General features: G+C 68.3%; 53 protein-coding genes (1 of these 53 cut by a window edge). 23 read left to right on the top strand and 30 right to left on the bottom strand.

Going from position 1 to position 55,984, the window contains the following annotated elements; genetic code table 11:
- Positions 1-891, bottom strand: partial view of a coenzyme F420-0:L-glutamate ligase gene (gene cofE / locus Q0937_RS13605; protein WP_299304563.1) — the 5' portion only. The gene continues 213 nt to the left of window position 1, outside the view; the window shows 891 of its 1,104 coding nt (coding positions 1-891); the start codon lies at positions 889-891; its stop codon lies beyond the left edge, outside the window.
- A gap of 141 nt (positions 892-1,032) precedes the next feature.
- Here cofE and Q0937_RS13600 point away from each other — a divergent pair, with 141 nt between their 5' ends.
- From Q0937_RS13600 to Q0937_RS13585, 4 genes are read left to right on the top strand one after another with little or no spacing between them, the layout of a single operon-like run.
- Complete coding sequence (locus Q0937_RS13600; RefSeq protein WP_299304560.1) at positions 1,033-1,332, top strand: WhiB family transcriptional regulator; 300 nt, start codon at positions 1,033-1,035, stop codon at positions 1,330-1,332.
- Positions 1,333-1,344: 12 nt separating this feature from the next.
- A complete protein-coding gene (locus Q0937_RS13595; protein ID WP_299304557.1) occupies positions 1,345-4,776 on the top strand; it encodes a hypothetical protein in 3,432 nt (1,143 codons plus the stop codon).
- Positions 4,769-5,326: a hypothetical protein gene (locus Q0937_RS13590; RefSeq protein WP_299304555.1), complete on the top strand. Its 558-nt coding sequence runs from the start codon at positions 4,769-4,771 to the stop codon at positions 5,324-5,326. The genes Q0937_RS13595 and Q0937_RS13590 overlap by 8 nt, the downstream gene beginning before the upstream one ends.
- Positions 5,323-6,417 carry a DUF5719 family protein gene (locus tag Q0937_RS13585; protein WP_299304553.1) on the top strand — a complete coding sequence of 365 codons (1,095 nt, stop codon included), beginning with the start codon at positions 5,323-5,325 and terminating at the stop codon, positions 6,415-6,417. Before Q0937_RS13590 ends, Q0937_RS13585 begins: the two co-directional genes overlap by 4 nt.
- Positions 6,418-6,453: 36 nt before the next feature.
- On the opposite strand, the gene Q0937_RS13580 is transcribed toward Q0937_RS13585, so the two are convergent.
- Positions 6,454-6,909, bottom strand: a complete 456-nt coding sequence (locus tag Q0937_RS13580) for a metallopeptidase family protein (RefSeq protein ID WP_299304551.1) — start codon at positions 6,907-6,909, stop codon at positions 6,454-6,456.
- A 123-nt stretch (positions 6,910-7,032) separates the two neighbouring features.
- Here Q0937_RS13580 and Q0937_RS13575 point away from each other — a divergent pair, with 123 nt between their 5' ends.
- Both Q0937_RS13575 and Q0937_RS13570 read left to right on the top strand, forming a co-directional pair.
- The gene (locus Q0937_RS13575) at positions 7,033-7,404 is read left to right on the top strand and encodes a DUF3499 domain-containing protein (protein WP_299304548.1); all 372 of its coding nucleotides are present in this window, start codon (positions 7,033-7,035) and stop codon (positions 7,402-7,404) included.
- Positions 7,397-9,049, top strand: coding sequence for a phosphomannomutase/phosphoglucomutase (locus Q0937_RS13570; RefSeq protein ID WP_299304545.1), 1,653 nt, complete (start codon positions 7,397-7,399; stop codon positions 9,047-9,049). The genes Q0937_RS13575 and Q0937_RS13570 overlap by 8 nt, the downstream gene beginning before the upstream one ends.
- A 128-nt stretch (positions 9,050-9,177) precedes the next feature.
- Here Q0937_RS13570 and Q0937_RS13565 read toward each other — a convergent pair whose 3' ends face one another.
- Positions 9,178-10,026, bottom strand: a complete 849-nt coding sequence (locus Q0937_RS13565) for an RDD family protein (protein ID WP_299304542.1) — start codon at positions 10,024-10,026, stop codon at positions 9,178-9,180.
- 116 nt (positions 10,027-10,142) lie between these two features.
- On the opposite strand from Q0937_RS13565, the gene Q0937_RS13560 reads away from it, so the two are divergent.
- Together Q0937_RS13560 and Q0937_RS13555 are read left to right on the top strand one after the other, a co-directional pair.
- Positions 10,143-11,138, top strand: a complete 996-nt coding sequence (locus Q0937_RS13560; RefSeq protein ID WP_299304539.1) for a stage II sporulation protein M — start codon at positions 10,143-10,145, stop codon at positions 11,136-11,138.
- Between the two features lie 79 nt (positions 11,139-11,217).
- Positions 11,218-11,853 (top strand): trans-aconitate 2-methyltransferase, encoded by a 636-nt coding sequence (locus tag Q0937_RS13555; RefSeq protein ID WP_299304536.1) that lies wholly within the window; start codon positions 11,218-11,220, stop codon positions 11,851-11,853.
- A 46-nt stretch (positions 11,854-11,899) separates the two neighbouring features.
- Here Q0937_RS13555 and Q0937_RS13550 read toward each other — a convergent pair whose 3' ends face one another.
- The 5 genes from Q0937_RS13550 to Q0937_RS13530 form a co-directional block, all read right to left on the bottom strand.
- Positions 11,900-13,198: a DUF58 domain-containing protein gene (locus Q0937_RS13550; RefSeq protein WP_299304534.1), complete on the bottom strand. Its 1,299-nt coding sequence runs from the start codon at positions 13,196-13,198 to the stop codon at positions 11,900-11,902.
- Positions 13,199-13,208: 10 nt separating this feature from the next.
- Entirely contained in the window at positions 13,209-14,237 is a 1,029-nt protein-coding gene (locus tag Q0937_RS13545) for a MoxR family ATPase (RefSeq protein WP_299304531.1), read from the bottom strand.
- Complete coding sequence (locus Q0937_RS13540) at positions 14,234-15,322, bottom strand: DUF4350 domain-containing protein (RefSeq protein WP_299304763.1); 1,089 nt, start codon at positions 15,320-15,322, stop codon at positions 14,234-14,236. The genes Q0937_RS13545 and Q0937_RS13540 overlap by 4 nt, the downstream gene beginning before the upstream one ends.
- 128 nt (positions 15,323-15,450) lie before the next feature.
- Positions 15,451-16,125, bottom strand: coding sequence for a DUF4129 domain-containing protein (locus tag Q0937_RS13535; protein ID WP_299304529.1), 675 nt, complete (start codon positions 16,123-16,125; stop codon positions 15,451-15,453).
- Entirely contained in the window at positions 16,122-17,279 is a 1,158-nt protein-coding gene (locus Q0937_RS13530; RefSeq protein ID WP_299304526.1) for a glycerophosphodiester phosphodiesterase, read from the bottom strand. The genes Q0937_RS13535 and Q0937_RS13530 overlap by 4 nt, the downstream gene beginning before the upstream one ends.
- Positions 17,280-17,466: 187 nt before the next feature.
- On the opposite strand from Q0937_RS13530, the gene mtrA reads away from it, so the two are divergent.
- The 7 genes from mtrA to secA all read left to right on the top strand — a co-directional run bounded on the left by mtrA (position 17,467) and on the right by secA (position 27,848).
- Positions 17,467-18,162 carry an MtrAB system response regulator MtrA gene (mtrA, locus tag Q0937_RS13525; RefSeq protein WP_299304761.1) on the top strand — a complete coding sequence of 232 codons (696 nt, stop codon included), beginning with the start codon at positions 17,467-17,469 and terminating at the stop codon, positions 18,160-18,162.
- A 16-nt stretch (positions 18,163-18,178) separates the two neighbouring features.
- Positions 18,179-19,906, top strand: a complete 1,728-nt coding sequence (gene mtrB, locus Q0937_RS13520; RefSeq protein ID WP_299304524.1) for an MtrAB system histidine kinase MtrB — start codon at positions 18,179-18,181, stop codon at positions 19,904-19,906.
- A gap of 140 nt (positions 19,907-20,046) precedes the next feature.
- Positions 20,047-21,606: an LpqB family beta-propeller domain-containing protein gene (locus tag Q0937_RS13515; RefSeq protein ID WP_299304522.1), complete on the top strand. Its 1,560-nt coding sequence runs from the start codon at positions 20,047-20,049 to the stop codon at positions 21,604-21,606.
- Between the two features lie 135 nt (positions 21,607-21,741).
- Complete coding sequence (locus Q0937_RS13510) at positions 21,742-22,536, top strand: ComF family protein (protein ID WP_299304520.1); 795 nt, start codon at positions 21,742-21,744, stop codon at positions 22,534-22,536.
- A gap of 165 nt (positions 22,537-22,701) precedes the next feature.
- Entirely contained in the window at positions 22,702-23,361 is a 660-nt protein-coding gene (gene raiA, locus Q0937_RS13505) for a ribosome hibernation-promoting factor, HPF/YfiA family (protein WP_299304518.1), read from the top strand.
- Between the two features lie 84 nt (positions 23,362-23,445).
- On the top strand, positions 23,446-24,723 hold the full coding sequence (locus Q0937_RS13500) for a winged helix-turn-helix domain-containing protein (RefSeq protein ID WP_299304516.1): 1,278 nt from the start codon (positions 23,446-23,448) through the stop codon (positions 24,721-24,723).
- Positions 24,724-24,821: 98 nt separating this feature from the next.
- Complete coding sequence (secA, locus tag Q0937_RS13495; protein WP_299304514.1) at positions 24,822-27,848, top strand: preprotein translocase subunit SecA; 3,027 nt, start codon at positions 24,822-24,824, stop codon at positions 27,846-27,848.
- Between the two features lies 1 nt (position 27,849).
- Here the strand turns inward: secA and Q0937_RS13490 are convergent, their stop codons facing one another.
- Both Q0937_RS13490 and Q0937_RS13485 read right to left on the bottom strand, forming a co-directional pair.
- A complete protein-coding gene (locus Q0937_RS13490) occupies positions 27,850-28,260 on the bottom strand; it encodes an Rv3235 family protein (protein ID WP_299304512.1) in 411 nt (136 codons plus the stop codon).
- Positions 28,257-29,147 (bottom strand): LysM peptidoglycan-binding domain-containing protein, encoded by an 891-nt coding sequence (locus tag Q0937_RS13485; protein WP_299304511.1) that lies wholly within the window; start codon positions 29,145-29,147, stop codon positions 28,257-28,259. Before Q0937_RS13485 ends, Q0937_RS13490 begins: the two co-directional genes overlap by 4 nt.
- Before the next feature lie 219 nt (positions 29,148-29,366).
- On the opposite strand from Q0937_RS13485, the gene Q0937_RS13480 reads away from it, so the two are divergent.
- Positions 29,367-29,912, top strand: a complete 546-nt coding sequence (locus Q0937_RS13480; RefSeq protein ID WP_299304509.1) for a hypothetical protein — start codon at positions 29,367-29,369, stop codon at positions 29,910-29,912.
- A 63-nt stretch (positions 29,913-29,975) separates the two neighbouring features.
- Here the strand turns inward: Q0937_RS13480 and Q0937_RS13475 are convergent, their stop codons facing one another.
- Complete coding sequence (locus Q0937_RS13475) at positions 29,976-30,215, bottom strand: helix-turn-helix domain-containing protein (RefSeq protein WP_299304507.1); 240 nt, start codon at positions 30,213-30,215, stop codon at positions 29,976-29,978.
- A gap of 240 nt (positions 30,216-30,455) precedes the next feature.
- On the opposite strand from Q0937_RS13475, the gene Q0937_RS13470 reads away from it, so the two are divergent.
- Genes Q0937_RS13470 through Q0937_RS13460 form a run of 3 tightly spaced genes read left to right on the top strand, consistent with a single transcriptional unit; the run spans position 30,456 to position 32,762 of the window.
- Positions 30,456-31,076 (top strand): SAF domain-containing protein, encoded by a 621-nt coding sequence (locus Q0937_RS13470; RefSeq protein ID WP_299304505.1) that lies wholly within the window; start codon positions 30,456-30,458, stop codon positions 31,074-31,076.
- Positions 31,077-31,135: 59 nt separating this feature from the next.
- Positions 31,136-32,287 (top strand): P-loop NTPase, encoded by a 1,152-nt coding sequence (locus Q0937_RS13465; protein WP_299304503.1) that lies wholly within the window; start codon positions 31,136-31,138, stop codon positions 32,285-32,287.
- Positions 32,288-32,300: 13 nt separating this feature from the next.
- Positions 32,301-32,762, top strand: coding sequence for a DUF6912 family protein (locus tag Q0937_RS13460; protein ID WP_299304501.1), 462 nt, complete (start codon positions 32,301-32,303; stop codon positions 32,760-32,762).
- Positions 32,763-32,780: 18 nt separating this feature from the next.
- On the opposite strand, the gene Q0937_RS13455 is transcribed toward Q0937_RS13460, so the two are convergent.
- Positions 32,781-33,287: a DUF2505 domain-containing protein gene (locus Q0937_RS13455; protein ID WP_299304499.1), complete on the bottom strand. Its 507-nt coding sequence runs from the start codon at positions 33,285-33,287 to the stop codon at positions 32,781-32,783.
- 108 nt (positions 33,288-33,395) lie between these two features.
- Between Q0937_RS13455 and Q0937_RS13450 the strand changes: the two genes are divergently transcribed.
- Complete coding sequence (locus Q0937_RS13450; RefSeq protein ID WP_299304498.1) at positions 33,396-34,889, top strand: sensor histidine kinase; 1,494 nt, start codon at positions 33,396-33,398, stop codon at positions 34,887-34,889.
- A gap of 127 nt (positions 34,890-35,016) precedes the next feature.
- On the opposite strand, the gene Q0937_RS13445 is transcribed toward Q0937_RS13450, so the two are convergent.
- Positions 35,017-35,265 carry a WhiB family transcriptional regulator gene (locus tag Q0937_RS13445; RefSeq protein ID WP_299304496.1) on the bottom strand — a complete coding sequence of 83 codons (249 nt, stop codon included), beginning with the start codon at positions 35,263-35,265 and terminating at the stop codon, positions 35,017-35,019.
- 386 nt (positions 35,266-35,651) lie between these two features.
- Here Q0937_RS13445 and Q0937_RS13440 point away from each other — a divergent pair, with 386 nt between their 5' ends.
- Positions 35,652-36,113 carry a hypothetical protein gene (locus tag Q0937_RS13440; RefSeq protein WP_299304494.1) on the top strand — a complete coding sequence of 154 codons (462 nt, stop codon included), beginning with the start codon at positions 35,652-35,654 and terminating at the stop codon, positions 36,111-36,113.
- A 60-nt stretch (positions 36,114-36,173) separates the two neighbouring features.
- Here Q0937_RS13440 and Q0937_RS13435 read toward each other — a convergent pair whose 3' ends face one another.
- The 6 genes from Q0937_RS13435 to Q0937_RS13410 all read right to left on the bottom strand — a co-directional run bounded on the left by Q0937_RS13435 (position 36,174) and on the right by Q0937_RS13410 (position 43,779).
- Positions 36,174-38,687 carry an ABC transporter permease gene (locus Q0937_RS13435; protein ID WP_299304492.1) on the bottom strand — a complete coding sequence of 838 codons (2,514 nt, stop codon included), beginning with the start codon at positions 38,685-38,687 and terminating at the stop codon, positions 36,174-36,176.
- Positions 38,687-39,439, bottom strand: coding sequence for an ABC transporter ATP-binding protein (locus tag Q0937_RS13430; RefSeq protein WP_299304490.1), 753 nt, complete (start codon positions 39,437-39,439; stop codon positions 38,687-38,689). The genes Q0937_RS13435 and Q0937_RS13430 overlap by 1 nt, the downstream gene beginning before the upstream one ends.
- Before the next feature lie 225 nt (positions 39,440-39,664).
- Entirely contained in the window at positions 39,665-40,354 is a 690-nt protein-coding gene (locus tag Q0937_RS13425) for a response regulator transcription factor (protein ID WP_299304489.1), read from the bottom strand.
- Positions 40,355-40,445: 91 nt separating this feature from the next.
- Positions 40,446-41,708, bottom strand: coding sequence for a sensor histidine kinase (locus tag Q0937_RS13420; RefSeq protein WP_299304487.1), 1,263 nt, complete (start codon positions 41,706-41,708; stop codon positions 40,446-40,448).
- A gap of 156 nt (positions 41,709-41,864) precedes the next feature.
- A complete protein-coding gene (locus tag Q0937_RS13415; RefSeq protein ID WP_299304485.1) occupies positions 41,865-42,611 on the bottom strand; it encodes an SOS response-associated peptidase in 747 nt (248 codons plus the stop codon).
- Position 42,612: 1 nt separating this feature from the next.
- Positions 42,613-43,779, bottom strand: a complete 1,167-nt coding sequence (locus tag Q0937_RS13410) for a YihY/virulence factor BrkB family protein (protein ID WP_299304484.1) — start codon at positions 43,777-43,779, stop codon at positions 42,613-42,615.
- A 194-nt stretch (positions 43,780-43,973) separates the two neighbouring features.
- On the opposite strand from Q0937_RS13410, the gene Q0937_RS13405 reads away from it, so the two are divergent.
- Positions 43,974-44,252, top strand: coding sequence for a hypothetical protein (locus tag Q0937_RS13405; protein ID WP_299304483.1), 279 nt, complete (start codon positions 43,974-43,976; stop codon positions 44,250-44,252).
- Positions 44,253-44,357: 105 nt separating this feature from the next.
- On the opposite strand, the gene Q0937_RS13400 is transcribed toward Q0937_RS13405, so the two are convergent.
- From Q0937_RS13400 to Q0937_RS13370, 7 genes are all read right to left on the bottom strand, one after another.
- Complete coding sequence (locus Q0937_RS13400) at positions 44,358-47,327, bottom strand: type III restriction-modification system endonuclease (RefSeq protein WP_299304481.1); 2,970 nt, start codon at positions 47,325-47,327, stop codon at positions 44,358-44,360.
- A gap of 1 nt (position 47,328) precedes the next feature.
- Positions 47,329-49,329: a site-specific DNA-methyltransferase gene (locus Q0937_RS13395; protein ID WP_299304479.1), complete on the bottom strand. Its 2,001-nt coding sequence runs from the start codon at positions 49,327-49,329 to the stop codon at positions 47,329-47,331.
- 96 nt (positions 49,330-49,425) lie between these two features.
- Positions 49,426-49,671, bottom strand: coding sequence for a hypothetical protein (locus Q0937_RS13390; RefSeq protein ID WP_299304478.1), 246 nt, complete (start codon positions 49,669-49,671; stop codon positions 49,426-49,428).
- Between the two features lie 45 nt (positions 49,672-49,716).
- On the bottom strand, positions 49,717-50,379 hold the full coding sequence (locus tag Q0937_RS13385) for a hypothetical protein (protein WP_299304477.1): 663 nt from the start codon (positions 50,377-50,379) through the stop codon (positions 49,717-49,719).
- Positions 50,376-50,576 carry a hypothetical protein gene (locus Q0937_RS13380; RefSeq protein WP_299304476.1) on the bottom strand — a complete coding sequence of 67 codons (201 nt, stop codon included), beginning with the start codon at positions 50,574-50,576 and terminating at the stop codon, positions 50,376-50,378. The genes Q0937_RS13385 and Q0937_RS13380 overlap by 4 nt, the downstream gene beginning before the upstream one ends.
- Positions 50,577-50,671: 95 nt before the next feature.
- Positions 50,672-51,460 (bottom strand): hypothetical protein, encoded by a 789-nt coding sequence (locus Q0937_RS13375; protein WP_299304475.1) that lies wholly within the window; start codon positions 51,458-51,460, stop codon positions 50,672-50,674.
- Between the two features lie 134 nt (positions 51,461-51,594).
- A complete protein-coding gene (locus tag Q0937_RS13370; protein ID WP_299304474.1) occupies positions 51,595-52,581 on the bottom strand; it encodes a site-specific integrase in 987 nt (328 codons plus the stop codon).
- Between the two features lie 172 nt (positions 52,582-52,753).
- Here Q0937_RS13370 and Q0937_RS13365 point away from each other — a divergent pair, with 172 nt between their 5' ends.
- Positions 52,754-53,098, top strand: coding sequence for a hypothetical protein (locus Q0937_RS13365; RefSeq protein WP_299304472.1), 345 nt, complete (start codon positions 52,754-52,756; stop codon positions 53,096-53,098).
- A gap of 83 nt (positions 53,099-53,181) precedes the next feature.
- On the opposite strand, the gene Q0937_RS13360 is transcribed toward Q0937_RS13365, so the two are convergent.
- The 4 genes from Q0937_RS13360 to Q0937_RS13345 all read right to left on the bottom strand — a co-directional run bounded on the left by Q0937_RS13360 (position 53,182) and on the right by Q0937_RS13345 (position 55,920).
- Entirely contained in the window at positions 53,182-54,201 is a 1,020-nt protein-coding gene (locus Q0937_RS13360) for a hypothetical protein (protein ID WP_299304471.1), read from the bottom strand.
- 45 nt (positions 54,202-54,246) lie between these two features.
- Positions 54,247-55,281 (bottom strand): DUF4062 domain-containing protein, encoded by a 1,035-nt coding sequence (locus tag Q0937_RS13355; protein ID WP_299304469.1) that lies wholly within the window; start codon positions 55,279-55,281, stop codon positions 54,247-54,249.
- A gap of 112 nt (positions 55,282-55,393) precedes the next feature.
- On the bottom strand, positions 55,394-55,555 hold the full coding sequence (locus Q0937_RS13350) for a hypothetical protein (RefSeq protein WP_299304468.1): 162 nt from the start codon (positions 55,553-55,555) through the stop codon (positions 55,394-55,396).
- Positions 55,556-55,617: 62 nt separating this feature from the next.
- Positions 55,618-55,920 carry a hypothetical protein gene (locus tag Q0937_RS13345; protein WP_299304466.1) on the bottom strand — a complete coding sequence of 101 codons (303 nt, stop codon included), beginning with the start codon at positions 55,918-55,920 and terminating at the stop codon, positions 55,618-55,620.
- Positions 55,921-55,984: the final 64 nt, after the last annotated feature.

Here is a 55,984-nt window from a genome sequence, read left to right as displayed (position 1 = left end):
CGGCTGCCCGGCCCGGGGCAGGGACGCGACCGCGAGTGCCCGGGCGATCCGTTCTCCCTCGGGCTCGGGGGACATCCGTGCGATCGGCTCCTGCTCCGGCGTCAGGCCCAGGGCGACCCAGACCGACTCCAGACTGGGTCGGCGGAACCAGTCCTCGCTCCCGGTGCGGGAGAGCTCACGAGCCGGGACGTCGGCCGCGGTCGCGGAGGCGACTCCCCGGACCAGCGCGGCCGGCACCCCGCTGGCTTTGCCCTTGACCAGGTCGGCCGCGGCGGCGAGCTCATCGGCGAGGTTCCGCACCGTGATGTGCAGCGCCCGGCCGTCGGCGTCGGTCCCGCCGCGCAGGTCCTGCAGCGCGCTGACCCCCGCCGCCCCGAGGGCGATGTCCCCGACACCCACTCGCCAGACCCGGGATGAGGTGTCGGTCAGCAGGACGCCCACGTCGACGCCCAGTGCCTCGACCAGATGATCACGGAGCTCCCGCGCGCAGGCGTCGGGATCCTCAGGCAGCAGCAGCGGCCCCTCGGGTGCATTGGAGGAATCGACCCCGGCGGCCGCCATCACCGGACCGGACGGGATCTGCACCACGGAGGTGACCACCCGCGTGTGCAGGCGGCGGGCGACGGTGCGCACCGCAGCGGCACGGATCGCCTCGTCACGGTCCTCGGGAGCCACCCGCAGCCCCAGAGCCTTGGAGACGATCTTCGTGGAGACGCACAGCACGTCACCATCGGCCGGGGACAGAGGGGCCAGCGCCGCGGCCAGCAGACCGCCGAGGTCATCGCCCTCGCGGATCTCGCCGAGCCCGATGACAGGCAGGACGGTGACTGCAGCGAGCACAGCGGTAGGTGTGCTCGGTGGTGCCTGCGCAGGCGGTGACGTGATCGACATGGGGCCTCCCGGGAATGTGATTCGGATGCGATATGCAAGGCGACGCGCCGACGCCGCTTGACGGACCATAACTACACCGGTGTACTTTAGGGCTCCAACGGGCCTTCGGTGGTCGACACAGCAGTGGAAGGAGTGGTGGCTATGGATGCGGAACGAGTCGAGGACGACGCGCGTGCCGAGCTGTCCCTGCTCGATTTCGCCGGACAGGACTCCGACGACGTTGAGCTGACCTGGCAGGAGCGTGCCCTGTGCGCGCAGACCGATCCGGAGGCGTTCTTCCCCGAGAAGGGCGGCTCCACACGGGAGGCCAAGAAGGTCTGCGTCTCCTGCGAGGTGCGTGCCGAGTGCCTCGAGTATGCCCTCGAGAACGATGAGCGCTTCGGGATCTGGGGCGGGCTGTCCGAGCGTGAGCGCCGCAAGCTCAAGCGCCGGGTGGTCTGACATCCTTCCCTGGTGAGCGATCGTCACATCACCGCAGTCGTCCTGCTGAGCGGGACGACGACCTCGCGCACCCATGACGCGCTGCGTGTCGCAATGTCAGCGCAGACCCGTCAGCCCGAGCGGATCATGGTGGTCGCCCCGACGGGGCTCCCCGAGGATGTCAGCGATGCCATCGCGAGGGGCCTCGGCGACGGGACCATCGATGAGATCCTCCCGATCTCTGCCTCGCTCAGCCGCGCCGGAGCGATCCGAGAGCTTCTCGCCCGCAGCACAGGCGGCCGCGACGACACCGACGAGCTCCCGGACCGCGGCGCAGATTCTGGGCAGGACCCCGAGCCCGCAGGAGTCGCTGAGCGCGACGAGCCCACCGAGAGGGCAACGCGACCCAGCACATCGCGCCCCAGCAGGCGCCGTGCCCGCGTGGTCGACAGCGTCGCGGTCGAACGTGAACGCACCCAGCGGGCGGAGGACCTCGCCCAGGTTCCCCTGCGCCTGCGCGAGGAGCCCTCTCGATCGGGCCGTCGCGCCGCAGCTGCCGACGGTGCGGCGGGCGAGTCCTGGCTCTGGTTCGTGGTCGACGGTGCGACGCCCGGCCTCGATGCCCTCGAACGCCAGCTGGAGGTCGTCGAGCGCTCGCCGAACACCGCGGCGATCGGCGCGAAGCGGGTGCGCCAGGTGGAGGACGGGGACGACCTGCCGCTGACCGCTGAGAGCGCGGATGCCCTGGTGGACGTCGGCCTGACCCTCACCCATGGAGGCCGGATCATCACCGGGGTCGATCCCGGTGAGATCGACCAGGGGCAGGCCGACTGGCGCCAGGACGTCCTGGCCGTGCCGCTGCCGGGCCTGCTGGTCCGTGAGCTGACGCTGCGGGAGGTGGGCGGCCTCGACCCCGACCTTCCCGCACCCTGGGCCGAGATCGACCTGTGCCGACGCATCTGGCGCTCCGGCGAACGGGTCGCGGTCCAGGCCTCCTCCCGGGTGCTGCACCCCTCTCCCACCCGCCCCCTGCTCGAGCGGCTCCAGGAGCAGCGCACCGGGCAGGTGCTGACCCTGCTCAAGCAGCGACGGCTGCTCCACGCCCTGCTCACCCTGGTGCTGCTGCCCCTGGAGACCCTGCTGCGGATGCTCGGCGCGGTCGCCGCCTCCGCGCCCCGCCTGGCTCTGATGGAGCTGCGTGCGGCGCTGGCGGTCCTGCCCCGGGCACGCCGCGTCCTCGCCCGTGGCCGGGGCGACCGGCACCGGGCACGGGTGCCGCGCGGACGTCTGGCCCCGCTCTACCTGCCGCGCGGCGAGGGGATGCGGCGGTGGGTCGACGACACCTGGAGCCGACTGTTCGCCGATGACGACCGGCGCCGCCGGATCCGCTACACCACCTGGGGGATCGCCGGGACCCGGCACGGCCTCGAGGACGCCGACTACGGCCGTCACATCGTCTGGACGGGCGTGGTGGCCCTTGCGGCGACGATCCTGGGGCTGTTCGCGCTGCGAGGCCTGTTCGGCCGCGGGGAGCTGACCGGCCCGGGGCTGCGCCCGCTACCCGAGAGCTGGGATGCTCTCTGGGCCGCGGCCTGGTCGAGCTGGATCCCCGGCGGGCTCGGCGAGCGTGGGCCGGGCGACGCCCTCCTCAGGCTGCTGGGGCATCTGCCGCCCGGCGGAGGACTGCTGATCGAGATCCTGCTCTTCGCCGCGGTGCCGCTCAGCGCCCTGCTGGCGTGGTGGGCCTCCGGCGCGATCACCCGTGCCGTCGGCGCCCGCCTGGTGATCACCACGGTGTGGGCCCTGGCCCCCTCCCTCCTGACCGCACTCGCGGTCGGGGCCTGGCCGCTGCTGCTCGTGCACATCCTGCTCCCGCTGCTCGCCCTGGCGCTCGGCCGCGCCATCGGGCTGCCGCACAAGGTCTCGCAGGCCAGCGTGTCCGCTGCGGCGGCGGGCGGGCTGCTGCTGCTGGTGATCGGGGCGGTCCAGCCCGTGATGGTGCTGCTCGCCGCCGCAGCTCTGGTGCTGATCGCGATCGCCGCGCCCGGCCGCCGACGCCGGCTGCTCTGGGTGCTGCTGCCCTCGCTCGCCCTGCACGCCCCCTACCTCCCGAGCTATCTCGGCCATCCGGGAACGCTGTTGGCGGTGGCCGGGGTCCCGCCCACGGGAGCCACTGCCTCGTCCCTTGAGCTGGCCGGGCTCTGGCCGGTCGCTCCGCAGGTCCAGGAGCTGCTGGTCCCGCTGGTGGGGGAGACGGCGGCGCTGCTGCTGCCGCTGCTCCCGATCGCTCCGGTCGCGCTCGCCGCGCTCTGCTCCCCGCTGCTGACCGGCGCTGCCGGGCGGGCCGGACGGTTCAGCGCGCTGCTCGCCGCGCTCGGCCTGCTCACGGTGCTCCTGGCCCGCGGCACCTGGACCGGAACCGCAGCAGGGCACCTGTCCACGCCCCCGCTGCATGGACTGCTCAGCGTCATCCTGCTGGCCCTGGCGATCGGCGCGGCTGCGACCTTCGACGGCCTCGCCCGCCGGCAGGAGCATGATTCCCGGTCCCGCCGCGCGGCCACCGGGCTCGTCGGCGCGGTCGTGGCCCTCGCCTGCCTGGCCACCGTCGCCGGCTGGACACTGGTGCTGCCGGGCCAGCTGCGACTGGAGCGGACCGAGTGGGGGCAGGTTCCCGCCGCGGCCGCGGACCAGGGACGCACCGAGGCCCGCAGCCGGGTGCTGGTCCTCACCGGGGAGGACGATGGCACTGTCCGTGCCGAGCTGGTCGTCCACGGCGGGGACACAGTCATCCAGCATGCCGCGATCGCCGACGCCCGGGACGTCGCCACCGTCGTCGACGGCCGGGTCGTCGATGACGATCCCGCCTCCGCAGCGCTGCGCGACACCGTCGCCGGAATGCTCTCCGGCGGCGAGAGCCAGGCCGACACAGGTGCGCAAGGCGCCGAAGACGCCGCAGCCCGGACGGCCGCCCCTCTCGCGATCGCCTATGTCGTGGTGCCGGGCGACCCGTCCCAGGAGCAGGAGCTGATGCGCACCCTGGACAGCTCCACACAGCTCGAGAAGGTCACCGAGAGCCCCCGGGGCGGTCTGTGGCGAGTGGTCGATGCCGAGCCGCGGGCGCTGATCACCGGTGGCGCGGCACCCCTGCCCCTGGCCAGCGACGTGATCGAGGCCTCGGGGGCGATCCCTGCGGACGATGCCGAGCGCACGGTGATCCTCTCCGAGCGCTTCGATGGCGAATGGCGCGCGACCCTCGACGGCCACGAGCTCGTCCCCGTCGAGATCGATGGCTGGGCTCAGGGCTTCCTGGTGCCTGCGGGTGCCGAGGGCGTGCTCGATGTGCACCGGGAGCAGCCGCTGCTTCTGCTCTGGCAGCTCCTGCTCTACGGCGCTGTCGCGCTCACCGCCCTGCTGGCGATCCCGTGGCGGGTGCGCACCCGCACGGTGGAGGAGATGTATGGCTGAGAACTCGACCCCGGAGAACGACTCCCTGCTGGACGGTCGCGAGGAGCCCTCCGCTCCGGAGCGTCCGCGCAGGAGCGTGACCAGGATCCTGCTGTCCCTGGCCGCGGTGGTGCCTCTCGCCGTGGCCGCCGGTGCCGTGGCCACCACTGCTCCCAAGGAGCCGCCGGTCGTGCAGCGGGCGGCGGCTGAGTCGGTGCCCGGTGCGAGCACCCACTGGTGCCAAGGGCCTTTGCAGCTGCCTGAGCAGCTCCTGGACAGCGGGCCGGACGCCGAGCTCGCCGTGACCCCTCCCAGCACCGCGATCTCCCTGCGCACGGCCTCCGTCGAACCCGGTTCGTCGGTCCTGTTCGGCACCGTCAGCGGTTCGGCCACCCAGCAGGAGGACGACGGATCCGTCCGCGCTCCGTCGATCACCGCCCGCAGCTCCGACGGCTCGGATCTCGCGGACCAGCCCGTCTCCCAGGACATCGGGGTCTCCGTGCTGGATCTGCCGGCGACCGAGGGACCCCTCCATGTCGCCTCGGCGACCTCCGAGGGCGGGCGTCGGTGACCGACTCTCTCCAGTCCACGATCACCCCCAGCGGGGATTACCGCTCGCTCGCGGTCACCCGCTGTGCCGAGCCTGTGACCGAGGCGAGCTTCCTCGGCATGTCGACGGACACCGGGGATAGCTCCGTGCTGGTTCTCCACAACCCGACCGAACGCGCTGCGACCGCCTCGGTGCAGCTGTGGACCGAGGACGGACCCGCCGCGATGGAGGGACGCAGCCAGGTGGTGGTGGCTCCGGGGGCGGAGGAACGGGTGCTGCTCGAGTCCGTGGCCGCCGGCCAGGCCGCGGTCGGCGTGGACGTCTCCGTGCTCGGCTCACCGCTGGTGATGCACGTCCAGACCACCGAGCGCGAAGGGCTCACCCCCGGCGGCGCCGAGATCCTCTCGCCCCTGCCCTCCGCTGAGACCGAGCTGCAGATGCCGGGGGTGGATGTCGCCGGGACCTCGCCCACGCTGGTGCTCGCCAACCCTCAGGGTGCGGACACCACGGCCACGGTCGAAGTGCTCGGTGCGGAGGGCGCCATCGAGACCGCCGCTCTCGAGGAGATCGAGATTCCCGCCGGCACGGTGCTGCGCACCCCGCTGGACGGACTGCCCGACGGCACCTATTCCGTGAGCGTCCGCGCCGCGGACCCCATCACCGCTGTCACTCGCAGCGCCCGCACCGGGGCGGACCTGCCGGGCGACACCATCGGTGCCCCCGTCGACTTCACCCTGGTGGCCCCGGCCCCGGCACTCAGCTCGCATGGCATGAGCGCCCTCCCGATCCAGGCCGGCGCCGGCGAGCTCACCCTGGTCGCCACTGCAGACTCTGCGGTCACCGTGGTGCCGATCGCGGCCGACGGATCCGCCGGAGCACCGTCGGACGTCACCGTGAACACCGGCGCGACCACCACTCTCACCGCGGCGCAGCTGCAGGTCGACGGCGGCGCGGCCGCCGCGCTCAGCGTGGTCCCGGACGTGCCCGGAGCAGTGCATGCGAGTTGGATGCAGCGAGCTGATGATGGTGCCGGTGGCGTGCTGCTGTCCTCCCTCCCGGTGCTCTCCGACCAGGGTGGCGGCACGCCGGTCGTGGTGCGCCTGGGGGAGTGAGCGGAGCCGTTCAGCGTGCGGTGACGGACACCTGGGTCACCCGCTCCAGGCCTCGGGATCCACGTCCTCGGGCGGGATGTTCAGCAACGAGCCGATCTGCTCGGACAGCACCTGCCGCACCAGCATCTCCAGCTCCGCCTCGTCGGCGCAGCGGGTCTGCAGCGGCCGCCGGTAGAGGATGACCCGGGCGGGATGGGTGCGCGAGGGCGGGATCACCCGTCCGAGCAGCACCGACGCCTCCTCCCAGGGGGCAGGATCGGCCGGCGGCACCTCCTCGACCAGCACCTGCATATGTGCCAGCCGGCGCGGAAACCGTTCGGCGAGCATCGCCCCGGCGTCGGTGACGAGGTCGTCGAAGCGATCCCGGCGCGAGCGATGGCCGGGCAGATGGGGCGGGATCAGGTCCCAGCGCCTCCCGCGGCCGCGGCGATCGCGGCGGCGCGGACCCTGACGAGGGGCCGAGGGCCCGGGGAGCAGCGGCTCGACATCCATGGAGCGCACTCTAGCGGCCGACCGCGGCGGTTCCTGCCTGCATCCGCCGCGGGGAATCCCTTCACCGCTTCCGCAGGGCGCGCCCTCGGCAGGTCGTCGGCGTTCGTGCGTAGACTGCTGGACGTGCCTGCTCGTGAATGCTCTCGGACCGCCTGCTCCAGGCCAGCCGTCAGCTCGCTGACCTTCGTGTACGAGGACTCGACGGCGGTGCTCGGCCCCCTGTCCAGGATCAGCGAGCCCCATGCCTACGACCTCTGCCGTGAGCACGCGAGCCGGATGACCGCCCCGCGCGGCTGGGAGCTGCTGCGGGTGCCCGGTGCCGAGGGGGTCAGCGACGACCTGGTCGCGCTGGCCGATGCTGTGCGTCCCCGGCACGAGAGCATCGAGTCGGCCCCGGCGACGGTGCGCGCCACAGTCCGTGGATCCCACGACACCCCGGCCCGAGGCGCTGCTCCCGCCCGCCATCTCCATGTGGTCAGGAGCGCCAATGACTGAGCCGAGCAGCCGTCCAGCCACCACGGCCGACGTCCATGACCTCTCCGGCATCGTCAAGACCAATGACGTGCGGGGCGTGGCGGGCGAGGAGCTCACGGCAGAGATCGCCCGTGCACTCGGCGCCGCCTTCGCGGATTTCCTGGATGCGCCGGAGCTGATCGTCGCCCATGACATGCGCCTGAGCTCCCCGGAGCTGTCGAGCGCTGTGATCGAGGGCGCAGTGCTCCGGGGCGCGATCGTCGCCGATGCGGGCCTGTCCTCGACCGACCAGCTCTATTGCGCCTCGGGACTGCACCGCGCGGCCGGCGTGATGGTCACCGCCTCCCACAACCCGGCGGCGGACAACGGGATGAAGCTGTGCCTCCCCGGCGCCCGCCCGGTGGGGCGAGACACCGGTCTCGAGGAGATCCGCCGCGGCGCCGAGGCCTACCTGCGGGCAGGCGAGATCCCGCCGCATGGAGAAGGCCGTTCCGAGGGGATCGACACCCTTGCCGACTACGCCGCAACCCTCCACCGTCTGGTGCCCCTGCCCGGGACCCGCCCGCTGCGGGTGGTGGTCGATGCGGCCTCCGCGATGGCCGGACACACTGCTCCTGCAGTGCTCGGAGTGCTTCCCCAGATCGAGCTGATCGAGCTCCATTTCGCGCTCGACGGCAGTTTCCCCCACCACCCCGCCGATCCGCTGCGCCCGGAGAATCTGATCGATCTTCAGGAAGCGGTGCTCCGGGAGGGCGCGGACCTCGGCCTCGCCTTCGACGGCGATGCCGACCGCTGCGTGGTCCTGGACGAGAACGGGGTGCCGGTGCCGCCCTCGGCGATCACCGCCCTGATCGCCCGGCGCGAGATCGCCCGTGCCCGCGCCGCCGGGGAGGAGCGCCCGGCTGTGGTCGCGAACCTGGTCTCCTCCCGCCATGTGGCCGAGGCCGTCCGTGAGGCCGGGGGAGAGCCCGTGCGCACGTCCGTCGGCCACGCGCTGATCAAGACGATCATGGCCGAACGCGATGCGGTGTTCGGCGGCGAGCACTCCGCGCACTACTACTTCCGGGACTTCTTCTTCGCCGATTCGGGGATGCTCGCCGCGCTGCACGTGCTGGCCGCCCTCTCGGCCTCCGAGGGGGCCTTCTCCTCCCTGGTCGCGGCGCATGATCCCTACGCCACCAGCGGCGAGATCAACCTCCGGGTCGCCGACGCCGCTGCTGCCCGCGACCGGGTGCGTGAGCACATGAGCGTGCTGCCCGGCGCGCGCACCGACGAACTCGACGGGCTCACCGTCGAGCACTGGGACCAGGACCTGGCAGCCGAGGACCGCTGGTGGTTCTCCCTGCGCTCCTCCCAGACCGAGGCACTGCTGCGGCTGAACGTCGAGGCGGAGCAGGAGACGACCATGACCCGGATCCGGGATGAGATCCTCGCACTTGCGCACGAGGGCGACATCGAGGTTCCGGGCACCTGGGCCCTCCCCGCGGGGGCGAGCGGCGCGGATGTGCCCGCCTGGGTGCGCACGATCCTGCGCTGCCCGGACTGCGGTGGAGAGCTGCGTGATGTGGAACGGGCGATGCAGTGCAGCAGCTGTGCGCGAGTCCACCCGGTCGAGGGCGGGATCCCGGTGCTCATCGCCGGCCGCCATCAGTCGCCGACGGCGTAGCAGCCGCCGATCGGCGGGGAGGTTCTCCAGCGGCGCCGCTGGTGTTCCGCCGCACCGTCGGTGGCCCGCGGCTCTGCTGCTGGATCGGCTCTGCTGCTGGATCGGCTCGGCAGCAGGACCGCCCTCGGTCAGGCGCTGAACGGCACCGCTCGCACCTCGGCGGAGAGCTCTCGCTGCCGCTCCTGGTTGCGTCGCAGCCGATGCTCATCACGACGGGACCGTTCGGCGAGCACCGCGGTGAGGAACTCCTCCGGGTCGGTGCCCGGCGGCGGCGCCGGGGCGACGTGGGGCAGGGTCCGCCGCAGCAGATCCCGGGAGAGCTGACGGCGGGACTCCGGATTGATCGTGGTCGCCCTGGGCAGGAAAGAGCGGACGTCCTGCATCAGCGTGACCGGCAGGCGCCCGACGTCCGCGCCCTGCACCCAGTCCTGCAGCGAGGCGGGCACCTCGACGCGCAGGGGAGTGCGGTCGCGCATCCGCTCCTGGATCACCATCGTGCCGGCCAGCAGATCTCCCACCCGTCGTGCCCTGCGGTCGATGACCGAGCAGGTCAGTGCGATGGCTCCGGAGGTCGACCAGATCTCGAGCATCGCCATCACCGCGCGGATCAGGGACTGGCGCACATGGACGGGCCCGCCGTCATCACGCACCACACGGGTGCCCATGACCAGGCGGCCCACCGAGCGGCCGCGCAGCAGCAGTTCGCACAGCACCGGATAGCCGACGTACGCGAGCACCGACATCACCAGCACGCCCGCAATGACCAGGCCGTCATCGAGCTCGGCACGAGCGGTGAGCCAGACCATCGCGATGGTGCCCCCGACCAGGACCGCCAGCTGGAGAACCCCGTCGATCACCGCGGAGAGCATGCGGGTGGCGAAGGACGCCGTGCGCAGGTCCAGCAGCACCGCGTCCCCGGTGATCAGGGCATCGCGATCGACGGAGGAGACCGCCGCTGTGGTTCCCATGGTTGCCATGACCCCATCCTGACATCGCAGCGACGCGGAGGTCAGCGCCGACCGTCGGCTTCCGATGCCCCGGCCTCCGACTTTCGTCGGCGGTCCCGAGCCGTGCGGGACCATACCCTGAGAGCGTGGACACCGACGCCTTCATCGCCGTGCACCGGCCCCAGTGGGACCGGCTCCAGGAGCTGACCCGGAGCCGCCAACTCGACGCGGCCGGAATCGACGAGCTGCTCTCCCTCTACCAGGAGACCTCCACCCACCTGTCCACCGTCCGCTCCACCAATCCCGACCCGGCCTTGATCTCGCGGCTCTCCCTGCTGGTGCATCGAGCACGGCTCCGGATCACCGGGGCCCGCATCCCGCTGTGGAAGCACGCCCGCACCTTCTTCTGGGAGGATCTGCCCGCAGCGCTCTACCAGGCACGGTGGACGGTGGCTCTGGCGGCCGGCCTCTTCCTCGTCTCGGCCCTGGTGGCGGGCTTCTACTTCGGCTTCGATGCCACGGCGAGGGAGCTGGTGGTGCCCGAGGCGCAGCAGCGCTCCCTCGCCCAGCGCGATTTCGTCAGCTACTACTTCCAGGGCGAGGCTACGGGCTTCGCCGCCCAGGTGTGGACGAACAACGCCTGGATCACGGTGCAGGCGGTGGTCTTCGGCGTCACCGGGATCTGGCCGGTGATCATGCTCCTGCAGAACGGGTTGAACGTCGGCCTGTCCGCGGGGGTGATGGGGGCCTACGGCGGCCTGGGCACCTTCTTCGTCTACATCCTTCCGCACGGGCTGCTCGAGATCACCTCGGTGCTGGTCGGCGCCGGGGCCGGTCTGCGCACCTTCTGGGCCTGGGTGCGACCCGGCCCGGTGCCGCGGCTCTGGGCGCTCTCGCGCTCCGCCCGCGCCCTGGTGACCGTGGCGATCGGGCTGGTTCCCGTCCTGCTGATCTCCGGGTTCATCGAGGCTTTCGTGACGCCGAGCTCCCTGCCGCCCGCGGTGCGGATCGGCATCGGCGTCGCGGCCTGGCTGGCCTTCCTGGTGTTCATGCTGGGACGCGGTCGCCAGGTGCATCGCGCCGGCATCACCGGTGACCTCTCCGCGGAGCTGGTCGGCGACCACGTCGCGACCGCCGGCTGAGCTGCCACCTCTGCCACGACGAACACTCTCGCCGGGGTGCCGACGGCCGGACGTGAGGGATGTCGTTACGCTCGCTGCCATGCAGCACAACAGCATCGACCGTGACTTCTCCGGATACAACCAGGCCCAGGCCGGGCGCCCGGTGCGTCCCCTCGCCGGAAGGGCGCTCGCGCTCGCCCGCGGCGGTGCGGAGGCCGGGTACGCCGCCGAGCGTGAGACCCTCGGCGAGGACGCTCGACCAGTGGCGATCGAGCTTGGATGCGGTCGCGGCATCGAAGCACGATTCCTGGCCGAGAACGGGTTCACGGTCCACGCCTATGACGTGGACCCGAGCGTGAGCGGGGCCCTCGAGGAGCTGGCCGCCGCGCTGCCGGTGCATCCCGAGATCGTCGACCTCGCGCAGCTCCGTGAACTTCCCAGGGCCGATCTGATCCTGGCCTGCGCCTCCCTGCCCTTCGTCCCCCGTGATTCCATCGATGGGCTGTGGGAGGCCGTGAGGACCGCCCTGCGACCAGGCGGGATCCTGGCCGTGGACTTCTTCGGGGTGCGTGATGACTGGGCAGGGACGGACGGCACCTTCCTGTCGCGGCAGGAGGTCGAGGACCTGCTGGACGGGTTCGAGGTGCTCGAACTGGTCGAGGAGGAGCATGACGGCCGGTCCTTCAGCGGCCCGAAGCACTGGCACACCTTCCGCGGCCTCGCCCGTCGGCTCTGAGTCGCGTCGCCTCGTCTGTGGAGCCAGGAGGACGCGGCGCGCAGGGTCAGAGCTTCCCGGCGGCCTTCAGCGCGAGATAGGCATCGGCCAGGGCCTGAGGGGCCCGTTCCGGCGGGGCATCGACCACATGCGCGCCGACCCGCTCCAGAGCATGCGAGACTCCCGTCCGCTCGGCACGGGCCTGCTCCGCCGCTGCCGCGAGGTACACGGACTCCAGATCGCCGCGGCCGGCGGCGAGCTCCTCGAGGGCTGGGTCGGAGACCGACGCGACGACCAACGGATGGTCTCTGGCCAGGCGGGCTGCCACGGGCAGCAGTCCGGTATGCACCACGGAGGACTCGACCGGGGTCAGCAGCACCACCAGGGAGCCGCGACGGGCGCGCTGGGTGATGGTGCTCGCGGCGAGCTCCCAGTCGGTCTCCACGAGCGCCGGATCCACTGCTGCGGTCGCGGTGACCATGTCGTGGAGCACTGTGGTGCGGGTCGAGCCGAGCACCGAGAGGTGGGGGATGCGGTCCACGCAGATCAGATCCACCCGGTCCCCGGCCTGCCCCGCGAGCGCCGTCAGCAGCAGCGCGGCGTCGAACGCGGCATCCAGCCGAGTCGACTCGCCGAGCCGGCCGGCCGAAGTGCGCGAGGTGTCCACCACGATCAGCACGTGACGGTCCCGTTCAGGGCGCCAGGTGCGCACCACGACGCTGCGACGACGGGCAGTGGCACGCCAGTCGATCGAGCGCACATCATCCCCGTCCACGAAATCGCGCAGGGAGTCGAACTCGGTGCCCTGCCCGCGCTGATGGATCGCCGCCAGCCCCTCGATCTCTCGCAGCCGCTGGACCCGCGACGGCAGATGCCGACGTGACCCGAAGGGATGCAGCGCCAGCAGCCGGCCGGGCACGCCGACCTCGGTGGTGCGCCGGGCCAGCCCCCACGGGCCGCGCGAGGCGACCAGCAGCGTGCGCGAGCGGTGCTCTCCGCGACGGGTGGGGGTGAAGCTCTGCGCGATGGCCCGGCGTTCCTGGGCGGGGACGTCGACCGCGGAACGCTGGTCGTCGAGACCGGCCGTGGGGTTCCAGGCATCGCGCACCTCGAGCCGGGCGGTGCGCGAGGTGGGATTCGTCAGCAGCAGCCGGCCGCGGACGGAGTTGCCCAGCCTCACCTGCGTCGGTGCCTCACGCCGTACCCGGATCCGGCGCGGGTTCGGTGCTGAGAACGCATCGGCGAGGATCACCAGCGCCCAGATCGCCACCAGGATCAGCACCACCCACCACAGGGGCCAGAGCACGATCACGGGCAGCGCGATCAGCGCGACCAGGGCCGCGCGCGGGGTCAGCGAGATCCTCATCAGCCGTGCCTCAGCGGGGTACCGGCACGGAGGCGAGGGTCGCGGCGAGCACGGCCTCGACCTGGGTGCCTTCGAGCTCGGCCTCGGTGGTCAGCCGCACCCGGTGGGAGAGCGTGGACAGGGCCATCGTCTTGACGTCGTCCGGCGTGATGAAGTCGCGGCCGGAGAGGTAGGCCCAGGCACGGGAGGTGCGCAGCAGCGAGATCGCGCCGCGGGGCGAGACCCCGAGGGTGAGGCTGGGGGAGCGGCGGGTGGCCCGGCACACGTCCACGATGTACTGCACCACGGGATCCTCGGCCACCACGGCGGCGACATCGCGCTGGGCGCGATGCAGCGAGGGGATGTCCACCACCGCCCGCAGACCCATCGCAGCGAGGTCCGTGGTGTCGAAGCCGCCGGCGTGGCGACGCAGCACGTCCACCTCGACCTCTCGCTCCGGCAGCGGCATCACAGCTTTGAGCAGGAAGCGGTCCAGCTGGGCCTCGGGCAGGGTGTAGGTGCCATCGAACTCGATCGGGTTCTGGGTGGCGATCACCACGAAGGGATCGGGCAGCGGACGGCTCGCCCCATCGATGGTCACCTGCCGTTCCTCCATCGCCTCCAGCAGTGCGGACTGCGTCTTGGGAGGCGTGCGGTTGATCTCGTCGGCCAGCAGCAGGTTCGTGAAGACGGGGCCCTCGCGGAAGACGAGGTCGCTGGTGGCGTTGTCGTAGATGAGGGAGCCGGTGATGTCGCCGGGCATCATGTCAGGGGTGAACTGCACGCGCCGCATGCGGACATCGAGGGCCGCGGCCAGGGAACGCACCAGCAACGTCTTGGCGACGCCCGGCACCCCCTCGAGCAGCACGTGGCCACGACACAGCAGCGCCACGACCAGGCTGGTCACGGCCGCGTCCTGCCCCACCACGCCCTTGTGGATCTCGGTGGAGAGCTGCTGGAGCTGGGCACGGGTGTCCTGGTCGACGTCAGGGCCGCGGCTGGGCACCTCAGTGGCGACGGGTTCGGGATGCGGGGCAGCACCCGCAGTGGGGTCGGTCATCGGTCGATCTCCTTCTCGAGATGGTCGAGGTCATGTGCGAGGCGCACGAGGTCCTGGTCACTGGTGACGGGCCTGGGTCCGAGCAGCGCGCGCAGCTGCTCGGGGGAGCGGCCCACATGCGGCGCGAGCGCTGCCAGCAGACCGTCGAGGGCGGACTCGCGGCGCAGACCGAGACGGCTCGCGAGCCGGGATGCAGCCGCTGAGCGCAATGCTGTCGCGGCAGCCTGCCGGTCGCCGGAGCGCTGGAGCAGCCGGGCCCGTCCCAGGACCAGCTCCTGGGGGCGGACGGTGACCGGCAGCGGCTCGACCACGACCGGACCGAAGCGGCGGCCCAGGGCCACCAGAGCGACGGTCGCGATCAGCAGCAGCCAGAGCAGGAGCGGACCTGCCCAGTCAGGCAGATACCCGAGCAGTGTCTGCGAGGTCGAGCCCATCGGATCGTTCGCGGAGGGGACGTACCAGCTCAGCGCGCCCTCGCTGCTGAGGCTGTTCAGCACCAGGGCGGAGTTGTCCGCCCGGCCCACTGCGTCGTTGGTGAGCAGGTCCGCGCTGCCCAGGACCAGCGCCCCGTCATGCTCAGCCACGAGTGAGCCCTGGTCGGCGCTGAAGCAGGACTCACCCTCGCCCGAGACGCGGTACAGGGAGGCGGCGCCGCGGATCGCCTCCTCGGCCGCGGGGACCAGGAGCGCCTCGGCCTGATGCGCGAGGTCACCGCAGCCGGGTCCGGCCTCGATCAGGGTCTCGGTGCGCACCGCACCGGAAGGCGAGATCTGAGAGGAGAAGTAGGAGAGGGTCACCAGATCGGGGGCGACCAGCACCAGGCGCCCGGCCCCGTCCTCATGGGCCGCGGCGAGCGATTCCAGCTGCGGGGCGCTGAGGCTCCGCGGGTCGGTGACCAGCACGGTGCGGCCCATGCGCAGCGCCTCGGCGGCATCGACGGTGTGGCGGTCGACCTCCACCTTCACGCCGAGGTCCCCGAGCACCTGGACCACTGCTTTCGAGCCCTGACCGGTGGGGGCATCGGGCTCGAGCGGCCCGTCCCGGTAGTAGCCGCGGGCGATCGAGGCCACGATCGCGGCGAGCATCGCGAGCACGATGAGAATGGTCAGCCAGGGGCGCCGCCGCGAGGACCCCGCCTGCTGGCGTGGTGCACGGGCTGATCCATCGGCCGGCGGAGCAGGAGTCGCCGTGGACACTGGGGCAGGGCTGAGGCTCATGCGCCCGCTCGCATCACCGGTGCGGAGACCGGCTCGGCACCGGTCACGGCGGTCAGGTCCGGGACGGATTCGGCGATGTACTCGGCCAGTCTCAGCAGATCGTCCGCCTGTTTGACGGTGGTGCTGCGGTGGGAGTAGGCGGCGGTGTCGAAGGCGACGGCGCCGCGCTGCAGGCGTCCGCGCAGTTCGGGGAAGGGAGCGGCGGCGTGGGTGGCCGCTTCGTGTGCGGTCATCCCCGCGGACACCTCCAGCAGGGTGCGCTCCTCGAGATCGCGCACCAGCGCGCGCAGTGCGAGCACCGTACCGTCGTCGACGCGACCTGCGTCGATCGCCTCTCGTGCTGCGTCGCGCAGCTCGGCGCCGCGGAGCACCGGCTCCGCATCGAGGTCAGCCGTGACGGAGAGGATATGGCTGCGACGGATCAGCCCGGTGCGGCGCAGCACCAGCACCACCAGCACGGTCAGCGCCACCGCGATCAGCACGGCGATCCCTGCCTGGGCGGCCGAGGAGCCGTCGATGCCGTCGAGCACCTTCATCAGCCAGTTCTCGAGGGTGGTGAGCACCCAGGCCACGAAGCCGGGGGAGTCGTCGTACTCCGGCTTCGAGAGCTCCTCCAGGAGGCGGGCGCGCGCCTCGTCGGCATCCTGGGGCGGGGGAGCGGCGGGATTCACCGGATCCCTGCCCCGTTCCAGTGCTCGCGAGCTCGACGCGTCAGCTCGACGTCCCAGGCCTCATGGCGCATCCGGTTGTCCGCGTAGACGGCCACGTAGCCGGCGGAGAGGAACGGGGCCAGCAGGAACGTGGCGGCGTAGCTGCCCACCATCGAGAGGATCGTGAGCACGGCCATGCCCAGCAGCATCGCCTCGAACGAGCTGATCAGCAGGATGGCCAGGTAGGCGATCATGGCGATGGTGCTGAAGACGCCCACGATGATCTGGACCGCGATCATGTAGAGGAGGTACAGCAGGATCGTGGTGCCCAGCACCCGCCAGAGCCGACGACCGCGGGTCATCGCGAAGCTGCGCCGGAGCGCGCCGAACACCCCTGTCTCCTCGAGCACCAGCGCGGGGACCGCGAGCACCGTACGGGCCCAGATCCAGAGCGTGACCAGGACCGCAGCGACCAGACCGATCACCAGCGTCACGATGGTGAGGGCGGTCGCCTCCTGGAGCAGGATCAGCGGGAGCATCCCCAGCAGGAGCAGCACCGTGAAGCTGATCCCGCTGAGCAGGCCGATCAGCAGGGTCACCGCGACGGCGGACAGCCCGCGACGGCGCATGGCGGTCCACATCTCGGCAGTCGAGACGTGATCGCCGACGGCCTCTCCGAGCGCGACCCGGGTCAGGGCCACGGTCACCAGCGCCGAGGAGACCAGCGAGACGATCATGGTCACCGCGCTCGAGACGACCATCAGCACCACGTCGCGCACGGAGCCGAACGCGGTGGTGGTCGCGGTGGTGGCGCCGGGGTCCTCGAGCACGGCCTGCATGTCACCCATCATGGGGACCATGCTCGCGCCGGTGGCGAAGGTCATGATCACGAAGGCGACGCCGTACACGGCTGCGGCGACGCCGAGCACCGAACGGGCACGCAGCCGATAGATCCGCACCGCCGCACCGAGCACCTCGCCCAGACCCAGCGGCCGCAGCGGGAACAGCGGCGTCGCCTGGACCAGCTCGCGACGCGGCCCGCCGGGAGGTGGCGCAGAGTGCGGTCCGGGTGCGCCGTGCGTGGGCTGCGGACCGAAAGGTCCGCCGTCGGACGTCGACGGTGGGGAGGGCTCGCCGGAACCGTGTGCTCCCGGGGCGGTCCACTGCGTGCTCATCGGGCCTCCTGCTGCTGACGGGTGCGGTGCGGCCGGCTGTCAGGTCCGGACCGGGCGGGAGAGGATCTCCAGCCCTGACCTTACGGAGTGCGGGCACCGCTGCTGATCCGACGAACGTCGAAGACCTCGCGTCTTCCGGACACCCCTGATCCCCACGTCCCCGCTCCGGACCTCCGTCGGTGGCATGATGATCACCATGACGACGCCTTCTAGGATCCTGGTGGTCGATGACGATCAGGCGATCGCCGAGATGGTCGGCATCGTCCTGCGCGGAAAGGGCTACGAGGTCGCGACCTCCCCGGACGGAGCCTCCGCACTGGAGACCTTCCCGCGCCTGCGCCCCGATCTGGTCCTGCTCGACCTCATGCTGCCCGGCATGGACGGGATCGAGGTGTGCCGCCGGCTGCGCAGGGAGTCCGGGGTGCCGATCATCATGCTCACCGCCCGCACCGACACCGCAGATGTGGTCGAGGGCCTCGAGGCCGGGGCCGACGACTATCTCACCAAGCCCTTCGAACCCGAGGAGCTGGTCGCCCGCATCAAGGCGCGGGTGCGCCGGGTGGAGGCCCCCACCACCGAGCAGCTCACTGTCGGGGACCTCACCATCGATGTGGACGGTCACGAGGTGCGCCGCGGTGACGAGCTGATCTCGCTGACCCCCCTGGAATTCGATCTGCTCACCCAGCTCGCCCGCAAGCCGTGGCAGGTGTTCACCCGCGACGTGCTGCTGCGCGACGTCTGGGGATACCGCCACAGTGCCGATACCCGGCTGGTCAACGTCCACGTGCAGCGGCTGCGTTCGAAGATCGAGCATGATCCGGAGAACCCCGCGATCGTGGTGACCGTGCGCGGGGTCGGATACCGCGCCGGGGGCGGATCCTGAGAGCTCCGGTGCGATGGTGAGCACCCTCGAGGCAAGCCGTCCGGCCCTGGCGGAGCGCCCGGTGGGGCGCTCGGTGATCGATGTCGATCCGCGCAGCTGGCCGCTGGCACTGAGGGTCGTGCTGGTGACCACTCTGCTGTCCGTCGTGGCCCTGCTGGTGGTCGGCGCGTACCTCTCCTCCGTCATCGCCGACGGTCTCTACGAGCAGCGCCGGGATCGGGTGCTCGAAGAGACGCTCGAGGTCAGGGGGGATCTCATCGAGAACCTCACACAGGCCTCCGGGTCCACCAGCACCCAGCAGCAGGATGCCGTCAGCGCCTTCGTCCAGAGCACCGGCGGGCAGGGCGGCGGTGACCGCCGCGAGGTCGCTCTGGTGCCGGTGGAGACCACCGGCACGGTCTTCCCTGTCGAGTCCTCGGAACGGACCCTCTTCGACGAGGTCGATGGTGAGTTCGCCGCGGCGGTCGCCGATCAGCCGGAGACGATCTCCTGGCGCTCGATCGGCCGTGAGGACGGCATGGGGAACACCGATCCGGCTCTCCTGGTGGGGACCCGGGTGATCGTCCCCGGCTCCGGCTCCTACGATCTCTATCTCGTCTACTCCATGCAGGAGGAGCAGGACACGCTCGCCTTCGTGCAACGGGTGATCCTCGGTGGAGGCGGGGTGCTGATGGCTCTCATCGTCGGCATCGCGATCGTCGTGGCGCGGATGGTGACCACCCCTCTGAAACGTGCTGCGTACGCGGCGGAGCGGATGGCCGCCGGGGATCTGACCAGCAGAGTCGAGATATCGGGCGGTGACGAGCTGGCCCGGGTGGGGGAGTCCTTCAACGATATGGCTCGCAGCCTCGAGCAGAAGGTCGACGATCTGACCGAACTCTCGTACGTCCAGCAGCGGTTCGTCGCCGACGTCTCCCACGAGCTGCGCACCCCTCTGACGACGATTCGCATGGCCTCCTCGGTGCTCGATGCTCGACGTTCCGACCTGCCCGGTGAGCTGCAGCGGACCACCGAGCTGCTCTCCGCGCAGGTCCAGCGCTTCGAGGTGCTGCTCACGGACCTGCTGGAGATCTCCCGCTTCGATGCCGGTGCCGCGGAGCTCGAGGCGCACCGCGAGAATGTCGATGCGCTCGTCGAGCGGGCGCTCGAGGACGTCCGCCCGCTGGCTGGGGCCCGTGGCTGCCTGCTGGACGTGCGGCTGGCCGGGGGAGACGTGCACGCGGTGGTCGATGCACGCCGCATCGACCGGGTGCTGCGAAATCTGCTGACCAACGCGATCGAGCACGGTGCCGGGCATCCGGTGCTGATCCAGACCGCCGCGGACGACGACGCCGTGGCGGTGGTGGTCCAGGACCACGGCCACGGCATCTCCGCGGAGGACGCAGCGCACGTGTTCGACCGTTTCTGGCGAGCTGATCCCTCGCGGGCCCGGACCCTCGGGGGAACCGGTCTGGGACTGTCGATCTCCGTCGAAGACGCCCGACTGCATGATGGCTGGCTCCAGGCCTGGGGGCAGGAGGGCGAGGGCGCGGTGTTCCGGCTGACGCTCCCGCGGCGCCCGGGCACCCCGTTGACGCGCTCCCCGCTGCGGCTCGAGCGTTCGCTGGATCGGCGGGAGGCCGACGCCGCGGTCTCCTCGACACCGACCGGAGAGATCCGGATCGGACCCGGACTGCTCCCCGATCTGGACGACACCGGAAGCGATCCGTCTCCGGATCCCGACGAGAGCGGAGGTGCGCGATGAGACCGGCACGTCGTCATGTGCTTCGCGCTGCAGGTGCCGCAGCGGTGCTGGGCATCGGTACGGCCTGTGCCCGCATCCCCACCGATTCCCCGATCTCCAGCCGCGGGTTGACGGGGCGGTCCCAGCCGGGAGCTCCGTACGTGAGAGCACTTCCGCCCCCGCCCGACGCCGACGCCCCGGCGGTCGCCGCTGGATTCGTCCAGGCCGGCGTCGGCTCCGAGGACGACTTCGCGGTGGCTCGCGCGTATCTCACCGCACCGGCCAGCGAACTGTGGAACCCGGCCGCCGGGATCACCGTGTACTCCAGCAGCCAGGAGCTGCAGGTCGAGATGCTCGATGACGGCAGCCTCACTCTGATCCTCCAGGTGGTCGCGCTGGTGGACGGCAGCGGGGTGCGCACCGTGCTGGCAGGAGCGATGTCCCGCGAGGTCGAGGTCGCGATCGAGCAGGTCGATGACCAGTGGCGGCTCAGCGAGGTGCCCGATGGGATCTTCCTCTCGGAGGCGGCGTTCGAGTCCCTCTATGGTCCGGCCCGGCTCTACTTCCTCGACGTCCGGGAGCGTCACCTGGTCCCCGACCACCGCTGGTTCCCGCTGCGCCGGGGCGCCACCAGCGTGCTCGAAGCGCTCGTCGCCGGCCCGGCGAGCTTCCTCCAAGCGGCGGTCACCAGCCAGATCCCCCGGACCTCCGGGATCTCCGATGCCGTCATCACCACCGGTCCCGACGGCGGCACGCAGGTTGCTGTGCCCACCGCGATCGCCAGCCTCCCCACCGGTCCGAGGATGCTGGCGCTGTCCCAGCTCGAAGCCTCCCTGCGCTCGTTGCGCACCCTGTCCGGCGTCCGGATGGTGCAGGACGGCGAGGAGCTGGTGCTCGACGAGCAGGTCCGGACCGAGCGTGCGCTGCCCGGACATCGTCCGATCGCCGCCGGCGCGACCGGGATCATCTCGCTGGCCGATCCGGGTCGGGGAGCACCCGCCGCGCAGCTGGTGCCCGCGCTCGAGACCACGGAGCTCTCCTCCCCGGTGATCGGCCAGGACGGAGTGCTCGCAGCGGCCCGCAATCCGGAGGGGAGCATCGTGCTGCTCGCCTCGACGGACGATTCCGTGCCGGTGCGCGAGGCCGCGACCGGTGGCGCCTTCGTGCCACCATGCCTCGACGACGCGGGATTCGTCTGGACCTCCACCCTGTCGAGCGCAGGCGCGCTGCTCGCGCTGTCCGGCCGGGGCGCAGAGCTCGATGCGAAGGTCGATGCACCCTGGCTGACCGCACGCGAGATCCGTGCCTTGGAGATCGCGGCGGATGCCACCCGGATGCTCGTCCTGTCCGCTGACACCGCGGGCAGCCGGCTGGATCTGTGCGCGGTGGTGCGGGACAGCGAAGGGAACCCGTCCTCGCTGACCGAGCCCGTCCCCGTACGCACCTATCTCCAGGACATCACCGAGGCCAGCTGGTACGACGAGATCGCGGTGCTCGTGCTGGGAACCGATCCCGTCTCCGGTGAACGGAGGGCACAGATCGTCGACTTCGCCTCCGGCAGAGAGGCATTGCCCCCGCTCGCCGCCGGAACCGATCGGATCGCCGGCTCGGTGGTGGCCGAGACGGTGTGGGCCGGCACGTCGGAAGGCGTTCTGCTGCGCAGCAGCGGAGAGGGCTGGGTCACGGTCGACATCGAGGGCCGGGATCCGTCGTTCTACTGACCTCATCGTCCTGCTGGCCCCCGTCGTTCCGCTGACATCATCGTCCTGCTGGCCACGGGTCCTCCACAGCAGGGGATCATCCACCGGTGGGGCCCGGTGACGCGCCGCGTCGCCGAGCCGCGGTGAGATGGAGGCATGACGGATACCGGTGCTCCGACCCTGTGGAGGACGCTGCGCGAGGCGGCGGCCCAGACCTGCGCACTGGTGGCGCCCCGGCGCTGCCCCTGCGGGCGGGAGGACACCTGGCTGTGCGAGCGATGCGCGAAGCTCGTGGAGGCGGTGCCGTGCCGGGTGGAGTCGTGCTGCGACGCCCTGCAGGAGCTGAGCGCTGCACGGGTGCGAGAGGAGCAGAACGGCGACCTCGTGCTGCCCGCCGGGGTCGATCACACCCCGCTCCTGCCTGTCCTCGCGCTCGGTGAGTACGGCGGAGACCTGCAGCGATTGATCCTGGCGTGGAAGAACGGCGGGATGCTCCACCTCGGTGCGCGCATCGCCCCGGGGCTGTCCCCTGCGGTGGCCCGGCTCGTCGAGGGCGCTGAGGGTGCTGCACCCTTCCTGGTCCCCGTGCCCTCGCAGCGCAGTGCCCGGCTGCGCCGGGGTGAGGACCATACGGCGGAGCTGGTGCGAGCCATGGAGCGCTGCGGTGCAGGGCGCGCTCTGCTGCTGCGTGCCCAGCCCACCACCGCGCAGGAAGGACAGGGAGCGCGACAGCGTCGCACCCGACGGATACTCCTCCACGGGCGTGCCGCCCGTGAGGCGGGACGGCGTGCTGCCCCCGTGGTGATCGTCGACGACGTGGTCACCACCGGTTCCACGCTGCGCGGGATGCATCAGGCGCTCACGGGCGCCGGTATGGAGGTGCTGGGCGCAGTGGTGGTCGCCTCCGCCCGGGTACCTGCGCTGAGAGCGGCTGGCAAGCGAACGGGATGAATTTTCGGGACGAACATTCAGGAAACCCTGCGAAAAACATGGCATGCTGGTGATACCCGCCACACGACGGCGGGACCCCCTTCCCCAGGAGGTGCGACACCCAGCCGAAGAGCCATCGCGGCCGGGCTCAGAGCGGCCGCACCCGGATAGGAGGAGTACCCACTCATGGAGATCAATGTCGTCGGACGCCATATGGACGTCCCGGACCGATTCCGTCGCCATCTCGCCGACAAGCTCGACAAGGTCACCCAGCTCGCCCCCGCGGCCCTCCGCGTGGACGTCGAGATCTCACAGGAGAAGAACCCCAGGCAGACGGAGCTCAGCGATCGCGTCGAGCTCACCGTCCATGACAATGGTGCGGTGATCCGCTCGGAGGCCCGAGCGGACGACCTCTACGGAGCGCTCGACGTCGCCTACGGCAAGCTCCTCGAACGACTCCGTCGGTCCCGCGATCGTCGTAAGGACCACCGTCGTGGACGCGACCGCTCCCACCAGGGCGGCGGAGCGAGCCTCCGCACCATGCCTGCAGATCAGGAGATGCCAGCGCCGCTCCTGGACGACGTTGCGACGAGCGAGGACGAGACGGAGTCGATCACCGTCACGGAGGAGCACGACTTCGCCGAGGCCGGCTCGCCGGTGGTCATCCGCGAGAAGAAGCACTCGGCCTCTCCCATGCACATCGATGATGCGCTCTATCGGATGGAGCTCGTGGGCCATGACTTCTTTCTCTTCGTCGATGCCGATACCGGCAACCCGAAGGTGGTCTACCGCCGCAAGGGCTGGAATTACGGTGTCATCGAGCTCGACGCGGAGCTGACGGCCTGACCCCTCTTCGCCGTTGGGGGCGGGAGGGGCCTCACGGCGTCCTCCCGCCCTCTGCTGTGCCGACCCTGCAGGAGCACCCGGCTGATGAGCTCGACCCTCACCTGGACGCGCGCACGCCGGATCGCCCTGCGGGCACAGGGCATGGGGCGAGCCCGCCGCAGCGAAGCGCCGACCACGGCGACCAGCCGACGTGCGCTCGCCCGCACCCTCGAGCGGACCCACCTGCTCCAGATCGATTCGGTGAGCGTGTTCGCGCGTGCCCATCACCTCCCAGTCTTCACCCGCAGCGGACTCTGGGACCCCACCGTGCTCGAAGACTCCGTGCGCTCCGGACCGCGGCGCACTCTGCGGGAGAGCCTCGCCCATGAAGCCACCTATACCTCTCCCGAGATCCACCAACTGCTGGCCTTCCGCCGCCGATCCACCTCCGAGAAGGACTGGGGCGTGCTGCGGGACATCGCCGTATCCTCACCGCATCTGTTCCCACAGATCCGAGAGGTGCTGGCGGATATCGGGCCCGCCAGTGCGGCCACCGTGTCCAAGCATCTCGGCGACACGGTGCGAGGAGAAGGCTGGGGATGGCGCCGCACCGCGACCCAATGGGCGGTGGAGTATCTGTTCCGCACCGGGGACCTCGACTGCGTGGGCCGCTCCTCGCAGTTCGAGCGGCTGTACTCCCTTGCCGCGGAGGAGCAGCCCTCACCGGAGGAGGACGCACGAGACGAGACGGCATCGATCCAGGAGCTCGTCACGAGAGCGGCCAGTTCCCTGGGCATCGCGGAGGTCGGCTCGCTGGCGGACTACTTCCGCCTCCGGCTGCGAGAGGTCACCCCCGCTGTCGAACGACTGCTCCTCCAGGGCGAGCTGCAGGAGGTCGAGGTCACTCATCCCGCCGGCACCCGGACGATGCTGCTGCACCGGGACGCCCCGGCCCCTGCCCCGCTGCGCGGTGCCGCGCTGGTCAGCCCGTTCGACCCGATCGTCTTCCATCGCCCGCGGCTCGCACACCTCTTCGATGTGGACTACCGCATCGGCATCTACACCCCCGCCGCACAGCGGACCACCGGCTACTACTCGCTGCTCTTCCTGCTCGGTGACCTGTTCCCGGCGCGCGTGGATCTGAAGGCAGATCGCGCCCGGAGCGTTCTCGAAGTACGGGGTGCCTACCGCGAACCCCTGCCGCACCTCCCTGCCCGGCAGCGGCCGGAGGAGAACGTGGTCGTCGCGGCGCTCGCCGAGGAGCTCCAGCGCGCCGCCAGGTGGCAGGACCTGGAGAGGATCGACGTTCTCACCGGACCGGGGACGGGGGAGCTCTCCCTCGCTCTGGCGGCGGCCGCTCACGAGCACGCCGACTTCGGGTGACGATGCGCGCAGGTGGTCACCTTCCTGGGCGGTGACGCATACGATGGGTCAGGCACCAGCCGCCCCTCGGGGTGTACACGAGATCTACGGGAGCACGAGTGGTCAACCTCTTCGACAAGATCCTGCGCGCCGGCGAAGGCCGGGAATTGCGCAGGCTCGAAGCCATCGCCCAGCGAGTGGGGGAGGCGGGGGACGTCTTCAGCGAGCTCACCGATGACGAGCTCCGTGCCGAGACCGACCACTTCAAGGAACGGCTCGAGGATGGCGAGACCCTCGACGATGTGATGGTCGAGGCCTTCGCCGCCGTGCGCGAAGCAGCTCACCGCACGCTGGGCCAGCGACCGTACGACGTGCAGATCATGGGCGGCGCGGCACTGCACCGCGGCCGCATCGCCGAGATGAAGACCGGTGAGGGCAAGACCCTGGTCGCCACCCTCCCCGCCTACCTCAACGCGCTCTCCGGCGAGGGCGTGCACGTCATCACCGTGAACGACTACCTCGCCGGCTACCAGAGCGACCTGATGGGTCGCGTCTTCCGCGCCCTGGGACTGACCACCGGCGTCATCAAGTCCGGCATGACCCCGGCCGAGCGTCGCGAGCAGTACAGCGCCGACATCACCTACGGCACGAACAACGAGTTCGGCTTCGACTACCTGCGCGACAACATGTCCCTCAAGCCTGAGGACAGAGTCCAGCGAGGTCACAGCTTCGCGATCGTCGATGAGGTCGACTCGATCCTGATCGACGAGGCGCGCACCCCGCTGATCATCTCCGGACCCGGCGCCGGGGACGCGAACAAGTGGTTCAGCGAGTTCGCGAAGGTCGTCAAGCTCCTGCGCCAGGACCGCGACTACGAAGTCGACGAGAAGAAGCGCACCGTCGGGGTGCTCGAGGCCGGGATCGACAAGGTCGAGGACCACCTCGGCATCGACAACCTCTACGAATCGCTGAACACCCCGCTGATCGGCTTCCTCAACAACGCCATCAAAGCCAAGGAGCTGTTCAAGAAGGACAAGGACTATGTGGTCCTCAACGGCGAGGTGATGATCGTCGATGAGCACACCGGCCGCATCCTTGCAGGTCGCCGATATAACGAGGGTATGCACCAGGCGATCGAGGCCAAGGAGGGCGTGAAGATCAAGGCGGAGAACCAGACCCTCGCCACGATCACCCTCCAGAACTATTTCAAGCTCTACGAGAAGCTCGCAGGCATGACCGGCACGGCCGAGACCGAGGCCGCCGAGTTCATGAACACCTACAACCTGGGTGTGGTGCCGATCCCCACCCACCGCGAGATGCAGCGCGTCGACGAGGCCGACCGCATCTATCGCACCGAGAAGGCGAAGTTCGACGCTGTCGTCGAGGACATCGTCGAGCGCCACGAGAACGGTCAGCCCGTGCTGGTGGGCACCACCAGCGTCGAGAAGTCCGAGTATCTCTCCAAGCTGCTCACCGCCCAGGGCGTCGAGCACGAGGTGCTCAACGCGAAGAACCACGCGGGAGAGGCCGCGATCGTCGCCATGGCCGGGGCCAAGGGCTCTGTCACCGTGGCCACCAACATGGCCGGCCGCGGCACTGACATCATGCTCGGCGGCAACGTCGAGTTCATGGCCCATGCGGAGCTCGAGAAGCGCGGCATGGATCCCGAGGAGGACCGCGAAGCATACGAGAAGGCGTGGGACGAGGAGCTCGAACGCGCCAAGGAGGCCGTCGCCGAGCAGCACGACGAGGTCGTGGAGATCGGTGGTCTCTACGTGCTGGGCACGGAACGCCACGAGTCCCGCCGCATCGACAATCAGCTGCGCGGCCGCTCCGGTCGCCAGGGCGACCCGGGGGAGTCCCGCTTCTACCTCTCCCTCCAGGATGACCTGATGCGCCTGTTCAACTCCGGGGCGGCAGAGTCCCTGCTCGCCCGCGGGGGGGTGGACGAGTCGATCCCGCTGACCGGTCGGATGGTCTCCGGTGCGATCCAGCGCGCGCAGAACTCCATCGAGTCGCGCAACGCCGAGATCCGCAAGAACGTCCTGAAGTACGACGACGTGCTGACCAAGCAGCGCAAGAAGTTCTACGAGGAGCGGTCCCGGATCCTCGAGGGCGAGGACCTCGATGAGCACGTCGAGCGTTTCATCCGCGAGGTCATCGGCGGCACCGTCGACGCACACACCAAGGGCAAGCCTGCAGAGGATGTCGACCTCGCGGAGCTGTGGGGCGCTCTGCGGCCCGCCTATCCGGTCTCCCTCACCGCCGAGGAGCTCATCGAGGAGGTGGGCGGGAAGGAGAACCTCGAGGCGAAGGTGCTGAAGGAGGAGATCCTGGCAGACGCCCGCGTCGCCTACGAGAAGCGCCAGGAGGAGCTGGGCGAGGAAGGGCTGCGCCAGCTGCAGCGCCGTGTGCTGCTGTCCGTGATGGACCGCCGCTGGCGTGAGCATCTCTACGAGATGGACTATCTCAAGGAGGGCATCGGTCTTCGGGCGATGGCCCAGCGTGACCCGCTCATCGAGTACGAGCGCGAGGGTCACCTCATGTTCAACGACATGATGGCCGGCGTGAAGGAGGACGTGGTCGGCTACGTCTACAACCTCGAGGTCCAGGTCGAGAAGGCCGATCCCGTGGTTCCGAAGGCCGTCAGCGACCTGCTGCGCAGCGCCTCGAAGGTTGCCGCCGCAGCTGCTGCGACCAGTGGGAAGAGCACCGGGGCCGACGGTCAGCGTGCCGGGACCGAAGAGCCAGAGGTGGCTGCTGCAGGATCGACGGAACCGGACACGGGGGCCGGCTCGGAGGAGGGCTCGGACCCGGAGACGGGTTCGGCAGCGGCCGACGGGACCGACGACGACGGCGATACGTCCGCTGAGCAGCTGGCGCAGGAAGCTCGTGTCGTGCTCCACGCCAAGGGCCTGGATGATGGGCCGGGAGAGCGCCAGCTTCGGTACACCTCGGCGGAAGGCAGCGGGGTGCAGGACTCCTCGACTCTTTCCCGGGCGCAGCGCCGTCATAATGCTCGTCACCACCACGGCGAGAACGGCGAGTCGGGAGGGCACGACAAGGAGCAGGACAAGCCCGAGGGCGCTCCGCAGGGTGAGCGCCAGAATCGGGCTCAGCGGAGGATGGGGCGTCGCCGGCGCTGACTCAGCCGATCTCCAGCACCGTCACGCGCCAGCCGGTGTGCCGAAGTTCCCAGCGCATGGCCAGGAACCGTGCACGGTCGGGCTCCCTGAGCACGCAGCTGGCCTCGACGGTGTGATCGTTGACGACGCAGATCCGCACCCCGGTCACCATCAGCGCTCGTGCAGGTGCGAATCCGGTGGTGGCACGAAGTCGGCGGGTCAGCGCAGCACGACGTGCGAGCTGCTGGCTGATCTCCGGCGTGACCAGTCGCGTCAGTGAGTTCTCCGGACGCATGTCGCGCACGATCTCGACAGCGCGCCGGGCCACCGGCACGATCAGGTGCTCTATCGCCCGTGGATCCTCGGGAGCGTAGTTCTCGGTGTTCTCGGCGCTGGAGCCTTGGGGCGCAGGGCGCTGATCAGTGGCACTCATGGCATGTCCTTCGTGGTCAGTGAGTGGGGGACGGTGAGCTCCATCCCGGGGAGCAGGTGATCGGGATCGGCCCCGATCACCTCATGGTTGGCGGCGTGCAGCAGCGGCCACGAGGTGGAGATCTCCGCGGCCTCTGTCGCGCCCGGGCCGAGCAGATCGTCCGTGATGCTCCACAGGCTGTCTCCACGTCGCACGATCACGGTGCGCGAGGTCGAGGTGGTCCTCTTGTCGGCTGTCGGGGTCGGCGACGTCGTGGCGGAGGGGGCGGGGGAAGTCGAGACCGGTGAGGCCGACCCCTCGGTGGCAGTCTGAGCGACAGGACTCTCCTCGCCCCAGCCCAGTGGAGGCAGCAGCGCTGTGCCTTCTGGGGCGTCCTCCCCGTCAGCAGTGCCGGACGCTGCGGCGTCCGGTGCGGCGGTCGAGACGGGCGAGTCTGCGGGAAGCAGCTGGGAGGCCTGGGCGGGAGCCTGCTCGCTCAGCGCTGAGGAGGCAGGATCTTCTTGGCTCGCCATCGCCGGGGTGAGCACGAGCGCGGTGGCTGTGGTGGCGACGGCGGCGCCGGTGGCCATGCGCTGTGCGAGTCGGGGCGCCAGCAGTCGCAATGCCACCAGCGACGCAGTCCCGATACGGGTAGCAGGCCCAGCCAGGAGGACGGCTGTCGCGAGCCCCCAGATGGCGGTGAGGTAGAGGCAGAGCAGGGTGCCCACCGCCGCGAGTGCGACCAGCACCCATCCGATCAGGGCTTGGTCGGCGTACGAGGTCTCTGCTGTGCTCCGCAGCGAATCGGTGGCGGTCGCCATGGCGACCGCCCCGCCCGCCGAGAGCACCGTGCACAGGAGGGTCACCCCTGCGTGCGTCGGCGTGGTTGCCGTGCTGTCGTCCCCCATGGAAGCCCCTGGCTGTGATGGGCCGTCGCTGCAGGAGCGAAGCCGTCTCGATGATGTCATTTGATGCAGTTTGGTGATGATCATTCCGTTTAGGAGGAAGTTATCGCGTTGTGACGCAGGACGCAATGGCGTCGCGAGGGCATGTGGACGAAGTGCTGCTGGGGAGGGACGTTCCCGGCAGACCGCTCGGGCTTCCGGTCAGGCGCATAGAGTGACGCCATGAGATTCGAGCGGATCTTCGAGGACCTCGAAGGACGGTTCGCCCACCACGAGCAGCAGGAGATGCGTGCCGTCTCCGAGGACCTGGCCCGAGCAGAGCGTGCCCAGCTCACGCTGGCGGACCGGCTGAGAGGAGCTGGGACGCAGCTGCTGACGCTCCACGTCGGTTCGGGGCTGCGCCTCAGCGGCTCCGTCGACGAGATCGGCGCGGACTGGGTCACACTGCGAGATGGCCCTGGCGGTCAGCGGACCGTGATCCCGCTCGGTGCGATCGTGCTCGTGCATGGGCTGCCCACGAGGGCGCGTCTGCCCGAGGAGTCGCTGCTCTCGCCGCTCGGGCTGGGATCCGTCCTGCGCGAGATCGCGAGGGACCGCACCATCGTGCGGCTGGAGACCACCGTCGGCGGAGTGATCGGCCGGATCGCGGTGGTAGGTGCCGACGCCCTGGATCTCCAGGTGCTGCCGACGGGGGAGTCGGTGCTGGTCCCAGGGTCAGAACGGCTCACCGTGGCGATCGCCGCGCTGCAGGCCGTGCTGCCTCGCTGAACTGCATGGAGCGGATCACCGGCGCGAGAAGGAGCTGTGCGGTCAGGGAGGTCCTACGACCCTTCAGCTCTCCCCGCCGGCCTTCAGCTGCTCCCGCTGGCGCTCCTCCTCGAGGATGCTGGCGGTCGCCTCGTAGCTGCGCTGGATGTATGACTCGAGCTCCGTGACCTCGACCCGCCACTGACCGCGCCCGCCGACCTTGATCGCCCGCAGCTCGCCGGAGCGCACCAGGGCATACGCCTGCGAGGCAGAGATGGAGAGCGTCTCCGCAACATCGGACAGCGGGACGAAACGTGGCGGCATCGACGATCCTTCCGAGCGGAACACCTGGAGGTGAGGCCAGGCCATTCTCTCATCCTCGTCGTCCTCCGCCCTCACCGCTGTGGACAGACGTCCTCCCGGCGCCTCGAGCAGACGGATATCCACAAAGCTCCCGCACCGGCCCCATCGGAGCTCCCGCTGTCGTAGCCTCCCGGAAGGTCCCCGCGCCGCGGGATCTGAGCGAGGGGTCAGGAGAGGGCAGTGGGGGCTACCACACCGATGATGAGGCTGCGCCGACCACGATGGAAGGATCCGCGCCTGATCGTGGGGATCGTTCTGGTCGTCGCGAGCGTGCTGATGGGGGCATTGCTGGTCTCCCGACTCTCCGAGACGACGCCGGTCCTGGTCGCCCGCTCTCCGATCGTGCCCGGGGACCCGATCGACAGCGCAGATCTGGTGGTGGTGGAGATGAGGCTCGGGGACCAGACAGGTCTCTATGCCGGCACCATGGACTCCGTCCCCGCCGGCGCGGTCGTCACCCGCACCGTGCAGGAGGGGGAGCTGCTCCCGATGTCCGCGATCGGTCAGGCCGCTGAGGTGACGCTGCGACCCGTGGTGATCCCGGTCGATGCCACCGTGGCGGAGTCCGTGGTCCCCGGCGCCACCGTGGAGCTCTGGCACACCGCTCCCACGAGCGCGGACTCCGAAGAGGTGCAGGCAGTGCTGCTGGTCCCCGACGCCGTGGTCAGGCGCATCGATGAAGGGAGCTCACTGGGCATGCGGTCGATGGCCGTCGAGGTGCTGGTGCCCAGCGGCAGCGTGGGCGAGGTGCTCGAGGTGCTCTCGAAAGATGAGCGGCTGGACGTGATCGGCGTCCCCGGAGCCCATGGACTCGCGCCGTGATAGATATCGTGCTCTGCGCGTCGGGCAGCGACGAGGTCCGGATAGTCCACGATCTCGCGGTGGATCGCGACCGCACGGCCCGGGTGGTGCGCCGATGCGCAGACCTCGCTGAGACCCTCGCCGTGACAGCGGCAGGAATCGGTGACGTGGTGCTCATCGACGTGTCGGTCCGAGGCCTGGGACGCGACGCGATCGCGGCGATGATGCGCGACGCCGTGGTGGTGGGGCTGTCGTCGGCTGACGCCGCGGAGAAGACGGGGCTGGGACTGCGCCACGTGCTGCCTGCCGACTCCTCGATCGACGAGATCCTGGCCGCCGTCACCGCGGCAGTCGCGGGGGAGACCGAGGAGGCGGACTCCTGGATGCAGGAGGCGTCGGCGCCCCAGGACGCGCCGACGGGGCGCATGGTGGCGGTCTGGGGGCCGACAGGTTCTCCGGGCCGGTCTCTGATCGCGGCGAACCTGGCCGCCGAGGCCGCAGCGGGAGGGGAGGAGACGGTCCTGGTCGATGCAGACACCTACGGGCCCTCCCAGAGCCAGCTGCTCGGAGTGCTGGATGAGGCACCCGGCCTGGTGGCGGCGGCACGCGCCCATGACCGTGACACCTTGGACGAGGTGACCCTGGAGTCCTTGCTGCCGCTGGTCCAGCCCCACCTGCGCCTGCTCAGCGGGATCGGGGTTCCGGGGCGTTGGGCAGAGCTGCGTCGGACCTCGATGGAAGGTGTCTGGGGAGCACTGGCGAATCGAGGCGGGCTCGTGCTCGCAGATATCGGACCGCTGCTCGAGGAGGACGAGGAGCTCAGCTATGACACCGCCGCACCGCAGCGCAATGCTGCGGCGATCAGCGCGATCGAGGCGGCCGATGCGGTGATCGCCGTGGTCACCGCCGACCCCATCAGCATCACTCGACTGCTGCGGGAGCACAGCAGGCTCGAGGAGCTGGGTGTTCAAGAGCTCCATGTCGTGGTGAACAGGGTGGGCGCGCCGGTCCCGGGCGATCGGGTGCGGGACCTGATCGCCTCCCGGATCCCCGTCGCCTCCCTGAACCTGCTGCCCGATGATCCGGTCGTCTGCCGGACCGCAGCCTGGGACGGTGCTCTGCTCGCCGAGACCGCCCCGCGATCGGCGCTGCGCAAGGGGCTGCGGGATCTCGCGGCCTCTCCCGCTCTGCTCGGCCAGGGTGTTCCGGCATCGGATCGAGTGAGCCGGTGAGAAGATGACTCCCATGAGGATCTATCTTCCGCTGACTGACCTGGACCGCCGGACGCTCGAGATCGCAGGTACCCGTGTCGATCTCGACGCGGGCCGTGCCGCCTGGGCGGTCACCGCCGAAGCCCGTGCCGACCGGCCTGGCGAGGACGAGGAGGACCTCGAGTACGAGGCCCTCCAGGACGCGGTCCATATCGCCTTCGGCGCGGGCCCGAGCAGTGCGAGGGCGCTCGTGATCGCCGCGGATGTGCCGGAGGGCGCTCCATCGTCCGCCGCCGAGGATGCGGGAGTCTTCGGCGTCGTCCTGCGGGAGGCGACCTCTGCCAGGATCGCGAGCCTTCATGTCACCGAGCAGAATGCAGCAGCTGCCGACGCCGACGATACCGATCCCGCCCTGCTGTGGTTCGACACCAGCGAGGCGACCGACGCCCTGGCCTACCTGGATGCCGCAGCCAGGGACGCCGCTCCCGGGAGCTGACCGCCCTGGGAGGGGTGCTCAGCCGGCTGAGGACTCGCGGTAGGTCTTCGCCGAACGCTCTTCAGCGCGGAGCACCGTGGAGACGTAGGGGATCGCCGCCTTCTCCAGTCGCGGTCCCAGCAGCGGGACCTTCGCGACCAGGTCTCCGTCGATCTCGACCGTGCTGGCCGATTCGCCCGACGGCGAGAGGCGCAGGGTGGCGGTGAGCCCGGCGGGAGTGCCGACGACGTCCAGGTGCATGCTTCCTCGGCGGCTGCCGTCCTGCTCGGGTGCGGACCAGGACTGCTCCTCATGAATCGTGACCGAGGACCCGACGAAGGGCCGCACCATGTCCGGCACGCGGTCGGTCGGCATCGACAGCTCGGTGCGCACGGTGAAGGCGCCGGCGGGGCTCCCCTCGAGGGTTGAACCCGCCTGCGCGGCGCCGAGCGTACGCCGTCGGATCTCGGTGTATGTCGGATCGGCATACATCTCGGCTGCGGCGTGCGCCGACAGCGGGAGGTGCAGAGTCTCGCGAAGCTTCATCCTGGTCCTTCCTCGGAACGGGTCGGGACCAGCCTAGAGCAGTGCGGAGGAGCTGACCGCCGATGGGACGGTCACCGGGGCGATGACGCAGACCCCTATCCTGTCCCCATGCCGAGCCTGTCCAAGTTCCTCGCCGATAATCGTGGTCTCTCCGAGAAGGAGGCCGACTGGTTGCAGCACCTCGTCGGCGATTGGAACCTGCTGTCCGATCTCCTGCGCGCCGATCTCGTGCTGTGGATCCAGGAGGACGACGGCCCGCTCGCCGTCGCGCACTGCCGCCCCGCCACCGGTCCCACCGTCTACTACGAGGACCCGGTGGGGACCACGAGCGATGGCAGCGAGCAGGGCACCGAGCTCGCCCGGCTGCTGGGCGGAGGGGAGCCCCTCCGGGTTCCCACCGAGATCGAACGTGAGGGCCGTTCGGCGATGGGAACCCTGGTCCCCGTGCGCAAGAACGGTCGTACCCTCGCCGTGCTGGCTGCGGAGGTCCCGGAGGCTGACCATCAGCCCTCCGACAACGAGATCCACCAGCGTGCGCTGGGTGATCGTCTGCTGCGAATGCTCGAGAGCGGGGCCTTCCCGATCGCGGGAGCACCGATCCCGCCCCGGCGCGGAGCACCGCGGGTCGGAGACGGCGTGGTCGAGCTGGATGAGGCGGGGATCGTCCAGTGGACCTCGCCGAACGCGCGCTCGGCCTTCCACCGCTTCGGCATCGCCGGGGACATGGAGGGCATCACCCTCGCCGAGCTCTCGACCGAGGTGCTGCAGTCCCGTTCCCCCGTCGATGAATCCCTGCCGCTGGTGCTGATGGGCCGCGCCGCCTGGCGGTCCGATATGCAGGCCCGCGGTGGGACCCTCTCCCTGCGCGCGGTGCCGCTGACCGAGCAGGGCCGCCGCACCGGCGCGGTGATCCTGGTGCGGGACGTGACCGAGCTGCGTCGTCGCGAGCGTGAGCTGATCACCAAGGATGCGACCATCCGCGAGGTGCATCACCGGGTGAAGAACAACCTGCAGACGGTGGCCGCGCTGCTGCGGATGCAGTCTCGACGCATGAAGACCGACGAGGCACGAGAAGCGCTGGCGGAAGCGATGCGCCGGGTCTCGACCATCGCCCTGGTCCATGAGTCGCTGCTTCAGGGATCTCAGGAGGCCGTCCACTTCGACGAGGTGATCGACCGCTGCCTGCGGCTCGCGGTGGATGCCGCCAGCGCGAGCGTCCATCGTGCGGGGACCCCGCAGCTGACCGACAGCCAGGTCGAGGTCCGCACCCAGAAGATCGGCCGGGTGGGGTCCATCCGGGCGGAGGAGGCGACGCCGTTGGCACTGGTGGTGACCGAGCTGGCGACCAATGCGGTCGAGCACGGGCTCTCGGAGACCGGCGGGACGCTCACGATCCGCAGCGATCGCACCGGATCCCATCTGGTCATCTCCATCGAGGATGACGGCATGGGGATGGGGGCTGCGAAGCCGACGGGGCTCGGGACCAACATCGCCCTGACGCTGGTGCAGGGGCAGCTCGGTGGGACGCTCACCTGGGAGGACCGGCCCGAGGGCGGGACCCGGGCGATGGTCGAGGTCTACCTGGATCCGCTCACGATCTGAGCGGAGGCCCGGAGGGCGTCGCACCGAGGCCGAGGCTGAGGGCGGACGCCGAGCCGGAGGCGTCGATATGGGGTGCAGCCGGGTCCTGCGGCACCGCGCTCAGAGGGGGCGCCGCAGGACCGAGGAATCAGCTGGCGCGGCGAGCGCGGGCGTTCCGGCGCTTCAGGGAACGGCGCTCATCCTCGGAGAGCCCGCCCCAGACACCGGAATCCTGACCGGTCTCGAGCGCGAACTTGAGGCAGGCCGTCATGACGTCACAGCCCTGACACACCGCCTTCGCTTCCTGGATCTGGGTGATCGCCGGTCCGGTGTTCCCGATCGGGAAGAACAGCTCGGGATCATGCTTGAGGCACTCGGCACGGTGGCGCCAGTCCATCGTCACTCTCTCTTTCCAGGACGCCCCACCCCACCCCGTGGGGCGTGATGCGGCGAGGGTCACCCTCTATGGGGCGTTCTCGGGACTCTGGCTCTTCGGGACCGGACGGGGAGCGGAAGCTCCCACGATGTCCATCGGCCCGACGAGCAGATCTCCATTCTCTGGGGCGGCCGTGCACTCGACAAGGGCCAGGATGAGCAAGCCTGGTGGCACTTCCCACAACGCGCGAGTCCGGGCCGCATCAGGCGTGATGCCGGGCACGAAGGCGTTGCATCCGGATGCGGAAAGTGCTTCGGGACCTGCCTGAGCAGGCGCCGGCCCGTCCGTGGAGCGGCACGGCGGGGGAGGTGACGTCCCGGCACAGGTGCGGAGATTACAGTGCACCCATGCCCACCGACTCCCCTACCGCCGCGCGCGGTGGCTCCCGAGACGACCGCTCTCGCGGTCCAGTGGACGGCCCGGACCCGAGCCCTCGCAGCCGCCCGATCGTCGCTCTGCTGCTGGGCGTCGAAGCGCTGCTGCTCGCATCGGCCGCCACCTACTGCTTCATCGCGGTCGCCGGCGGCGGGCTGCATGCCCGCCTCGGGATCGGCCTGGGGGTCTTCCTGCTCCTGTTCGCGCTGCTGCTCGCACTGGCCGCGCGCTCGATCCTCCTCAGGGGCCGCTTCGGGCTCGGGTGGGGCGTCACCTGGCAGCTGTTCCAGGCCCTGGTGGGGGCGAGCATGCTCAATGCCTCGATGTACTGGCAGGGCGTCCTCGCCCTGATCCTCGCGATCGCTCTGTTCGTGATGCTGACGCGGTTGGTGCACTCCACTCCGCTTCCGCAGGGCGTTCGGCGCGGTGACTGAGACCGGGCAGCTGCGCGGGACCGTCGACGGCTCCCGTGCAGCGGCTCACCGCCCAGTGGCTCACTCGTTGTCCGCAAGGGCCGCGGCGGGTGCCGTCCGGGCGGCGGTGCGCCCGGGCAGGACCGAGGCGAGACCGCCGGCGATGATGGCGAGCAGCAGCACCAGGCCGACCTGACCCCACGGGATCGTCATCGTGACGGGATAGATGGCCCCCAGCAGGGCGTTGATGCCCAGGATTCCGTAAGCGCTGCCGAACACGATGCCCAGCACCGCCCCGACCAGCGCGAGCAGCACGCCCTCCCAGCCGAGCATCGCGCGCATCTGCCCCCGGGTGGTGCCCAGCGCCCGCAGCAGGGCGTTCTCCCCGGTCCGCTCGATGACGCCGAGGCTCAGCGTGTTGGCGACCCCCACCAGCGCCACCAGCACGGCGACTGCGAGCAGACCGACGGTGATCCCCAACAGGATGGTGAGGATCTGGCCGTAGGCCTCTCGTTCCATCCCGCCGAAGTCGGCGGACGCCTCGGAGAAGCCCTCACCCATGATCACCTCGTCGACGGAGCCGACCAGGGCGAGGGCGTCGACGCCCTCCCGCTGGGGCGTGCCGGGGTCGGCGAAGTCGCCGACGATCACCGACGCCGACTCGTCGCCCACGAGCTCCTCCAACGTCGTCGTCGTCACGAAGGACATCTGCAGGTTGGCATCGACCTGCACCCGCAGTGCGTGCAGGGCGCCGTCGGTCCCTTCGACCTGCAGGATCTGACCGTCGGTGACGCCGAACCGCTCGGAGCGCTCCTGGCCCAGCAGCACCACACCGTCCACGAGCTCCTCGGCCATGCCAGGCCGGTGCGAGGTCTCCCGTACCGCCTCGGGGGTGAGGCCGTAGAGGGTCATCGGCTCGGGGGCGCCCACCTGGATGTCGCCGCGTCGGCCCTCGTGGGCGGTGTCCATGCCGTCGAGGGCGAGAACCTGCTCCAGAGCGTCGGCAGGCATCTCCCCGGCGGAGATGACCATGTCGATGGGGCGCCGCGAATCGAGCTCCGAGATGAGCGTCGCCTCGGCGGTGCGAGCACCGACGGCCATCATCGTCATCAGCGTGGTGCCGATCAGAAGCGCGGCGATCGTGGCGGCGCTGCGCCGCGGGTTGCGGGCGACGTTCGCACTGGCGATCCGCGCCGGGAGCCCGCCGAACCTGCTCATGATCCGGCCGACGAGGGCCGAGAGGGGCCGGGTCAGGACCACCAGGGACAGCAGGATCCCGCTGAAGCTGGCCACCCCGCCGAGCATCGCCAGCAGGATCCCGATCGTGGTGTTGCCGTTCAAGGCCAGTGCGGTGCCTCCTGCCATGACGGCAATGCCGAGGAGCACGGCTATCAGCCCGAGGAGGCCTCGCTGGCCGAGTCCGCGACGCGCTGCGGGAGGGACCGGCCGCAGCGCCTGCAAGGGCGCCACCTTCGTGGCGGACCGCATGGGGGCGAGGCTCGCCAGCAGCGTGATCGCCACCCCTGCGAGCAGCGGCAGCAGGAACGACCAGAGGCTGAAGGGCACCATCAGCACGCCCTCCAGCCAGCCGATGCCGGCGGCTCCTACGAGTGCGACCTGCACCAGGAGATGTCCGCCGACCATGCCGGCCGCAGCACCGATCAGTCCGACGCTCAGCGACTCCCGCAGCACGACGCCGCGCACCTGCGAACGTGTCGCCCCGAGGGTGCGCAGCAGCGCCAGGCTCCGGGTGCGCTGGGCGATGGTCACGGCGAAGGTGTTCGCGATGACCACGGCGCTGGTGAACAGCGCGATCACCACGAACACGGCGAGCATCATCGCCAGCGCCGCGAAGTCCCCCAGGAAATTCCCAGCGGCTTCGTCCTCCGCCTCCTCGACGGTGCGCACGGTCAGACCGGCCGAGCTCGCGGTGGACGCCACGTCGGCGGAGTCCGTGCCCGAGGGCACGGTGGCGAGCCAGGACGCGGTGAGGGTGCCGGCCTGCGGTCCGAGCAGTTCGGCGGCGCTGGCCTCGGAGATCAGCATTCGGGGGGTGCCGCCGAAGACGGCGCCCTGAGGGATCGAGGCGATCCCCACCACCGTCAGCGGGAGCTCCTGACCGCTCGGCCTCCACTCGGCCGGCACGGTCACGGTGTCGCCGAGGCCGACTCCGAGCTGGTCCGCAGCGGCGGTGTCGAGCACGATCTCCGAGCTCGAGGTGGGCAGGACGCCCTCCCGCAGGGACTCCTCCTCCTGGGCCCCCGGCGGCAGCAGGGCGAGCGAGAGGAAGGCACTGGTGTCGTCGGAGGCGGTGAGCTCGAGGTACTCGTTCAGGAGGGGCCAGACGGCATCGGCGCCGTCGACCTGCGGCGCCTCGAGCGGCTGCTCGGACATCCATTGGTCATCGGTCAGGGGGCGGACGATCTCGAGGTCGGCGCCCTCGTACTGCTGGGAGGCCTGCGAGCGCAGCGAGGCCTGCATGAGGTTCCCGGCCAGCACCATCACGGCGACGAAGGCGCAGGACAGGGCGATGGTGACGACGGCTGCGAGGTGCCGTCGCAGCGGGGTGAGCTTCACCGAAGTGCGGCGGGCCATCAGTGCTGTCCTCGCAGATCCTCGTCGCGGGCGATCCGGCCATCGGCCAGCGTGATGATGCGGTCCGCGCGTTCGGCGGCATCGCGCTCATGGGTGACCATCACGACCGTCTGGCCGAACTGGTCCACCGACAGCCGCAGGAACTGCAGCACCTCTTCGGTGGTGTGGGAGTCGAGATTGCCGGTGGGCTCGTCGGCGAAGACCACCGCGGGCGAGGTGACCAGGGCGCGCGCGATGGCGACGCGCTGCACCTGCCCGCCGGAGAGCTGTGAGGGGAGATGGGAGAGCCGGTCGGTGATGCCGAAGGCGGAGGTGATGGTGTCCAGCCAGGCACGGTCCACGCGCTTCCCGGCGAGCTCGAGGGGCAGCAGGATGTTCTGCTCGGCAGTGAGCATCGGCAGCAGGTTGAAGGACTGGAACACGAAGCCGATGCGTTCACGCCGGAGCATGGTGAGTGCGTCGTCCCCCAGAGAGGTGATCTCGGTGCCGTCGATGCTGATGGAGCCATGGTCGACGACGTCGAGCCCCGCGAGGCTGTGCAGCAGCGTCGATTTGCCGGAGCCGGAGGGGCCCATGATGGCGGTGAACTCGCCGCTGGCGATCTCGAGGTCCACGGCGTCCAGTGCGGTCACGATCCCGGCGCCGGTGCCATAGGTGCGGGTGACGGCGCGGGCGGTGATCGCGGGAGACGCGGTGGCCGCACCGGCGGGGCCGCCGGGGGAGGAGGTCGCTGCGAGGGGCTGGGAAGTCATCGGGATCCTTCACGGGGAGGTGGGCGGTCGTGACCGATCCTTCCGCGGCGGGCGATGCTCGCGCATCACCCTGTGGTCGCGCTGTCGGGGGCCGGTCGCGACTCGAGGCGCGATGGCCGTCATACCGTGGTCTGATGTCGCGGTCTGATGTCGTGGTCTGACGTCGAGGCGCAGCCGGGCGGCGCCAGGCGCAGCCGGTCGGCACCAGAGGAGTCAGCGGCCTCGTCAGCTGGCGCCGGGGGCGACCAGCCCGGTCTCGAAGGCGATGATCACGGCCTGCACCCGGTCCCGGGCCCCGAGCTTGGCGAGCACCCGGCCCACATGGGTCTTCACGGTCGCCTCGGCGACGAACAGCTCCGCCCCGATCTCGCGATTGGAGAAGCCCCGCCCCATCAGGGTGAGCACCTCGCGCTCCCGCTCGGTGAGCGGTTCCAGGACGGCGGTGTCCTTCTCCTCCGGCTCGGGGGCGCGCACCACCCGCTCCAGCAGGCGGCGGGTGGCCGACGGGGCGATCACGGCGTCCCCGCGGTGGACGGTGCGGATCGCCCCGAGCAGATCCTCGGGCTGGGCGTCCTTGAGCAGGAAGCCGCTGGCCCCGGCCCGGATCGCGGAGACGACGTACTCGTCGAGATCGAAGGTCGTCAGCACGATGACCTTCGGGGAACGGTCCGCGGGAGCCTGCTCGAGGATCCGCGCGGTCGCCTCGATGCCGTCCATCCGCGGCATCCGCACGTCCATGAGGACCACGTCGATGGTGCGGCCGCGCAGCACCTCGACGGCGTCGACGCCGTCGGAGGCCTGGGCGACGACCTCCATGTCGTCCTGCGAGTCGATCACCATCGTGAAGCCGGCCCGCACCAGCGGCTGGTCATCGACCAGGGCGATGCGCAGCGGGCGGTCGAGCGGATCATTCATCGGGGATCTCCTGGGAACTCGCAGAGGGGCGGGGTGAGGCGACGGCGTGGTGAGGGGCGACGAGGGGTGGGATGACGGGCGACCGGAAAGATCACCGGCTGGTGCGGTCGGACGGCGGCTCGAGCGATCCGGTCAGCGGCACGACGGCGCGAACCCGGTAGCCGCGAGAGGGGAGCGGACCGGCCTGCAGGGTGCCGCCGAACACCGACACCCTCTCCCGCATCCCGGTCAGGCCGTGCCCCTGACCGTCGGCGGCGGCGTCGGTGCCCTGGCCGTCATCCAGCACCTCGAGCACGAGCTGCTGGGGACTGCGTGTGATCCGTACAGCAGCGGTGGTGCCGGGACCGGCATGCTTGAGGACGTTGGTGAGCGACTCCTGGACCAGGCGGAATACCGACACCCCGAGCGCGTGGGGGAGACCCTCGAGCGAACCGTCGATCTGGAGGTCGACGGGCAGCCCGGCCTTGACGACTCGACCGGTGAGGTCGCCCAGCATCTCCGGGCCGGGCTGCGGGCCGAAGCTGGTCTCGTCCTCCTGACGCAGCACGCCGAGCAGGGAACGCATGTCGGCCAGCGCCGCTCGGCCGGTCTCTCCGATGGTGGCCAGCACCTCCGCGGCCTGCTCCGGTTTCTGGGCGGCGACGAAGCGGCCGCCATCGGCCTGCGCGATGATCACCGAGAGGGAGTGGGCGACCACGTCGTGCATCTCACGGGCGATCCTGGCGCGCTCTGCCGCGACGGCGAGTGCGGTGCGCTGCTCCCGCTCGCGGAGTGCCTGTTCGGCCCGGTCACGGGTGAGGGCGAGCTGTCGCACCCGTGCCCGCTGCAGGTTGGCCAGCGCCCAGACCGCGACGATGGTGATCGTGCCGACGAGTCCGAGACCGAAGAAGCTGATCAGCGCTTCGCCCAGTCCGCCGAACTCTCCGCGCAGGGCGTTGATCCCCCAGTAGGTGGCCTGCGCGAAGACGCCGAGCATGCCCGCGGCCACGCCGATGCCGTGCACCGGGGGCCTGCCGTAGGCGACGGCGCAGAACATCGCGTAGAAGGTCATCACGTCGCCCATGACCACCGGGACGTTGACCAGCAGATGGAGCACTGCGAGCGCGCCGATCAGCAGAACGCCGAACAGCGGCCGAACCCGGCACAGCGCTCCGGCGGCGATCATCGGCACGCTGAACAGGGTCCACCAGCCGATGGAGCCGGTCCACAGTGCGGAGATCAGGACCAGGAACGAGGCGCCGCCGAAGCCGATCAGGTCGACGGTGCCGGGGTTCTCGATGATCCAGCGGAACGGGTCGCGGAAACGGACGCGCGCGCTGGGAGCGTCCGTCCGATGCTCGGAGCCGTAGGTCATGGCCCCGAGGGTACGGGCGCTGCCGTGCCCGGCGCGTCAGACCGCGGGCGGATCTGTCCCTGCGGTCGTCGCACCTGAGGTGAACTTGCGGGAGGTGGGCGAAGCGGATCGCCGTGCCGTGCCGGGCGGAGCGGGACGGTGGCGCGTGGGCGGTGCTCAGAGCAGGGTCTGCGGCGGGTCCAGCAGGTCGGGACCCTCGTTGCCGACCTTGCCGACCCCGGGATCCACCTCGCGAAGGGCGAGAGTTGCATCGTCCAGCAGGTGGGTGTCGTCCAGGATCCATTCCTGGGCGGCGTGACGGTCGTCCATCGACGTGTCGAGCCAGGGATCGAGCTGATCGCGCGGCAGCATCACCGGGGTGCGGTCGTGGATCTCGGCGAGCTCCCCGGTCGCCTCCCGCGTGATGATGGTGGCGCTGAGCAGGAATCGGCCGTCCTCGCTCGCGGCGGGGCCCTCATGGGATCCCGGACCCTTCCACCAGGAGATCAGGGCCGCCATGTACAGCGGCGAGCCATCTGCGGGCGCGATGAAGTACGGCTGCTTCCGGGCACCCTTCTCTCCGCGCACCCATTCGTAGTAGCCGTCCATCGGGATGATCGCTCGGTATCGGCTCAGGCTCCCGCGGAAGCTCGGCTTCTCCGCCAGGGTCTCGCGCCGGGCGTTGAAGGTGCGCGAGGAGAACGATGCCTCCTTCGCGAACGGGGGCAGCAGGCCCCAGCGTGCCACTCGCAGTGCCCGCAGCACCTCGCCGGTCTCCTTGTCGATCGATTCGGTGACCACGTGGATCGGAGCGGTGGGAGGGATGTTCCAGCGGCTGCGCAGGTGCGGATCGGTGAGGTCCACGGCGCCCAGGTCGTCCACCAGCGGTTCGATCTCCTGGAAGAAGGCGAAGCGCCCGCACATCTCAGGCGTCCTTCGAGGGCGCACCAGAGCGGTCGGCGTCGGTGTCGGGATCGACGGTGGGCACGCCGTGGCGCGGAGTGAGGCGAGCGCCCTCGCCGGTGTACGCCTCCGAATCGTGGTGGAGGTTCTGCAGCCTGATGTCGCGCCCCTCATCGATGATCTTCTCCTGCTTGGCCTCTGCCTTCTCCGCGCCGGCGGTCTCGCGCATGGGCAGGGCGAGGGAGTCCTCGGCGGGCTTGCCGGCCGCGAGCTCGCGGGCGCGCTCGTACTCGGCGTCGACCTCCGCACCCATGATGATCACGATGTTGATGATCCACAGCGCGAACAGCACCGCCATGATGCCGCCGATGGCGCCGTAGCTGGAGTAGCCGGCGACAGTGCTCATGTAGATCGACAGCGCCACCGCGGCCACGGCGATGCCGAGGATCGCGAACACCCCGCCGGGGGAGATGAAGCGGAAGGGCTTCTTGATGTTGGGTGCGCCCCAGTACAGGAGTGAGATCAGCGCGAAGGCGATCACCAGGATCACCGGCCATTTGGCCCACGCCCAGATCGGCAGGAACGAGCCCAGGAGGAAGGTCAGCACGCCCTGCGCGCCGATGCTGGAGGCGATCGGGCCCAGCAGGCTCTGCACGATCGCCTCGTTCAGGAGCAAGGAGATCATCACCAGCAGGATCCCGAGGATCATCCCGATCGTGAGCAGCAGCATGGTGCCGGTCATACGGATCAGGCCACGGCCCTCGGGCACCTCGTAGATGTGGTTCGCGACCCGCCCGTAGGCCTTGATGTAGGCGGAGGCGGACCACAGGGCGGTGGCGATACCGATGATGAGGGCGACCGTGCCACCGGTCGAGGAGCCCAGCAGTGAGTCGAGCGTGGAGTCGACGGCTCCACCGACCTCCAACCCGCTGCCGCCTGCCCCGGAGGAGATCGCATCCTTGATGAGCTGGGCGATCTGATCCTTGATCCCGGACAGCAGCAGCGTGGCCAGCGAGAACAGGGCCAGCAGCGTGGGGGCGATCGAGAGCACCATGAAGTAGGTGAGCTTCGCGGCCTGGTCCGTGCCGCCATCGCGGGTGAACTCTGAGAGCACACGCTTGGCCATGTACTTCACGGTGGTGCCGGACATCGAAGGGGCGTCGTCGCCCTTGGATGCGGAGTCGGCCATGGGGAGCTCCTGGGATCGGTTGACTCGCGGACAGTTGTCATCCTGCCATGAGCGGGAGCAGGGAGAGTTGTCCACAATCACTGAGAGTGACGAGCGGTGGCGGCTGGTTCCCCCTACAGTGGCGGAGACGACGCGACGTGCGTCACCTCACAACTGTGGGGGCAACCGGTCGGTCGGAGCCGGGAGGGGAATGGATGGACGCCGCCACCATCATCGAGAGCGAATCGCGTGAGCTGATACGCCGTCGCGGGCTCGATGTGCACGCCGATCAGCTGGAACCCTTCATCCGTGAGGTGATCTCCGACTACGATCGGCGCGCCTCCTCAGGCGAGGTCCCGGTGCTGCGCGATGACGACGACGCGATGGTCGCGACGATCGCGGCCCGGATCGGCGGCTTCGGCCCACTGCAGGAGATGCTCGATGACCCGGGCATCGAGGAGATCTGGCTGAACTCGCCCTCGCGCACTGGATAACTTATCTTCAGATGAGCGCGTCGCGTAGCCGGTCGACTGCTCAGCAGACAACACCCAGCGCAGGGAGAAAAATCCCCCCGCGCCGGGTGTTGCAGCAGCAGAAGATCAAGCGAGCAATTGCTTGATCATCCCCGCGATGTCATCGCGCTTGACCTGCGGCTTGAACGTGACACTGAACCTCTCGGAGCTCATCGACTCGAAGAATCGCTCCGCTGCTTTCATTCGTAGTTGCTCGCTCTCGCGCATGTCTGAGCGCTTCTCGACGTCCTTGGTCTCGACGACGAAGTTGAGGGACAGCTTCCCGTCATCGCGCTTGAGCACGTACATAAAGTCGGGGCTGGTCGTGCCACCGAAGTAAAGCGGGATCCTGATGGACTTCCGCGGGATCTTCCCGTACACCACGATCTCGTCGAGTTTCGAGTCCCGGATCGTGTCGTGCTCCTTTGGGGAGTCGTACACGAAGGCGTCGTAGAGGAACTTGTCCGGGACAGTGGCCTTGTCATCGCGGTGGATCCCGATATTTCCCTGGACGATATTCTTGAGCGGAACGCCGTCGATGTCGGTGAGCGAGGTGCCGCCCGCCAAACCGTCGATGCGCGAGTAAGAGAATCGCTCAAGGAACGTCTGCTCCATCCACTGGGTGAATTGGGCGACGAATTCGCCGAGCGTTGTCTTGTTGAAGAAGTTGGTCGGGAGCTTCTTCTTCGCGTTCCATCGCACGAGTCCCGCATGTACGCGGTCGATCGGCAATGCGGTTTGTGCATGGACGAGCTTGAGCCACTCGCCGTATGCGATCGTCTCGGTCGCGTCGTAGGTGTTCTTTGTCTCTGTGTGGACTTCGAGAACGGATTCTTCGCTCTGAACAATGACGTCCTGCCTGAAACGCCCTATCATCGGCCGGTAGACATCGGCCTCGAGCACCGTGTCGATGCACGAGTCGATCTCCTCCTCAGAGAGGTCGTCGAGCCGGAGGTAGTATTTCGCGTTGATCGTCTCCCAGAGCTCCTTGAGCTCCGCGTACCGATCGGAACGGATCCCAACCTTGACCTTCTGATCACCCTTCACGATCTTGTCGGGCTTCAGGCCGGTCGCGTTAAAGGCTGGATACTCCGCGTACAGATCGTCCTCACGGCCCGGCATGACGTTCTTGTCCGTGTCGATCAAGCCAGCCTGCAACAGCTCGATAAAGAGATCGGCCTCGGTCTTGCCGAGCTGAGCGGCGACCTTAGGCAAGAGGTCCTTGACCAGAGCAGGTCCGGTGGCAGCATCGGAATTGATTTCGGAGACCAGAGAATCCGCGAAGGAACGTTCGGTGTAGTCGATCAAATATGTGAGGTAGAACTGTTCGCCGGACAGGCGGGAGCCCTTGGAGTCGACTGGCAGGCGGAGGCCGCGGCCGACCTCCTGGAGCTTTGAGATCTCAGAGCCGGAAGAGCGCAACTTAACGATCTGGAAGACGTTGGGGTTGTCCCAGCCCTCGCGGAGTGTCCATTTCGAGAAGAGGAAACGCCGTGTGTTTACGGTGCCGTCAGCGCCGTTGAAGGAAAGCATCGCTTCCTTATTTCGAAGAATGTCGTCGACCTCAGCAGTGATAGCTTCGTCGGTGGTCGAGTTGTCGGCCGCGAAGTAGCCGCCATTCGTCGCGGGGACGTCGGCGAGCGATGCCTTGAGGTAGGCGACGTACTCCTGTGCAACAGGCGAGTCGTCATCCTTGCGTTTCTCGATCTCGGCCACAAGCCTCATGGCGAGCAACTCTTCAAAGCGCAGTCGTAGGTGACCGCTGGTGTCGTCTCCGCCGCGGTAGGACTCGATCGAATCAATGAAGAACAGCGTCAGCGTCTTCACCTTGCTCGCCCGCCGGAAGTTCTCCCATTCGACCTCGAAGTGATTCTTCAGGGCCTGGTCCATCATCAAGCTCTGGTAGGTATCCGAGTAGACTTTTGCGGCTAGGGTGTCGCCGGTCGCTAGAACCTGATCGTTAGAGAGCGTCACGCCGGATTTGATGGCCGGGTGCTCGGTCTTGCCGATCGACTCGACTGTGATGCCAGCGAAGCCCCCATCAGCAATCGAGAGCGACTCACCGAGGTCGAGAGTCAGCGACTTGCCCGTGTCCAGGTTCTGGAAGGTCGCCTGCTTGGGCTTGCGCGCGGACAGGCTTGTCAGCTTCAGCCGAGTGGTCTCGCCAGTCGCGTCCACGGGGTACTGGATCTGGACGCCCTTGACGAGCTGCTCGTTGAAGGCCTCGACAGCTCCGAGGTTGAAGACGAGGTTGTTGTAGTCCGTCTTGCTGCTCTTTTCGAGCTTAGGGAACGTCGCGCCGAAGCGGAAGATCGCCAGCGGCTGGATCTCATCAACGATCGCCTCGTAGGCCTTGTTCTCACGGCGGAACCGGTGTGGCTCGTCCATGATCACGATGGGACGGGTGGCCCGCAAGGCCTCGTAGGGGACACTGGCGGTGCCAAGGACAGTTTGGTCGTAGTTAATGGCCATCGTCTTCTGCGACTGCAGCATCCCCTCAGTCATCAGGAGTGCAGAAATACGCCCACGCGAAAGACGCGACCCGTGCGCGAAGCTCGCAATGGCACTGGGGAACATCTTCCGTCGCTTGGGACGCTTCTGTGCGTCGAGCACGTCAAGCTGGAGGCTGAGCCGACCACCGTAAGCGTCGGCGAAGTACTTGTGGGCGTAGTCCGATTGCATGAAGGCCTTGGTGCCTTCTTTGATCGGCGTCGAGGGCACCAGGACAATGAACTTAGTGAAGCCGTAGAGCCGGTTGAGTTCGTACATCAGTTGCGTGTACACCAGCGTCTTGCCGGTACCGGTCTCCATCTTTGCGTCGACGCCGAGGATGCCGTCATCGATGCGGCCACGCCAGGGTCGAGGGATCGCGTCGATGCCGTCGATGACGCCGGACTGGATCTCGGCAATATTGTGCGCGATCTGCGGGTCGGAAGGGTCGAATCCGATATTGGCTTCGGGTCGGGTGCTGGGATCGAGCTCAACCTTGTCGAAGACTTGCGTCAGGGCCGTGAGAGCGCGCTGTTGGTGTTCGAGGGTCCGCAGGCGGATCTGCATGTCAGAACCGCTCAATCACGGAGACGGTGCGCCCCGACTTGAGCGACTTCAGGTTCTGCTTCAGCTCGTGCATGACGGAGAACGTCACCGAGTACCCGAAGATCACCAGACGATTCAGGTCCAACTCATTCTGCTCAAGCCCGGTCACGAGTATGCGCAAATCTTCGCTCGTTAAGCCAGGCTGAATGACGTAGCCCGAGTCACCACATGTGCGGAGCTCGTATTGGTCGAGCTGGACGGTCTGCACGTCTGGGGTTAGTCCGAATCCGTCCTGGACCAGCCACGTCGACAATGCGACCTCGCTGCCGGGCGTTCCGTTGAGGTCGAATTTCGAGACAAAGTCCCCGGAGATGAGTGCGTCGTTCGCGCTTGGATCAAAGGAGTGGAGCTCATCCAACGTTTTCTCACTGGGCTCCTCAAGGCGGAACAAGCGGAAGCCGTAATCGATCGCCGCCTTTGCCTGTACGCGGATTTTTTCAGCCGCGGACTTGATACGCAGTCGACCAAGCTGGTCGATGGTATTGAAGCCTGCCTCCGCCGCTTGAGAGTCGGCCGAAACCTTCTCGGGCCATTGGACTGAGATGTGGCGGCGCGTCCCGGCGTCCTCCGAATTCAACTGCATAACGGCATGCGCAGTGGTCGCCGACCCCGAGAAGAAGTCGAGGATCAGAGCGTCATTGGGCGCGAACGACGCCAAGTACTTGATTAGCGGCACGGGCTTCGGGTACGGGAAGGGACAGCCCATCTCAGCGAGGGCGTTGCCGGCCGTCTCGACCGTCCCAAGGTTCATAAGTACGGTCAGGATGTGCTGCTGGTTAGTACGCCGAACCTTGACGTTGTCGATGGCTCCGGTGTTTGTTAGCTCGAATGTCGTGTCTTGCCCTTTGGAGTCGACAACCGGGGCGTACCCGCCAGTAATGAAGCTCCGTAGCAGGCTTCCGTTAGCCCATCCGGTTCGCGCGGTCACCCGGTTCGTGAGCTTTCCGCCTGCGATCACCAAATCCTCGTCATAATTGGGGAACTTATCGCTTCTCGCGGGGATGACGCCTTTCTCGAAGCCCGCGGGGAATCCTGGCTCAAGAACGATCCCAGAGACCGGATTCTTGGGGCCATTCTTGACGACGGAGTTCCGGATCTCGCTATTGAATAGCTTGCTCTCGTTAGACAGGTTCGGATCCTTCACCCCCGCGATGTACATGTCCTGCGCGCTCTTTGCGTACATGTGCACGTACTCGTGGTTGATCTTGACGGTCGCCTGATTGTCGAGGTTGCCGTCGGTTCGCCACGCGAAGCTGGCGACAAAGTTTTGCTCACCAAAAATCTCATCACAGAGCGACCTCAGGTTCGCTTGCTCGTTGTCGTCGATGCTGATGAAGATCACGCCGTCATCCGCCAGGAGCTGCTTGGCTAGCTCTAGACGTGGGTACATGAACGTCAGCCAGGCAGAGTGTGAAGACTTACCCTGTAGATCGACTACCCTCTTCGCTTCATCCTCACCTAGACCGATCTTGTCGACCAGTTGCCGCGCGTTGAACCCAAAACTATCGCTGTAGACGAAGCCGTCGGACCCTGTGTTGTAGGGAGGGTCGATGTAGATGCACTTCACCTGATTTGAGTATGAGCCGAGAAGGTGTTTGAGTGCGTCGAGGTTGTCGCCGACGATGTATAGGTTCTCGGACTCAGCATTCTGGTCTTCGGTGTTGTGCTCGAGGTCCGGGACTACAACGGTATTAGTCTTCGTTGACGTCAGATACTTCGCAAATGACTTCCCGAGGAAGCGCATTTCGTAGCCCTCGTGCGAGAGGTCCACCTCTCCGACTCGCAGGGATTCCTGCAGTCGGTCGATCATAAAAGAGCCGTTTTTGTCGAAGTACTCTGGGAGCAGTGACCGAATTCGTGCGACTTCGGAATCTGTGGGGCCAACGGTCTCGTTGTGCTCCTGAGCGTCTCTAATCAACAGCGTTCTCCTCGGATGTGTCTGCTCGATGGGTATCGTCGGCAAGACGAGCCGGCGGATTCCTCGCGCCGGCTCGTACGTCGCTCAGCCTACCTCGGGCATCGAGAGCACGAAGGGCTGAGTTCCGCGCGTCGGGGCTATCTACTCGTCCCCGTCCTCGCTGAGGATCAGAGGCGTGAAGCCGCCCAACGCAACCGGCGACGCGCACATCATGCAGACCGGCAGGCCGAACTCCACACACTTCAGGAGCTCGTCGCGGTCGTGACCCGTGTTCCAGTCGCCAGTGACTTCGTCATGGCCCGGCAGCACTCCGCAGTAAGGGATCAGGTCGAGAGCCGGCCCCCGCTGATACAGGTGGTGGACTACGTCTCCGGTCACAGTGCTCATGCTGAGTATCTTGCCACCGGCCTCCGACAGGGCGCGTAGCCAGCCTCAGCGAGACTTTGCAGCAGCTGCCGCTGAGTACACCTGCACCAGGATCGGCTCCAGCGCGCTGATCGCTTCCAGCTCCTGGTCGGCTGAGGGCTTGTCGCCCAGCTCCTGCTTGACCTCATCGAGTAGATCGCTGTACTCGTGCAGCCGGGGCTGGTCTCCATGTGCCGTCTCCAGCGCCGCCTCGAAGCCGTGGAGGTAGGCCAGCGCCCGGTCGAACCTCACGGGGTTGCCGATGAAAATGCCGGGCCTCTTGACGAACGCCTGGGCCTGCTCTTCGGGGGTTGCCCTGCCTCCGACGATGTACGGCTCGCCTCCGACGTCGAGATGCGCGTCGTCGAACCGGGCCTCGAGCTCCTGGGCTTCCAGAACTGCGGCCCGAACGTGCTCGGCCCGGTCGTCGATGAAGTGCTGGCAGGAAGCACGGCAAGCCGCTGGGTCGTCGATCCTCAAGATCGCGTGGACCTTGGCCTTGCCGATGCGGATGTCGCGGGAGAACCCACGCCTGGTGCGCACCTCGATGTAAACCTCGTCATCGCCAGACGCCTCATGGGATGCCAGCTGGATCGTGGCCGGTGCGTCCTCGGGGATCGGTCGGCTGGCAGCAGCGATCGCAGCGTGGCCGATGTTGCTCGCGCTGATCGTGAACAGCTCGCCGATCATCGCTTGTCCTCGAAAGGGTCAATCACGCTGTGCACTCCGTGCTCGGGGCAGACGAAAGCGATTCGCACGCCGAGGCCGTCGATGGCTGTCGGTTCGGGGTAGCAGTCACCGCCGCACTGGGAGCACGTGCGGTAGCTGTCGTCTGTGGGGACCCGAACTTCCGCGCCACCCGGGCCGTTGAGCTTGTCGTAGTCCATGGATATGACTCTACGAGGTGCGGCCTTTGTGGTCCTGCACGCGTGCGAAAGCGGCCGCGCCGACGATGCCGACGCGGCCGCAAGCGGTGACAAGGTCAGTGCGACGACTCGACCCAGCCCATTCCGGAGTTGCCAGTCTCGTGCATCCACTCCTTGCCGCACTCCGCGCAGCGGTAGTCCTGTTCGTCGGCGACCATGCTCCCGCTGAAATGTCGGATGTCTCCGACCGGCTTGAGGCGTGCATGCGGCGCGATTTTGCGCCCTGCCGTGCCGGTATCAACTAGCTTCCAGCAGTCGTCGCACATCGCCTCCTTCACGAGCTTCACGATCTCTGGTGTCACTCGGAAGAGGTGCGCCTGGCGGTAGCCGGAGCCCTCGATGTAGTCGGCCTCCATCGGGAACTCGGCGTACTCGGGGAGGCTGCCGCGCTCGATGAGCTCGGAGGTGACCGTCCGCAGGGGCTTCGTCCAGTTCTTCAGCTGCCGTTTGGGGTCGTAGCCCCCAATCCGGAAGATCTCCTCGCGACTGACCTCGCCGCCGTTTCTGATTGCCTGGTTGAACGCCTCGAGCTGCACCACGTTGCCGCGGCGTCTGAGGTTCTCGCGGAGCACCAAGACGAGATCCAGCGTCCATCCGGTGGATGGTGCGTCTCGCCAGGACTCATCCTCCGGCCCGCGCTCTGCCGGCCCGGCCACTGTTCGCATCGAGCGGATCGTCTCCAGCAGCTGCGCCACTTGCGCGGGCGCGAGGTCTCTGATGTCGAGGGTGAGTGAATCTGTCATATCCTCTTCCTTGTATCGGCCTCCCCGACGAGTTGCAGCTTCAATGTCACGCGTCAGGGAGGCTGGTCTGTATCCGCAGGTTGCGAGTACAACAGAGAACATAGCACGACTATCGTCAATAGTTGCGTCTACTCCTGTTTAACACTTGTGGGCTGTGCCCTTGAAGCGGCGGCAGCGCGAGGGCACGTGCCTCGGTGTACGCATACTTGCGAGTGGCTTCAGCCCCTGGCGGGCGCTCAGAGCCCCAGGTCCTTCGCGGTCGTGTCCTTCAGCGCCTGCGACGGGCGTACGTACTTCGCCAGCGTCTCCAGTCGTACATGCCGTGTCGTGCGGGCGATGCGCGCAGCGTCAACGCCGTGCTCGGCGGCGGTTGTCGCATGCCCTGCGCGCAGCGAGTGCCCTGAGATCGGCAAGCCGCCCAGGCCTGCCAACTCCGCACGCGCCTTGACGATCTGGTCGATGGACTCACCTGTCAGCGCACTGACCTTGATCGGCACCGTGTTGTGTCGTGTGACCCTGCAGAAGATCGGGCCGCTGTCGATCCCAAGGAGGTCGAGCCAGGCGTAGAGCGCGGTGATCGGGCACGTCTCCTTGTTCGTTCCCCAGGTGACGCCGACCTGTTGGCCCTGCTTGGTCTGGTCGCCCTTCGACTCCCTGATGGTCAGAGCTACGCCATCGCGCATCCGGTTGATGTCGGAGACCTCAAGTGCCGCCAACTCCGAGCGTCGCATCGCCCCTGCGAAGCCGAGCAGCAGCACAGCTCTGTCGCGCGCCCCGCGTACTCCGTCTTTGTCGCAGGTGGCCACCATGCGCTGCAGCTCCAGCACAGTCAGGGCGTGCGCCTGCTTTGTTGACGCCACGCCCAGTCGGCGGGTCAGGCCGGCCCGTACGCGGCGCACTCCAGCCGAAGCTGTCGGATCATCGAGGCCTGCGTCCTCGTGGTACGCCCTGATCGCGGCTGCCATCCCGTTGATCGTGGACAGGGACTTCCCATCCTCGACCAGTTGAGTGAGGTACGCCGCGACGTGTGCGCCGTCGGCCGGCAGCGGTGGGCGGTTGGTCGCCTGGCACCACCGGCTCCAGGTGTGCCACTTGCTCGCGTAGGCGCGCCTTGTCGACGCGGCACGCGAATCAGCTAGGGCCGCGACAACCCGCGCGGTCTCCTCTTCGGTGAGGGGTGCGCCGACGAGGTCCGTGCTCGCCGTTTCCAATTCTTTAGTCATGGTTCAATTCTATGCTTCAACTTGTGATAATTGAAACCGCGAGAAGGAACATTTCAACGAGTTTAATGATAAAATTGAAGTACGCCGAAGCCCTCCTTGATGGCTTAATCAGACACCCGAGGTGTCCGGCGCTGTTTTGCGCCAGGGCACCTTCTCATCAGGAAGGCCCACCGTGACCCAAAACATCAAGAAGTCAGCGATCCAGGACACCGATCTCTACGTCGTTGGAAAGGTCGTATTGCAGAGCAGTGGTATCTGGGGCCAACTGGTCCTTGAGCTGGTCGATGGTGAGCTGACCGCTCTCCTGCACCGGAACAAGGGTGAACTACCCAAGGGCCTCAGGGGCAAGACCGTCGAAGTCGTCGGCTACAAAGGCAACCACGACACGTTGCGGGTACGCGAGGTGCGCCCGGTTGCTGCGAGTAGTCCTCGGACCTCGGGTGATTGGCGGCTCGCCTTCATCAATCAAGTGGCCGGTAGCGCGCACCTCGCGAAGTTCCCTGCCTACCTGTCGTAGATCAGCACAGAGCAAGGCCCCGGCTGCACCTGCAGTCGGGGTTTTTCTGTTGTGACTAATTCCAGGACATCTGAAAATGCTGCTCAGCGCATGCGGTCAGCCAGCTGGTCGAAGAAATCGGCGACCATCTTGTCTGCGCCAGGCTTCATCAGCTCGGCTCCGCCAAACCGGTAGACCTCGTAGCCGGCAAGCCTGAGTCGGCGGTCCTCAGCGACCATCTCGCTGTAGAGGGCAGGGCTCGCGATGTTGTCCTTCGAGTAGTGCTGCTTCCCATCGACCTCGAGGACGACGCGATGGCTGCTGGAGAACAGGAGGAGGAAGTCCATTCGCTGGCGCGCGAGTGGGCGGCTGCTCTGCCCGGCGGTCCGCCGAGCCAGTTGAGTCGCCGGATCAAAGTGCAGGTACACCTGCGGGATCAACGCGGGGATGTCGAATCCGCGGTCCTTGTAGCGAGCCGCATAAGCATCGAAGACGCGTAGCTCTACAGGGTTCTCATCCAGGGATGCACGCAGGCGCTCGTGCAGATGCAGTCCGACATCTCGCGCTGGGACCGCGTCAGCAAAGCCCTCGTGTGCTCGCCACCACTCAATCAACTTGGTGTAAGTCAGCCCATCAGCAGGTATCGGCTGGTCATACACAAGACAGAACTCGCCGTTGCGGGTGATCTCGATGTCGTTGTTGACGGCGTCGCGCAGGACCAGCTCTGGCTTGGGGCCGTTGGCGGCGAAGATCAAATTCTTGGCCGGTGTCCCGACGCCCCCGCCGCGGTCGTACTCGGCAAGCAATGCACCCAGCTCCGTGAGGGTAGCGTCGCTCAGATCCAGATCTTTCACGATCTGTCGAGCGAGAGCCACGAGCCGGGAGAGATCCCAGTCTTCGGTGTAGCCATCGATGAGGTCAGCCTTGTAATAGGCCTCACTCGGATGGCTGTCCGTTTTTGTCCACGGTAGCCGAAGTTCCTCGGCCAGCACTGTCTCGAGATTGCGTCGAGTGTAGGTCTTGAGGGCCTCTTTGATAGCGGTCCGGAAGGTCCGCGAAGACGCTTTGACAGGAACTCTGGTCGCATCGGAAAGAACTGTGCCGAAGAAGTTGGATCCGCTCACCACACCAGTGTCCCTGTCTCTGACGACAGCCGCTCGGCCCTAGCTCTACTTGATGACGCTGCTCGGCACGGCACGCAGAGAAACCAGGTAGTCGTCTCCCGCCTGGGTAAGCTTCCAGTACACCGCTTTGTCGCTTACCGTGCGCTTCTTCGTGCCGGTGGTGATCAGGCGCAGTGCCCGCAGCTGGACGATGATGGATCCCCAGGATTTGTCCGAAATTTCTGCCGATTCACGGGACGTGGCCCTTGTCCAATTGTCCGGATCGTTCTGAATTTCGCTGAGCAGGTGGTTGTTGAAAGTTTTGCGGAGCGCAGGCTCAGGGGCCTCATCGATCATAAACGGGCCGAGAACCTCCATGACTTCGTCCCATGTATGTGTGAGGTCTCCTAGTTCGTCTACGCTTCCGTGCCCCATGTCGTACCCCTTGTGCCTTAGGGCGAGCTCGATCTCTTCTTGACCATGGGCGAACGCGTCGTCGATCTGCGTAGAGGTCGCTACGGAACTCTCGACTTCCTTCTTCTCGAACAGGGCGATCTTCGCTTTGAGCTCGGCGATCTCGGCGCGGGTCTCGGGCGTCATCGCCTGGTCACCGCGCACCCAGCCCGGCTGGGGGTTGTTCTTGATCAGATGCATGAGGCCTCGGGTGACCTTCGAGCCGAGGTCCTCAGCGTTCGACCAGTCACGTGTCATTTTGAGCTGAACCTTCTTGCGGAACTCGGCGAGCTTCGTTGCTGCACCGTCGTTGCGGTCGGTCTTACCTACGGCGATCGCGTCAGGCTCGGCCGGCACGAACCCCATGACGGGGATGCCGAGTTCGATCGCGTAGTCGTATTCCTTCTCGGTGTAGCTGACGCCCTCCTCGGTGACCGATCCGTACCGGCCGCCGAGGATCACCAGGTAGTAGTCGCTTTGCTCGATGACACCCTTGATCAGGGTCCACTGGTCTGTGTTCCCCGCAGGGAACAGCTCCATCCCAGCGGGTAGGCAGTCCATCTCGAGCAGCGCTTGCATGACCTCGCGGCGCTCGTCGATGAGGTCGGTGAAGGTTGAGCTGATGAATACCTGGTAGCGACGATCCATGCCTCGAATGCTAGCCGGGCACGCGGACAACCCGGACTGGCCGACGTCCGCCGGTGACTACTTGGTGCACGACGAGACCCCAGCTGCATCTGCAACCGGGGTCTCGCTTCTCCTACTCGCTCTGTACGTCGTCATCGACCAAGGGGCTGAGCAATGACTCCATGACTTCCTGCACCACGGGTCGCACGGCTTCTTCCTTCTCTGCGTCGGTGCAGCTGGTCAGTCCCAGCAGTGCTACTCCCAGCAGAGCCAGCACTGCCATCCGCTTCTTCATGTCCTCAATCCGTCAATTGGGAGAAGACCCCGACATTGCTGCCGAGGTCTTCGTCCTTCGTCCTAGCCCAGCTCGATGGTGGTGCTGCCGGTGCTCGGTTTGGTGTCCTCCGACGTCACCGGTTCATCCAGCGCACCGTCGCTGAATGGATCCTCGGTAGTCGAGGGAGTAGGCGTCGCACTGACGTACGGATCGGCCGGCTCAGAGGGTTCGATCAGCTTGTTCCCCGAGGTCGGCTCAGCCGACGTGCAGTCCGCATCGAACTGCTCCTGCAGGGCCGTGCCCTGGGTGCCGTCCGCGCTGAAGAAGTTCTTGTCTCCCACCCGCACGATCTGTCCGTCGGAGAGCAGTTGGGACTGCCGCACGAACAGGTGACAGTTGGGGTGTCAGGCCGCGAGGCTCACGGCCGGGTTCATGATGGTCTCGTAT

Source organism: uncultured Brachybacterium sp. (genome assembly GCF_947500705.1).
In the GTDB taxonomy this organism is placed as follows: domain Bacteria; phylum Actinomycetota; class Actinomycetes; order Actinomycetales; family Dermabacteraceae; genus Brachybacterium.
This window is presented reverse-complemented; position numbering and strand designations above follow the sequence as displayed.

What these genes read in the sequence shown, in the direction of transcription:
- Q0937_RS13600 (WP_299304560.1), top strand. Translation starts at nt 1,033, where the DNA reads ATGGATGCGGAACGAGTCGAGGACGACGCGCGTGCCGAGCTGTCCCTG.
- Q0937_RS13590 (WP_299304555.1), top strand. Translation starts at nt 4,769, where the DNA reads ATGGCTGAGAACTCGACCCCGGAGAACGACTCCCTGCTGGACGGTCGC.
- Q0937_RS13580 (WP_299304551.1), bottom strand. Translation starts at nt 6,909, where the DNA reads ATGGATGTCGAGCCGCTGCTCCCCGGGCCCTCGGCCCCTCGTCAGGGT.
- Q0937_RS13570 (WP_299304545.1), top strand. Translation starts at nt 7,397, where the DNA reads ATGACTGAGCCGAGCAGCCGTCCAGCCACCACGGCCGACGTCCATGAC.
- Q0937_RS13565 (WP_299304542.1), bottom strand. Translation starts at nt 10,026, where the DNA reads ATGGCAACCATGGGAACCACAGCGGCGGTCTCCTCCGTCGATCGCGAT.
- Q0937_RS13555 (WP_299304536.1), top strand. Translation starts at nt 11,218, where the DNA reads ATGCAGCACAACAGCATCGACCGTGACTTCTCCGGATACAACCAGGCC.
- Q0937_RS13550 (WP_299304534.1), bottom strand. Translation starts at nt 13,198, where the DNA reads ATGAGGATCTCGCTGACCCCGCGCGCGGCCCTGGTCGCGCTGATCGCG.
- Q0937_RS13545 (WP_299304531.1), bottom strand. Translation starts at nt 14,237, where the DNA reads ATGACCGACCCCACTGCGGGTGCTGCCCCGCATCCCGAACCCGTCGCC.
- Q0937_RS13540 (WP_299304763.1), bottom strand. Translation starts at nt 15,322, where the DNA reads ATGCTCGCCGCGATCGTGGCCTCGATCGCCCGCGGCTACTACCGGGAC.
- Q0937_RS13530 (WP_299304526.1), bottom strand. Translation starts at nt 17,279, where the DNA reads ATGAGCACGCAGTGGACCGCCCCGGGAGCACACGGTTCCGGCGAGCCC.
- mtrA (WP_299304761.1), top strand. Translation starts at nt 17,467, where the DNA reads ATGATCACCATGACGACGCCTTCTAGGATCCTGGTGGTCGATGACGAT.
- Q0937_RS13510 (WP_299304520.1), top strand. Translation starts at nt 21,742, where the DNA reads ATGACGGATACCGGTGCTCCGACCCTGTGGAGGACGCTGCGCGAGGCG.
- raiA (WP_299304518.1), top strand. Translation starts at nt 22,702, where the DNA reads ATGGAGATCAATGTCGTCGGACGCCATATGGACGTCCCGGACCGATTC.
- Q0937_RS13500 (WP_299304516.1), top strand. Translation starts at nt 23,446, where the DNA reads ATGAGCTCGACCCTCACCTGGACGCGCGCACGCCGGATCGCCCTGCGG.
- Q0937_RS13490 (WP_299304512.1), bottom strand. Translation starts at nt 28,260, where the DNA reads ATGAGTGCCACTGATCAGCGCCCTGCGCCCCAAGGCTCCAGCGCCGAG.
- Q0937_RS13485 (WP_299304511.1), bottom strand. Translation starts at nt 29,147, where the DNA reads ATGGGGGACGACAGCACGGCAACCACGCCGACGCACGCAGGGGTGACC.
- Q0937_RS13480 (WP_299304509.1), top strand. Translation starts at nt 29,367, where the DNA reads ATGAGATTCGAGCGGATCTTCGAGGACCTCGAAGGACGGTTCGCCCAC.
- Q0937_RS13475 (WP_299304507.1), bottom strand. Translation starts at nt 30,215, where the DNA reads ATGCCGCCACGTTTCGTCCCGCTGTCCGATGTTGCGGAGACGCTCTCC.
- Q0937_RS13470 (WP_299304505.1), top strand. Translation starts at nt 30,456, where the DNA reads ATGAGGCTGCGCCGACCACGATGGAAGGATCCGCGCCTGATCGTGGGG.
- Q0937_RS13460 (WP_299304501.1), top strand. Translation starts at nt 32,301, where the DNA reads ATGAGGATCTATCTTCCGCTGACTGACCTGGACCGCCGGACGCTCGAG.
- Q0937_RS13455 (WP_299304499.1), bottom strand. Translation starts at nt 33,287, where the DNA reads ATGAAGCTTCGCGAGACTCTGCACCTCCCGCTGTCGGCGCACGCCGCA.
- Q0937_RS13450 (WP_299304498.1), top strand. Translation starts at nt 33,396, where the DNA reads ATGCCGAGCCTGTCCAAGTTCCTCGCCGATAATCGTGGTCTCTCCGAG.
- Q0937_RS13445 (WP_299304496.1), bottom strand. Translation starts at nt 35,265, where the DNA reads ATGGACTGGCGCCACCGTGCCGAGTGCCTCAAGCATGATCCCGAGCTG.
- Q0937_RS13440 (WP_299304494.1), top strand. Translation starts at nt 35,652, where the DNA reads ATGCCCACCGACTCCCCTACCGCCGCGCGCGGTGGCTCCCGAGACGAC.
- Q0937_RS13435 (WP_299304492.1), bottom strand. Translation starts at nt 38,687, where the DNA reads ATGGCCCGCCGCACTTCGGTGAAGCTCACCCCGCTGCGACGGCACCTC.
- Q0937_RS13430 (WP_299304490.1), bottom strand. Translation starts at nt 39,439, where the DNA reads ATGACTTCCCAGCCCCTCGCAGCGACCTCCTCCCCCGGCGGCCCCGCC.
- Q0937_RS13425 (WP_299304489.1), bottom strand. Translation starts at nt 40,354, where the DNA reads ATGAATGATCCGCTCGACCGCCCGCTGCGCATCGCCCTGGTCGATGAC.
- Q0937_RS13420 (WP_299304487.1), bottom strand. Translation starts at nt 41,708, where the DNA reads ATGACCTACGGCTCCGAGCATCGGACGGACGCTCCCAGCGCGCGCGTC.
- Q0937_RS13415 (WP_299304485.1), bottom strand. Translation starts at nt 42,611, where the DNA reads ATGTGCGGGCGCTTCGCCTTCTTCCAGGAGATCGAACCGCTGGTGGAC.
- Q0937_RS13410 (WP_299304484.1), bottom strand. Translation starts at nt 43,779, where the DNA reads ATGGCCGACTCCGCATCCAAGGGCGACGACGCCCCTTCGATGTCCGGC.
- Q0937_RS13405 (WP_299304483.1), top strand. Translation starts at nt 43,974, where the DNA reads ATGGACGCCGCCACCATCATCGAGAGCGAATCGCGTGAGCTGATACGC.
- Q0937_RS13400 (WP_299304481.1), bottom strand. Translation starts at nt 47,327, where the DNA reads ATGCAGATCCGCCTGCGGACCCTCGAACACCAACAGCGCGCTCTCACG.
- Q0937_RS13390 (WP_299304478.1), bottom strand. Translation starts at nt 49,671, where the DNA reads ATGAGCACTGTGACCGGAGACGTAGTCCACCACCTGTATCAGCGGGGG.
- Q0937_RS13385 (WP_299304477.1), bottom strand. Translation starts at nt 50,379, where the DNA reads ATGATCGGCGAGCTGTTCACGATCAGCGCGAGCAACATCGGCCACGCT.
- Q0937_RS13380 (WP_299304476.1), bottom strand. Translation starts at nt 50,576, where the DNA reads ATGGACTACGACAAGCTCAACGGCCCGGGTGGCGCGGAAGTTCGGGTC.
- Q0937_RS13375 (WP_299304475.1), bottom strand. Translation starts at nt 51,460, where the DNA reads ATGTTCTCTGTTGTACTCGCAACCTGCGGATACAGACCAGCCTCCCTG.
- Q0937_RS13370 (WP_299304474.1), bottom strand. Translation starts at nt 52,581, where the DNA reads ATGACTAAAGAATTGGAAACGGCGAGCACGGACCTCGTCGGCGCACCC.
- Q0937_RS13355 (WP_299304469.1), bottom strand. Translation starts at nt 55,281, where the DNA reads ATGGATCGTCGCTACCAGGTATTCATCAGCTCAACCTTCACCGACCTC.
- Q0937_RS13350 (WP_299304468.1), bottom strand. Translation starts at nt 55,555, where the DNA reads ATGAAGAAGCGGATGGCAGTGCTGGCTCTGCTGGGAGTAGCACTGCTG.